This is a genomic window from Telluria sp. ZB2R32, assembly GCF_059685715.1.
The window spans coordinates 344,854-402,524 of record NZ_JCASIG010000006.1 but is presented as its reverse complement, the minus strand read 5'-3'; the positions used below and the strand labels follow the sequence as shown (position 1 = coordinate 402,524).

The following is a 57,671-nucleotide window of genomic DNA, read 5'->3' as shown; positions in this document are numbered from 1 at the left end:
CGGTACCGGCCATCGAAGAGGCGCAATGGCTGTCGATGGTCGACATGATGGGTGCCATGGGGATGACGGGCGGCCACGGCGGGCACGGGGCAGGCCACGGCGCAATGGAGCAAGCGCCGTCGGTGGCCATGGCAGGGCACGCAATGCAGCCGCCGGCGCCGCAAGGGCAGGGCATGCATTCCGCACACCAGGGCCATGCGCAGCAGCCAGTACCGTCAGGCACCGCGCACGCAGGCCATGCGCAGCCGGCGTCCGCGTCCAGTCCACCGGTCCCGCCTCCCAAGGTGACCCATGCGCGTACCGAGTACGGCCCGGGCGTCGATATGCACGTCGACATGCCGAGGACAAACCTGGACGACCCTGGCGTGAACCTGCGGGACAACGGCCGCCGTGTCCTCACCTACGCCGACTTGCGCACCGTCGGGGGACCAGTCGACGCGAGGGAACCGACGCGCGAGATCGAGCTGCACCTGACCGGCAATATGGAGCGCTTCATGTGGTCGTTCGACGGCCAGAAGTTCTCCGAATCCCTTCCGATCCATTTCCGATACGGCGAGCGCCTGCGGGTTGTCCTCGTCAACGACACGATGATGAACCACCCCATCCATCTGCACGGCATGTGGAGCGAGCTCGAATCGCCAAGCGGCCAGTTCCAGGTGCGCAAGCACACGATCAACGTCCAGCCTGCTCAGCGGGTCAGCTTCCGCGTCACCGCCGACGCCCCCGGTCACTGGGCGTTTCACTGCCACCTGATGTATCACATGGAAGCGGGCATGTTCCGGGAGGTCGTCGTATCATGAAATCGCTGTTGAAAAAGCCTGTACCGCTCGTTTTCCTTGTCGCCTCGTTGTTCTCACAAGGCGTCTTAGCGCAAGCTACTTCTGGCACGCACGGGCAAGACCACTCCATGCACGGCGCCCAGCCTGCGGTTGATCACGCAGCCATGGAGCACGGCACGGTGCCGTCGTCACAAAGCGCTCCCCCTGCGTCAGCGGCGCCAGCCAAGCGAAAGGCCGCGAAAAAGTCGCAGCCGGTCCACTCGGGTACCAAGCGCGCCCAATCTCCGCCAGCGGCTGCGCCGAACAACCAGCATCAGGGGCACCATGGCGCGGACGAAGCAAAGGGGCAGGCTGCCGGGCAAAATGGGGCGCCTGACCAACACCAGGGCCACGGCGGCGCACATGCAGGCCATGCAATGCCTGCGCCACAGGAACCGGCACCGACGTCCGCATCAGGCGGCGTGCCGCCAGCCATGGACCACTCCGCAATGGGCCATGGCACCGGTGGCGCAACATCACCAGCTGCAGGGCATGCCGGGATGACCCACCCGATGCCCGCGGTCGCTGGAGCGGTAGGCCACGACATGCAAATGGGGCCGATGCAGGGCGGCTCCCCGCCGCCCAATGCGCGCGATCCGAACGCCTATAACGAAGGTACGCGCTTCGCACACCTGGGCAACCACGAAATGAATGATGACGCACCGTTCTGGAAGGTGCTCGTGGATAAGGCCGAAGCAGCGAAAGGCGACGGCGAACGAGGACAGAATCTCGAACTCGAAGCCTGGTATGGAAACGACTACAACAAGGCCTGGGTCAAGGTCGAGGGTGAGCGGCGCGGCGGCACGCTCCATTCGGCGCGCGCCGAGCTGCTCTGGGATCGCGCCTTCGCGACCTTCTGGAGCACCCAGCTCGGTGTCCGGCATGACAGCGGCGAAGGCAAGAGCCGCGACTGGCTCGCGTTCGGCGTGCAGGGACTTGCGCCGTACTGGTTCGAAACCGAGGCGACGGCCTACTGGCGCGGAGGAAGCGGTCTTGCTGTACGGCTGAACGCGAAGTACGAGGTCCTGTTCACTTCGCGGCTGATCCTGGAGCCCGAGGTCGAGGCCAACCTGTACAGCCGCAGCGATCCGGAACGGGCCACAGGCAGCGGGCTGTCAGACCTGAACGTGGGCCTGCGTCTTCGCTACGAGATCACCCGCCAGGTTGCACCCTATATCGGGGTGACGTGGAACCGGCAGTTCGGCAAGACCGCTGATTTCACTCGCATGCGTGGCGGGGACACGAAAGTGGTGCAGGCCGTCGCTGGCGTGCGCTTCTGGTTCTGACCTCGACCGGCAGCAGCAAGTGCGTAAAACAGACCATGAGACACGTTGCAATGCGTGCGGACATCCCGAAAGAGGCAACCTGTCAACGAACCGCAAGGAGTTAGATCATGAACCAAAATCAGTTCCAATCTTGTATCCAGGCTTGTTACGAATGTGCCCAGGCCTGCGATAGCTGCGCGAGCGCCTGTCTCCAGGAGCCCGATCCGAAGATGATGACACGATGTATCGAGCTGGACAACGAATGCGCAGCGGTTTGCCGCCTTGCCGCCCAGCTCATGAGTCGCGGCACGGAGCACGCCGGGCAGGTGTGCCAGCTGTGTGCGGACATTTGCGAAGCGTGTGCCGACGAGTGCAGCCGGCACCAGGCGCAGCATTGCCAGGACTGCGCCGAGGCTTGCCGCCGCTGCGCTCAGGAGTGCAGAAGCATGGGGCAATCGGGGGCCGGCTCTACGGTCAGGGGACACGCTGTGTCCCACTAGAGAGCCACGAAACTCCTCAACGTAGCGCCGCAGGAAAGAGAGCAAACAAGCGAAACGAAGGTCCGCCGCATGTCTGCTCTCGCTTGATTCCCATTTGTTGCGTTCGGCGAGCCGCAGTGTTGCTTAGGGCCAACGTTTCAGGCAAGCAGTGTCTGCCTCGTTCCCAACGACGTCACTCGTTCTTTAAAGCAAACCGACATCTCGGCAGTTCAACCATGAACCCGGTGCGCCGAAACTTCACAGCTTCCTTCCGTACCGAGCGCGCGCAAGATCGCGCATGAGCTTGTCGTATCTGCGACTACACAGCGGCCCCTTAGCTCGCGCAACTGTGCTTCCAGCGCCGTCAGTGCCTGGATGCGCTCGACGACGTGAGCGATATGCTTGTCAAGGAGCTCGTTCACCCCTACACACTCAACCTGGGGATCGTCCCGGAAGTCCAGCAAGGTCCGGATTTCGTCCAGGGTCATGTCCAGCGCCCGGCAATGACGTATGAACAGTAGGCGTTCGCTATGCCGTTCATTGTAGGTCCGATAGTTATTCATTGCGCGCTCAGGCGGCATCAAAAGACCGATTCGCTCGTAATACCTGATTGTCTCCACCAGGCAGCCGGATCGCTCCGCCAGTTCGCCAATTTTCATAAATGATTGCCCTGTTTCGTTCGATAAACGCTTGACCCTGTACTAGCTACAGGGTTTTAAATGCGAACTATACACAGTTTGCAGGGGATGGACATGTCGGATTGCCAGAGTAAGTCCTGTTGCGCAAAGGCGGGCGCGGTAACAACAAACGCCGCGACCTCAGGTGCGGGTACAACCGCACTCGAGCTGAGCATTGCGCAGATGGATTGCCCGACTGAAGAAGGGTTGCTACGTCAGGCGCTGGCCCGCGTATCGGGCGTCGGGCAGCTGGACTTCAATCTCGTCCAGAGAAAACTGCGGGTTTCGCACAGTCTCCCTGACCCAGCTCCCATTATCTCTGCCATCCGCGCGGTTGGAATGGAACCGGTCGTGGAAGGCGACCTCGCCGTCGATGCGTCTGCAACCAATACCGTATTCCGGATCGAGAACATGGATTGCCCGACCGAGGAGGCGCTCATTCGCAGCAAGCTCGCCGGCGTATTCCAGGTCGAGAAGCTGGAGTTTAATCTGGTTCAGCGCCGTCTGGCTGTCTGGCATACTGGCCCTGTTTCCCTGATTGAAGAAGCCCTGAAGTCGATCGGGATGCAGGCGACCGCAATCGGCAATGTGCCGGGCCAGCGCACCGCGCCGACGGCGCCGCCTACCCAGAACAAGCAATTCATCAGCCTTCTGCTTGGCCTGGCTGCAGCTATCGGTGCCGAGATCGTTGCCTGGAGCACCGGGGTAGAGAATTCCGTACCGGTCATTCTGCTGGCAGTGGCCGCCATCGCTGTTTCCGGCCTGGGCGTCTACAAGAAGGGCTGGATAGCCCTCAAGAATCGCAACCTCAACATCAATGCCTTGATGTCGATCGCCGTTACCGGCGCGGTACTGATCGGCCAATGGCCGGAAGCCGCGATGGTCATGGTCCTGTTCGCGCTTGCCGAGCTGATCGAGGCGCGTTCGCTCGACAGGGCACGAAACGCAATCCAGGGCCTGGTTGCCCTGACACCGGATACCGTGCAGGTGCTCCTGGAGGATGGCACCTGGACGGAACGTGAAGCGGCAAGCGTCCCGGTCGGTACCATCGCGCGTGTCAGGCCTGGGGAGAGGATTGCCCTGGACGGTGCACTGACGGCCGGTCAGTCTGCCGTGAACCAGGCCTCGATCACGGGCGAAAGCATTCCGGTTTGGAAATCGGTAGGTGACATCGTGTTCGCCGGCACGGTCAACGAGACCGGATCATTCGAATATCGCGTTACGGCTGCCCACAGCAATTCGACGCTCGCGCGCATCATCCGCGCCGTCGAAGAGGCGCAAGGCAGCCGCGCGCCCACCCAGCGCTTTGTCGACAAGTTCTCCAAGGTCTATACGTCGATCGTGTTTGCGCTGGCACTTGCAGTCGCCGTCTTCCCGCCCCTGGTGTTGGGAGCGCAGTGGATGCCATGGATTTACAAGGCGCTCGTACTGCTCGTGATCGCCTGTCCCTGCGCACTCGTGATCTCGACCCCGGTGACGGTCGTGAGCGGCCTCGCCGCGGCTGCCAGGATGGGAATCCTGATCAAAGGCGGCGTCTACCTTGAAGAGGGCGGCAAAGTGCGTTCGCTGGCTTTGGACAAGACCGGTACCATTACGCAGGGCAAGCCGGTCGTGACCGATGTATTCCCCTTGCGAGGTGACCCTGGCAGCTCGCTGCAACTGGCGGCGTCTCTTGCCGACCGCTCGGACCACCCGGTGTCGACCGCGGTGAGCCGCTACTGGTCGGATCAGGAAGGAAGCGTTCCCGTGTCGACCGTGACGGATTTCGAAGCACTCACTGGCCGTGGCACGAAAGGCAAAATCGACGGCAAGTGGTACTACCTGGGCAACCACCGGCTGGTCGAGGAGCTCGGTATCTGCAATGACGCAACCGAGGCGGCACTCGCGAAACTCGAAGGCGAGGGCAAAACCGCAGTGGTCTTATGTGACGAAGCGGCGCCGCTGTTGATCATTGGTGTAGCCGATACCATTCGTGAAACCAGCCGCGAGGCGATTGCCCAGCTTCACAAACTTGGTGTGCGCACCGTCATGCTTACCGGCGACAACGCGGTCACCGCGGCCGCGATCGCCCGCCAGGTCGGCATCGACGACGCCCGGGGCAACCTGCTGCCGGAAGACAAGCTTGCAGCGGTCGATGAAGAGATTGCCCGTCACCGTGTCGTTGGGATGGTAGGAGATGGGATCAACGACGCGCCGGCGCTGGCCAAGGCAAATATCGGCTTCGCCATGGGTGCGGCCGGCACGGATACGGCGATTGAAACAGCCGACGTCGCGCTCATGGATGACGACCTGCGTAAGATCCCTCAGTTCATCCGATTGAGCAGGCAGGCCAGTGCCATCCTGAAGCAAAACATCGTTACCGCCCTTTCGATCAAGGCGGTGTTCCTGGGACTGGCGATTGCGGGATCGGCCACCCTGTGGATGGCAGTGTTTGCGGACATGGGCGCGAGCCTGCTGGTGGTCTTCAATGGGCTGCGGCTGCTCAAGTTCAGTGGAGCACGCAGCGGGACGTAAGCAGGCGCGTCCGCTTCCAGACGCCTATTGTGGGGCCCTGTCGGCGGCTTACCCGTTGACTGGGTAGTTCGCCGGCTGCAAAGCGCGCTCGACCAACTCGATCAGGATATGGATGACCTTGATATGCAGCTCCTGCACCCGGTCTGCGTACCGGCCCGCACTTGTGCAGATGCATACGTCGGCATTCTGTTCGAGCTGCGACCCTGACCGCCCAGTCAGGCCGATCACCTTTATTCCGCGCGCACGGGCAGCCTGGGCAGCCAGCACGACCGATGGGCTGCTGCCGCTCGTGCTGATTGCGAACAGGACGTCGCCAGCGGCGCCGTTACCCTGGACGAAGCGGGCAAACACCTGGTCGTAGCCGTAGTCGTTGGCGACACAGCTGATATAGCTCGGGTCGCTGATGGCCACGGCTGCCATCGCTGGGCGATCCTCGCGGAATCGCCCCGACAGCTCTTCGGCCAAATGCATCGCATCGCACATCGAGCCGCCGTTTCCGCACGAGATGACGCGGCGTCCGCTGCGCAATGCGTCGATCAACAGGGAGGCGCCGGCCTGAATATTGCCGAGTTGGGTATCATCGCTGATGAGGCGGTCGAGCGCGTCGCGTGCCTCGACGAGGTTGGCCCTGATATGGTCGATCATCGCTTTTCTCCTTCATGCTCGTCGTGGCCGGCGTGCTCGTGTGCCAGCGTAGGCCCGAAGCTGTGCTCTTCAGTCGCCTGTTCACAGGGCGTCGTTTCGATCTGGATGGTGCTGTGATGGATATCGTACTCGCGCGCCACGAGTTCGCGGATCGCCATCAGGAGGGCTTGCGGGTCTGTGACAGCAGTACCCTGCACGACGTGCACTGTCAGGCTGGCTTTTCCGCTGGTGATCGACCATACATGCAGGTCGTGAACGCTGGCTACGCCCGGCACTCGCGCAATTGCATCCTTGACGTCGGCAATGCCCAGTCCCTCTGGCACCCCCTCGAGCAGCACGTTCATGCTTGCCTTGAGCAGCGTCCAAGTACGTGGCAGCACCCACAGCCCGATCGCAACGGCAATCACCGAATCGACCCAGGTCCAGCCGGTGTAGCGAATAACGAGCGCACCAATGATCACGCCAATCGAACCGAGCATGTCGCTCCAGACTTCCAGATAGGCGCCCTTGACGTTCAGGCTGCTGTCCTTGCCGCTCGAGAGCAGGCGCATGCTAACGAGGTTCACGACCAGGCCGAAAGCGGCAACCATCAGCATCGTTCCCGACTGAATTTCCGGTGGATTGTGCAGTCGCTGGTAAGCCTCGTAAAGGATGTAGATCGCCACCGCGAACAGCAGCATGGCGTTGAAAGCGGCCGCCAGGATCTCGAAGCGGTAGTACCCGAATGTCCGGTTGCTGTCTGCCGGGCGTTTGCCGATGCGGATTGCGGCCAGTGAAATTGCCAGCGCCGCGCTGTCGGTAAACATGTGCGCTGCATCCGAGATTAGCGCCAAGCTGTTGGTAAGGATGCCGCCGATAATTTCAGCGATGAGGAAGGCGGTCGTGAGACCGAGGGCAATCCAGAGTGGTCGTTCGTTCTGGCCCGGCTGTGCTGCATGTGAATGTCCTGAACCCATTGTTTTCCCCTTATATAGTAATTACGGTGTGCTGACAAATTAGAGAAGCGAGACCCTCGCGGAGAGTTCGGCACGCTTCCTGCCGCTCGCCCGCGATACGGACGGGCGCCAAGGACGCCGGAGGATTGCTATTTTTTCTTCGCGCTGCGCGCTGAGCCCTTCCTTTTCTTCTTGTTTGCCGGATTGTTGCGGTCCTTGTATTGGAGCCAACCGAAAAACACCATCATCAGGCCAAAGAAAATCAGGCTGCTGATTCCAACTACTTCGATGAGCTGACCACGTATCGGATCGGGCAGCTGTTGTTGTAGTTTCATTGTTCGTCTCCTTGCGATTGCGTTCAACGCTTTGTCTCTCTAGCAGCGAATCAGTCCAGAATCCGGCCAAGATGGAGCACGATACGTGCGCACAGCATCAGTACGATGCTCAGCCCGGCAAGTGCGTCCAGCTTTCCTGCCTCAACGCCCAGTGGGCTGAACGCGACACAAAACGCCAGCACGGCCGGCGCTCCGGACAGCATTGCATCGACCGCGCGCCCTCTACGTCCAGCACCGCCAGTCCGCAAAGCCAGCGCAGCGGTAGTCGTAGCGGCCAGCGCTCCCGGTATCGCGAAGCCTGCTATTGCCAGGGCATTGAGCGGCTCTGCGTGAAACATGCCGTGTGCGCCCATGGCGGTAACGCATATAGCCAGTAGCAGGCAACATGCCCAAATGATGAGCTGGGCAAGTGAATACAATGCGTCGCCCGACCTGATTCGAAATTGCCCAGTATCCTTGTTGTCAAGTAGCAGGCGAAAACCGATGCTTGCTGCGTGATGCGAGGCAGCTCCCATGAGGACGACGCTTTCCAAAACGACTGCTCCAGTCATGAAGCTCAGGAGAGCCGTTCCGTGCGCAGCAAGGTCCAGCCCGAAAAGCCGGCGCGTGCCTGGCGACCGACTTGGGGTGTCTTCACGCATTTCATCCTCCTCAGCCGGGCCGCAAGAATTCCTCGCGGCCCGGCAGTCTCAATGCACGAGAACCTTCACCGGCTCCGCTGGTACTTCATCGCTGTCTTTGCGATGCGCAAGCCGGTAGAGGAGGGGAAGGACGAGCAGCGTCAGCGCCGTCGAGGAAAGAATGCCCCCGATCACAACGGTGGCCAATGGCCGCTGCACTTCGGCCCCGGTGCCGGTGGCGATCGCCATCGGCACGAAGCCGAGGGACGCCACCAGGGCCGTCATCAGCACTGGCCGCAGCCGCGTCAAGGCGCCGTGCGTGATGGCCCGGTCCAGCCCCATGCCTTCTTCGCGCAAGGTGCGGATATAGGAAATCATCACCAGGCCGTTTAACACCGCGACACCGGAGAGCGCAATGAACCCGACCGCCGCCGAGATGGACATCGGAATACCGCGCAGAGCCAGTGCGATGACGCCACCCGTCAGGGCAAAGGGGATACCCGTAAAGACCAGCAGCCCGTCCTTCACGTTATTGAACATCATGAACAGCAACGTAAAGACGATGAACAGGGCGAGCGGTACGACCAGCTGGAGCCGGGTAGTGGCCGACTGCAGTTGCTGGTAGGTGCCGCCCCAGCTCGTCCAGTAGCCCGCCGGCACTTTGACCTTCTGGGCGATTGCTGCGGACGCTTCAGGTACGAACGAGCCGATATCGCGTCCGCGCACATTCGCACTAACGACAATGCGTCGCTTGCCGTTTTCCCGGCTGATCTGGTTCGGACCTGGCGCGAATTCGAGCGAAGCAACCTCGCCCAGGGGGATATAGGTCGTCGCGCCGCCGTCCTTGGCGGGCAGGGAGATCGGCAGCTGCCTGAGCGCGTCGAGATCGGTTCGCAGCGTTTCGGGCAAACGAACGACGATGTCGAAGCGGCGGTCGCCCTCGAACATGGTGCCGGCTTCGCGACCGCCGGTTGCGATGGCCAGGGCTTCCTGCACGTCGCCAATGTTCAGGCCATAGCGCGCAGTCTTCTCGCGGTCGATGTTAACGGTCAGCATAGGCAGGCCGCCCGTTTGCTCGACCTTCACTTCGGCCGCGCCGGGAATGCGCTGAAGTACCTCGGCGATCTCCTTGCCGGTCGATGCAAGCACCTCCATGTCGTCGCCGAAGACCTTGACGGCAACGTCGCTGCGCACGCCGGAGATCAGTTCATTGAATCGCAACTGGATGGGTTGCGAGAACTCGTAGGAATTGCCGGCGTATTTCTCGGTCTCTTCCTGAATCGCTGCGATCAGTTCGTCACGGCTCTTCTTCGGCGCTGGCCATTGCGCTTCAGGCTTGAGCATGATGTAGCCGTCCGAGATGTTCGGCGGCATCGGGTCCGATGCGATCTCGGCAGTGCCGGTGCGGGCAAACACTCTGTCGATCTCCGGGAACTTCGCTTTCAGGCCGGCTTCCACCTTTTTCTGCATTTCCACGGACTGACTCAGGCTGGTGCCAGGAATGCGCAACGACTGCAACGCCAGGTCGCCTTCGTTCAGGCTCGGAATGAACTCGCTGCCCAGCCGCGTCACCAGTAACCCCGACAGGACGACGAGGACGACCGCGCTCGTGATAACCAGTGCCGCGTTGCGCATGACTTTTTCGAGCATCGGCGCATAAGCACGCTTGGCCATGCCCATGAGCCTGTTCTCCTTCTCGGTGACGCGCTTGCCGATGAACAGGGCCACCGCGGCGGGGATGAAGGTGATCGACAGGATCATGGCGCCGACCAGGGCCGCAACCACGGCGAAGGCCATCGGGTGGAACATTTTTCCTTCGACACCCGACAGCGCGAAGATCGGCAGGTACACAACCATGATGATGAGCTGGCCGAAGAGCAGCGGTCGCCGTGCTTCCCGGGCAGCCGCAAACACTTCATGGAAGCGCTCGGTGAGGGTCAGGTCGCGCTTGTGGTGCTCCTGCGCATGTGCGAGCCGCCGCACGCAGTTCTCGACGATCACCACGGCGCCATCGATGATGATGCCGAAGTCGAGGGCGCCCAGGCTCATCAGGTTCGCGCTGACCTTGTACGACACCATGCCCGTGAAGGTGAACAGCATCGCCAGCGGGATGACCATCGCCGTGATGATCGCCGCACGGATGTTGCCGAGGAAGAGGAACAGGATGACGATCACCAGCACCGCACCCTCGAGCAGGTTCTTCTTGACGGTATTGATGGCCTTGTCGACCAGTACCGTCCGGTCGTACACCGGCACCGCCTTGACGCCTTTGGGCAGCGAACGATTCACCTCGACCATCTTGGCGGCAACGGCCTGCGACACGGCGCGGCTGTTCTCGCCGATCAGCATGAATACCGTGCCGAGCACGACCTCTTTGCCGTTTTCGGTCGCGGCGCCGGTACGCAGTTCGCGTCCGATGTCGACGGTCGCCACGTCGCGCACGCGGATTGCAACGCCCTTGACGTTGCTGAGGACCGTGTTGCGGATATCGTCGAGGGTACGCACCTGGCCCGGTGCGCGGATCAGGAACTGCTCGCCACGGCGCTCGATATAGCCGGCGCCGACGTTGTTATTGTTGCGGTCGATCGCGCCGACGACGTCGGACAGCGACAGGCCGTAGGAGCTGAGCTTGGCCGGATCGGGTGCGATCAGGTATTCCTTCTCGAAGCCGCCGATCGAATTGATTTCTGTGACGCCGGGAACCTGCCGCAACTGCGGCTTGATGATCCAGTCCTGGACTTCGCGCAGGTCGGTCGGGGTGTACGGTGTGCCGTCGGGCTTTTTCGCGCCCGGCTCGCTTTCGACCGTCCAGAGGTAGATCTCGCCTAGGCCGGTAGAGATCGGGCCCATCATCGGCACCACGCCTTCAGGCAAGTTTTCCCTGGCTTCCTGGATTCGTTGGTTGACGAGCTGGCGTGCAAAGTGGATGTCGGTGCCATCCTTGAAGATGACGGTCACCTGCGACAGGCCATAGCGCGACAGCGACCGGGTTTCTTCCAGGCCGGGGAGGCCCGCCATGACCGTTTCGATCGGGAAGGTCACACGCTGCTCGGCTTCCAGCGGCGAATAGCCGGCGGCCGACGTGTTGATCTGGACCTGGACGTTGGTGATGTCGGGCACCGCGTCGATGGGCAGTTTCTGGTAGTTGTAGATGCCGATGGCAGCCATGGCGACGACGCCCAGCATGACAAGCCATCGGTGCTCGATGGCGAAGCGGATAATTCGTTCAAACATGTCGGGTTCCTCGATCAGTGTTCGTGCTCGGCACTGCCTTTGCCTTGCTCGGCTTTCACAACGAAGCTGCCCGTTGCAACGTATTGCGCCCCGGCGCTCAGTCCGGCGACGATCTCGACGTTCTTGCCGTCGCTCGCACCCAGGGTGACTTCCTTAGCCTGGAAGCCCTTCGGCACTTTCGTGAAGACGACGGCTTTGCCCTCAATGGTCTGCACGGCATCGGCTGCGACCGCAACGGCAGCTTCCTTCGTGCCGCGCACGAGAGCGACGTTCACGAACAGTCCAGGGCGCCATGCAAGGCCCGGATTGTCGATGACGACCCGCGCGGTCGCGGTCCTGGTCTGTTCGCCCAGCAGGCTGCCCACATAGCTGACCTTGCCGGTCACCGATGCGCTGCCGGCAGCTGATTTGATCGTGACCGGCTGGCCGACGCGGACCGATTCCAGGTCCTTGGCCGCCACCACGATCTCCACCCAGACGGTCGACAGGTTGGACACCAGGAAGGCGTTCGCGTCTTCCTTCACCGCTTCGCCCTGCGACAGGTGCTTTTCGACCACGACGCCGTTGAAGGGCGAGCGCAGGACATAGCGGCTCACGGCGCCCCCGTTGATCTCGGCGCCTAGGGCCGTCAGTTTCGACCTGGCCGACTGCACCTCGATCTGCGCTTCACGGTAGGCGTGCTCGGCTTGCAAGTAGTCTTGCTGCGCCGAGATCCGGTCTTCCCACAGCTTCTTCTCGCGTTCATAGGTGGTGCGCGCCAGTCCGAGGCGCTTGTCCGCGGCGAGGGCGGTACTGCGCAGTTCGGCCAGGTCGGGGCTTGCGATGATGGCCAGTGGCTGGCCCTTCTTCACCTCCTGGCCGAGCGAGGCGGAGACAGATTCGACCACGCCCGCCACCCGGGGGACGATATGCGCGGTGCGGTCTTCGTTGAAGCGCACTTCGCCCGGCAGCGTGACGGCGGTATCGATGCGCGCCGGAGCGGCCTGCGCGACGGCGATTCCCGCGCCTTGCACTTGCTGCGGCGTCATCTCGATCAGGCCGGGCGGCTCGTCGGCATGCTCTTCCTTGCCCCCCGACTTTTCGGCGGTTTCCTCTGCGTGTTCGCTTTCACCCTGGGCCGCTGGCGCGTCCTTTTTCCAGAAAAGAATGGCGAGCGCGAGCGCGAGACCTATGCCGATCACGGCGGCGATGGAAAAGAGGGATTTTTTGTTGATAGTCGACTTCATGGGGCACTCCTGTTGTTGAGGTTGGCGCCTGCGTCTGGAGCGGCATAGCGGCCAAGGTCGGCGACGGCGCGGTAGCGGTCGTACAGTGCCTGGATGTATTGGGTGCGGATCTGCAGCAGCGTGCGCTGGGCGTCGAGCACGTCGAGGAACCCGAACTTGCCGGCTTCAAAGCCGGTGACCGCTGAGTCGAACACGCGCTGCGCGGCCGGCAGGATGTTTTCCCGCATGCTGCGCACCTGCTCGCGCGACAACTGGGCGCGCTGGTACGCGTTGGTCAGCCCCTGGTGCAGGCGCAGGCGCTCGGCCTCCAGTTCGGCGCGTGCCTTCTCCGCGCGGCCGAGCGAGGCCTGGAGGCTGCCCTGGTTGCGGTTGAATAGGGGCAGCGGGACCGACAGGCCGACCACGGTCTGCGAACGCCCGATCTCGTCGTCCTTTTTCTGGCCGACGATAAGCGTGAGGTCGGGCATGCGCTGGGCACGATCGACGCCGACCTGAGCTTCCTCGCGCTGGACCTGCAAGTTCGCGCGCCGCAGCTGCGGCGAGGTGGCCAGTCGCTGTTCCAGTTCGGCCAGCGCAGGCGTTGGTGCCAGGTCGAGTTCAGGGACGATCAAGGTAAGGTTTGCCTGACCAGTTTCGCCCCAATAGGCGGACAAGGTGTGCATGGCAATCGCCAGGTCGCTCTGCGCCTGGGCCAGCTCGAGCCGCGCCGATGCCTGTGCCACGCCGGCGCGATCCTGCTCGACAGGCGAAACCCGTCCGGCCGTGACGCGCTTTTCGGCCGCCACTGTTGCTTTAGCTGCGACGTCGAGCGACGCCTGAGCGATGCGCACGCGCTCCTGTGCACCCAGTGCATCGAAATAGGCCGTTGTGATGTCGGCGCGCAGATCGGTACGGGCTACGCTAAGGTTGCCTGCCGCAAGACTGCGTTCGCGTTCGGCCAGGTTGATACGCGCCGAGCGCTTTCTTCCGAGTTCGAGCACCTGGCTGAGCTGCACGGTCTGGGTGCGGGTACCGCGTTGCGTTCCTTCACGGACAAAGGACACTTCCGGATTCGAGATCAGGCCCGCCTGGCGGCGCATGCCGTCGGCGATAGCAACGTCGAGCGCGGCCGCACGCAGGCTTGGGTTGGCCGCCAGTGCCCTCGCGATGGCTTCATCGAGCGTCAGCGGCGGGCCTGCGATCGGTGTTTGCTGCTGTGTTGCCAAAGGGGATACAGGCTGCGCAATTATCTGCGCAGCACTCGGCAACGCCTGTGCAAATAGCACGGACGCCCCGAGGACGAAATACTTGGGATGCATGAATAACTCCGGTTATTGAAAACGAAGGCTATTCAGCAGCGAGACGTATCGGGATGGCCTTCAGGCCCGCCCGCACAACGATGAGTGGATGTATACGATCTGCCGCCGAATCAGACGGCGGAGATCCATTGAGGCCGCTCGGGACGAGCAGAGTATGAGGAGGAGTATTGAAGCTGGAGCGTCGGCGGCGCCAGACGGACCGGTTCAATAATCGCTTGCGCAACAGGAAGTCCTTCGAAGGAAAGCGTCGCGTGAGCACAGGAAGCGCAGTGCGAGTGCATTGCGACTTTCTTGCTGGAACCCGTCGGCTTGTCCTTCTCAGCGGAGGCGAGCTTGTGCGAGTCGGCCTCCGACGAATGATGACCGAAATGCTGGGCGGCACGGCCCGACTCGTGTTGACAATAGGCAGCAACCACGCTCCAGCTGAGCTGAAGAGCGAGGATCGTCAAGACAAGGTAGATGAAGCGTCGGGCGGCCATGAAGAAAAGTATAGCACGGGGGATCGTTTGTCTTTTGCGCTCAATATCCTTACTTCAGCTTCAGGATGCGACGTGCGCCCGAGAGAACGATCACACCGATCACCGTGCCGACAATCAAATCGGGATAAGGCGATCCGGTCCACGTGACGAGTGCGCCAGCAGCAATCACACCGATGTTTGCAATAACGTCATTCGCCGAGAAAATATAACTTGCCTTCATGTGCGCCCCGCGATCGCGTTTCTTTGCGATCAACACCAGGCAAGCCACATTCGCAACCAGGGCTACCGCGCCAACGCCCATCATCAGGCCCGATTCCGGTTCGCTTCCGAAGAAGGCCCGGCGGACCACTTCACTGAGGGCGCCCAGCGCGAGCACGAGCTGCAGCCAGCCGGCCAGGTGTGCTGCGTGCGTCTTCATCGCCGCAGCCCTGCCTACCGCGTACAGGGCCAGGCCGTACACAGCGGCATCCGCAAACATGTCCAACGAATCAGCGACCAAACCGGTTGATTCTGCGACCAATCCCCAGACCAGCTCGACCACGAACATGATGGCGTTGATAGCTAGCAGCAACCGGAGTGTCTTCGCCTCCGATGCGTTGCCGGCCTTGTCATTATCAGCCTCCTGCTGGGACGAATCCGGTTGCGATCCGATCAGATGGGCGCCAAGCTTTAGCGGGCCCAGCTTATTCAAGATGCGATCGACTTCTCCCGTATGCGCAACATGGAGCTGTCGCTGGGAGAGGTCAAAGTTCAGAGATTGAATTCCGCCGACATCCGACAGTGCCATGCGGATCATGTTCTCCTCCGAAGGGCAATCCATCTTGGGAATCCCGAGTGTACTCAGCGTACGTATGTTGTGGACTTTCGGCTTCGCTGGGTGGGATCCGCGCAATTCGACACCCAGCCGCAGGGGCTGCAGCACCTCCACAAGGGCATCCGCTTTGCCATTGTGGAGCACAGTCACCGTGCGGGCGTTGAGGTCGAAGGCAATGTTGTCGATGCCCGAAACTTTGCCCAAGGCCATCCGAATCAAATTCTCTTCGGAAGGGCAGTCCATCTTCGAGACAAATAGTTCGGTTTCGAGGCGGGCTGCCGTAGCGGTTTGGTCTTGTGTCATGACGTTCAGCCTGGGATCGGGAATTTGTTCGAAGGATAAAGCTTCAACCCGCTTCAAGGTCAAGCGTGTTCGCCACGCCAGGACCGTCCAGCAGGAGGAGTAATCTATTGCTGAGGTGACAGGGCGCCGATGATGCCGCAATCGGAAACTCGGCCGCCCTGGCATGAAATGAGCAGACGGGACAGGTGCTCTTTCAGTAAGTTGAGGTCTCTGATCTTCTGCTCGACTTCGGCAAGATGCTGCTCGGTCATCGCGCTCACTGCACAGCAGTCGCCATCGCGGCTATCGGAAAAGGCCAACAGACTTCGTACCTGATCGATCGTGAAGCCGATTTCCCGGGCACGGCGAACGAAGATCAAGCGGTCTACGTCCTCGCTGCCATACAGCCGATAGTTACTTCCGGTCCGGGATGGAGAATCGAGCAATCCGATCTTTTCGTAATAACGAATCGTCGGCGCAGGGGTCTGCGCCGCGGCGGACAGCTGACCTATCGTAAAAGTGCGTGACATATGCTTGACCTTGAAGTGACTTCAAGGTTTATAAAGTTCATTTATCAATCCGTCAAGCGAATTCACCTATGCGCACCAAGATGAACTTCAGTGTCACCGCAGCGTTGCTGGCCATGTGCGCAGCTGCAGGATCTGCCTTTGCCGAAGGCACTGCACTGACGCTTGCCGAAGCCGTTGCCAGAGCCCGCGTCCAGGCGCCGCAACTGCAGAGCGCCGATGCAGCACTGCGGGCTGCAGAGGCCAATGTGCGGCTGTCCGGCCTGCGACCGAATCCGACGCTTTCCGTGGAAGCGGAAAATGTGATGGGCTCGGGTCGTTATTCCGGTTTTGGTGGCGGAGAAAAGACGGTTTCGCTGTCGATGCCCCTCGAGCTGGGCGGCAAGCGGGGCGCCAGGCTACGCGTAGCGCAGGCTGAGCGCGCTGCTGCCGACGTTGGTGCGCGCTCCGCTGAAGCCGAACTGACGTTTCAGATCACCGAGGCGTTCGTTAACCTTGCCGCCAGTGAGCGCTACCTTGCGATCGCAAAAGCCAGTCATGAACTGGCCGAACGCGCCCATCACGCCGCACGCGAGCGGGTACGGGCCGGGAAAGCATCCCCCATAGAAGAGCAACGGGCGGACGTGCTACGAATTAATTCCGAGGTTCGCTTGGGAAAAGCAATGCGCGCCACCGAGCTGGCGCAGAAAACGATCGCGCGGCTGACAGGCGCGCCAATGCCCTTCGCGATAGCGTCTACCTGGTTTGAGCAGATCGAACGCAGCGAGCAGGTACCGCCTGCGCGGCAGCAGCTCGCGATTGCGACAGCGGAGGCGGAACTGGCCGCTGCAGAGGCTCGCGTCGATGCGGCCAGGCGTGACCGGATACCGGACGTCACGCTGACCGCCGGCATGCGCCGGTATGGCGAAACTTCCGACAAGGCGGCTGTGCTGGGCCTGTCGGTCCCGCTGCCATTGTTCAATCAGGGCAGCGCCGCGCTTGCGCGGTCTCGGGCGGAATTCGATCGCGCATCCGCCGTGCGCCGCGCCGTCGTACTGGAAGTCGAGCAGTCCACCGCACAGGCAGAAGCCGAGGTGGCCGACGCGCTGGCGGCTGCACGCGCCGCCAACGGTCCTGCGCTGGCAGCGGCAGAAGAGGCGGCCCGTATCGCGAGGATCGGTTATGCCGAGGGGAAATTCCCGCAACTCGAATTGATCGAGGCCGAACGCTCGCTGGCTGAAACCCGCGAAAGCTCGGTCGATGCGCTCGCAGCACTTCATACGGCACGGGCGCGTCTGGCTCGGCTGCAAGGTTCCAACTCTCCAATTTACAAGGACTAACCCATGCAAGCGGTATTCCGATCGGGCCTGTGTGCCGCGATGATCCTCTTGAGCGCATGCTCGCCCAAGCCAGAAACGGCCAGCCGTAAAGAAGCTGCCGAACAAGGCGAGCAGAGCGCGAATGCCAAAGGCGAACAGGCCGAAAAGGCTGAGAAGGCTGAGAAGGCTGAGAAGGCTGAGAAAGGCGAATCCAAGGGCGAGGCCGGAGAGCGGGGCGAAGCCGCGGAAAAAGAAGGCGGCGAGGCCGAAGCCAAGAAAGACTTTGTCACGCTGTCGGACCAGCAAATCAAAGCGGCAGGAATCGAGGTCATGCCAGTCCGGCAATCGTTCGCCGGGGCCGTCGAGGCGCCGGCGGTCATCGCGGCGGATCCGAAGCATGCGGCGGTGGTCTCGAGCGCCGTGGGTGGCCGGGTGGTCGAGATCCGGCGCAACCTTGGCGACCCGGTCGCTCGTGGCGACGTGCTTGCCGTAATCGAAAGCCGTGACGTCGCCCAGCTCAGGGCCGACGTCGAGATCGCCAAGCGGCAGTACGAACTGTCGCAGGCCAATTTTGCACGCGAAGAACGTCTGTACGGTGAAAAAGTCACTTCGCGGCAGGAATTTGAGATTGCGCGCAATGCCGCGCAAGAAGCACGCACCCGTCTTCGCCTGGCCGAGCAGCAGCTCGCCGCCGCAGGCGCAAGCAGCGGGGGACAGCTCAACCGGCTGATGCTGCGCTCACCCATCAAGGGCAACGTCACGGCACGACAGATCGCCTTGGGCGACATCGTCGCACCGGACGCCCATCTTTTCGAGGTCGCCGACCTCAACGAGCTGACGGCCGAACTTTCGCTCTCGCCGGACGACGCTGCCCGCGTCGCCGTGGGCACGGCGGTGGACGTGTCGACCGAGGGTCGCACCGGCACGGGCCGCATTACGCATGTCTCGCGTGTTCTCGACCCCGCGACGCGCCAGGTACGCGCCATTGCCCGCCTGTCGAACGGTCGCGGCGCGTGGCGTATCGGCGAAACGGTCCGGGCATCGATTGCGCTCGAAGGGGGCGCCGGCGGCGCGCAACTGGCCATTCCACGGACGGCCGTGCAAACCGTCGAGGACAAGCCCAGCGTATTCGTTCGGGAGAAAGGTGGGTTCGCGATCAGGCACGTTGTCCTCGGCGGTAACGCGGCGGGCTACGTCAAGGTGACGTCCGGCCTGGAAGGCAGCGAACAGATTGCGGTCAGCAATACGTATCTGCTGAAGGCAGAACATGGCAAAGGAGAGGCGGGAGACGATGACTGATCTCTTCACTCGACGGCTCCTGAAGGACACCCAACCATGATTTCTCGTATCGTCAACTTTTCCGTTGCGCGGCGGTGGCACGTGCTCATCGCAACGATCCTCCTGTCGATCCTGGGGGCACTTGCGCTGACGCGCCTGCCGATCGACGCAGTACCAGACATCACCAACACCCAGGTGCAGATCAACGTCGTTGCACCTGCGCTCGCGCCGGCCGACGTGGAGCGGCAGATCACCTATCCGATCGAAACGGCGTTTGCCGGGATACCTGGCCTGGAATCCACCCGGTCGCTGACCAGGCACGGGTTTGCGCAGGTGACTACCGTCTTCAAGGACGGCACGGACATCTATTTCGCGCGCCAGCAGATGGCTGAACGGCTGCGCGCCGTCGAGCGCTCGCTGCCGCCAGGCGCTACCGCAAGCCTGGGCCCGATCGCGACCGGGCTCGGCGACGTCTACATGTGGACGGTCGAATACGCCTCGAAGCCTGCCCCGAAAGCGGGGCCGGCGGCTGGGCTGCAGGCCGATGGCAGCTATGTCACGCCAGAAGGCGAAGTGCTGCGCAGTGCTGCCGAAAAAGCCACTTACCTGCGCACGGTGCAGGACTGGATCGTCGCGCCCCAGCTCAAGAATACCGAAGGGCTGGCAGGCGTGGACGTCATCGGGGGCTACGTCAAGCAATACGTGGTCACACCGGATCCGCAGCGGCTGGCGGCCCTGGGAGTCAGCCTGACCATGCTGGGCGAAGCGCTCGAGCGCAACAACACGAGCGCGGGCGCCGGTGTGGTCGTTCAGAACGGGGAAGCCCTGACGGTCAAGGCCGATGCGCGCATCACGTCAGCCGAGGAGCTGGCGAAGACCGTCATCACGACCCGTAGCGGCACGCCGGTACTTGTTTCGCACGTCGCCACCGTCGGCATGGGACAGGAAGTGCGATTCGGATCCGCATCCGAAGGCGGGCAGGAGGTCGTCGTCGGTACCGCCGTGATGCGGATCGGGGAGAACAGCCGGACGGTCGCCGCCGCGGTGGATGTCCGCCTGAAAGAGATCGCACGCTCCTTGCCGCCGGACTTGCTGATCCGGCCGGTGCTTGACCGCACCCGCCTGGTCGACGCCACCATCAAGACCGTGGCGACCAACCTTACCGAGGGTGCGCTGCTGGTGATCGCCGTGCTATTCGCGCTCCTCGGGAACCTGCGCGCGGCATTGATCGCCGCGGCGGTCATCCCGGTCACGATGCTGATGACCTCTGCGGGCATGCTCGAAGCGGGGCTGTCTGCGAACCTGATGAGCCTGGGCGCGCTGGACTTCGGCCTGATTGTCGACGGCGCGGTCATCATCGTGGAAAACGCGCTGCGCCGGATCGCGGAACGCCAGCATGCGACCGGCAGGATATTGACGAAGGCGGAGCGGCTCGAGACCGTCGCCGCCGCCGCACGCGAAATGATCCGGCCAAGCGTCTACGGCCAGGCAATCATCATTCTCGTCTACGTGCCCCTGTTGACGTTCCAGGGGGTGGAAGGCCGCATGTTCGCACCGATGGCGGTGACGGTGATTCTCGCACTGGTCTTCGCGTTCGTCCTCTCGCTTACGTTCGTGCCGGCCGCGATCGCGCTCTGGCTTTCGCGCCATGTCGATGAAAAGGAAAACAAACTGGTCAAGGCCGTGTCTTCGTCGTACGCGCCGTTGCTGGAGCGTGCTCTCGCCCGGCCGAAGCTGACCGGCGTATTGGCCGCGGTCGGTTTCGCGGGCGCACTCGGCCTGTTCACGACGCTTGGACAGGAATTTCTTCCGACGCTCGATGAGCAAGACGTACTGCTCCAGGTGGCACGCATCCCGGGCACTTCCCTGGAGCAGAGCCAGTCCATGCAGTTTGCGGTGGAGAAGGCGGTCGGCAAGCTGCCCGAGGTGAAGCTGGTGTTTTCAAGAACGGGTACAGCCGAACTGGCGGCCGACCCGATGCCGCCGAACATCACCGATACCTTTGTCATCGTGAAAGACCGCTCGGAGTGGCCGGAACCTCGTATGAGCAAGGCCGAGCTGGTCGAAAAGATCGAGAAAGCGGTTGCTGGCATTCCAGGCCAGAACTATGAGCTTACCCAACCGATCCAGATGCGCTTCAACGAGTTGCTGGCCGGCGTGCGTGGCGACATCGCCGTCAAGGTCTATGGCGACGATTTCGACGCCATGCTCCGCACCGCCGAACAGGTCGCGGCAAAACTGCGCGCGGTCGAGGGCGCGGAAGACGTCCGCGTGGAGCAGGTGCAGGGGCTTCCGCTGCTCGATGTTCGGCTGGATCGCGACGCCATGGCACGGGTCGGCCTGACCGCCCAGGACGTGCACGACACCTTGGCCGCAGCCATTGCCGGCCGCGAGGCCGGGTCGATCTATGAAGGGGACAGGCGTTTCGACGTCGTCGTGAAACTGGGCGAAAAGACCCGCAACGACGTGGAAGCCTTGCGCCTGCTGCCTGTGCTGACGCCGAGCGGCAGCTTCGTTCCGCTGGGGTCGGTGGCGATACTCGAGACGGCCAAGGGACCGAACCAGATCAGCCGGGAAAACGGCAAGCGCCGCGTGGTCGTCCAGGCCAACGTGCGCGGCCGCGACATTGCCGGCGTGGTCAGCGAGGCGCGCGCGAGTATCAATGCGGACGTACGGCTACCGGCCGGCGTATGGCTCACCTGGGGCGGGCAGTTCGAGAACCTCGAGCGCGCGCGGATGCGCCTGGCCGTCGTGGTACCGGCCTGCTTCGCGCTCATCGTCGTATTGCTGTATTCGGCCGTCGGTTCCTGGCGTGCCGCCGCAGTCGTCTTCACGGGTGTGCCCCTGGCCCTGATTGGCGGGATTGCAGCACTCTGGCTGCGTGGACTGCCGTTCTCGATTTCGGCCGCCGTCGGATTCATTGCGCTGTCTGGCGTTGCCGTGCTCAACGGGCTGGTGATGGCGGGATCGATCGACGACCTGGCGAAACAATTGCCGTGGGCGCAAGCCGTTCGCGAAGGCGCATTGCGGCGGCTGCGGCCGGTGCTGATGACGGCCCTGGTCGCATCACTGGGCTTCGTCCCGATGGCACTGGCGACAGGCGCCGGGGCCGAGGTGCAGCGGCCGCTGGCGACCGTGGTCATCGGTGGGCTGATCTCGGCCACGATCCTGACGCTGTTCGTGCTGCCGACGCTGTACCAGCGCTTTGCCCGCCCGGCAGAGAACGTAGCGGAAGGCATTTGACGGAACCATGGCCAAACACCTTTCACCGCTCTCTGCCGTCTTGGGCGCCGGGCTGATCGCCGCCACCGACCTGGTCACGAAGGCCCAGGTCGTGGATCGGCTGGCCTACGGCCAGCAGGTTGAGCTTCTGCCGTCGTTGAACATCGTCCATGTTATCAACCAGGGAGCGGCTTTTGGCCTTTTCGCCACAGCGGGCGGGTGGCAACGTTACCTGTTCATCGCTGTGGCCGTGCTGGCGTCGGTATTGATCATTCAAATGATCAGGAGGCCGGCGACGACGGCCACGGAGAGGGCAGCGTTGGCGATGATACTTGGCGGGGCAATTGGAAACCTGATCGACCGCGCCGCACGCATGGGCGTTGTCGACTGGATTGACTTGTATGTGGGCACGTACCACTGGCCGGCATTCAACATTGCCGACATCGGTATTACGCTGGGCGCGGCAACTATTGTCTTGCACACGGTGTTTAGTGGGAGCACATCGGTTACAGTGCATAAGCAAACACGACAGTGATATAGCGCTGTAACAGGCGGCGGAACGGAACGCTACCTCGACTAGTTGCAAACAGGCTTCCAGCCGGCTCGATACTATTCTTGCGCTTCTTTTGCCTCCGAAAGAATCTCGTATCCTCCTTTCGCAGCGATAAACGAGACGACCGTTCCAAGAATCAGATCGGGAAGGTTTGAGTTCGTCCACATCACCAGCGCGCCCGATAGGACGATGGCGCCGTTCACGATCGAATCATTGTTCGTAAAAATGGCTGAGGCTTTGAAATTGATGTCCTGCCCCCGATGCTGCTTTAACAGCCGGATGCAATAAATATTCAGAAGCGCATTTGCAGCGGCCATCGCCATCATGGCCGGCCCCAACGGGGCTTCGCCGCCGAGAAACCTGCGAATGACTTCGACTAATAACAGGCAGGCAAAGCCGATGAGGAGCCAGCCGGAAAGCTGGGCGGCACGGGTCTTGATTGCGGCAGACCGGCCGACAGCGTATAAACTCACGGCGTACACGGCTGCATCTCCTAGATTGTCGAGACCGGCGCCGATCACGGCGGTTGAAGATGCCCACGTTCCAATTGCAACACCGGCTAGACATTGTCCCAGGTTGATCAGTAGGACTTTCCATAGAATGCTGCGATCCCCCTCGTTTGATCCATCCAGATCCAGCTCGTCGCTATGTGCGGTGTTGCTCGTAGTCATGCGGTCTCCGATAAACGATAGGGTCAGCTGCGCCCAGTTAAGGTCGGCTCAGCATCATTACTGCGGTGCGAAGACGCAAAAAATTTACGTGGCCCGAAAAACTGGTGCGCTCAAGGCGGTCCGCTCTTGTCAGTAGCCACAGCAGCAGGCTTCTTTGGCTTTGCATGCTTCAGTATCTGCACAACCTGAGGCAACGCGCCATCCTTGCAAGAAGGAGGAGATATCTCGACCTTGTCGTGAAGCTCGGGCTTGATCGAGTCGGGTACTAAGGCGCTGACATATCTGTAAGAGCGAAGATGGGGCACTGTAATTTCGGCGTATTGATGGCCAGAAATCTGAGCCGTGTCCAGACCTGCGAGGCAGGCAGGACGGTTTGTTTTCAATTTCTCTTCCGTATAGAGTGCGCTTACCCAGCCCGTTTTGCTGTTCGGTCCAAGCCTTGGATCAGCGCAGCCAACGAGAATAAGTAGTGAACTGAGCGCAACGATACGTTTTCCGTTATTTTTCATGACAGCTCCTATAAAGATCAGCCCGCCTTCCGTCACCAGCCGCGACACCTGCGCGGCCGAGTCCTAGGTCATCATTTCCTGCCCGGCGCTGGTACATGGTTGAATACCTGTTCGCTACCTTCGGGCTTTGACCAGATTCAGTCCGAAGCCAAGCCCGGCCGCCAGGAGCAGAGCTACCTGTGCCCCATAGGTCTGCGTAGTCGGATAGATGCCAAGGACCGGCAAGCGCGGTCCCTGCATTGGGGTCGCCATCAACCATCCGGCTTCCTGCAGGCCTGCGATCCCTTTGCCGACCAGCACGACTGCCAGAGCAGCGACCAATGCCGAGCTGAATGAAAAGAACTTACCAATAGGCATGCGTGCGCTCGTGCGCAGGAATACGCCGGCAAGAATCGTCAGCAGGACGAGGCCCGTTACGAAGCCTCCCATCAGTGCAGGGCCGTTGCCGTCGGCTGCAAGGGCCGAGTAGAACAGGACCGTTTCGAAGACTTCCCGGTACACCGCGATGAAGGCCAGGGCAAACAGGGCCCATGCCGAGCGCTTTTCCATCGCTGCCGTGAGATGCTGCTTCAGGTAAGCCTGCCACTGTCCAGCCTGGCTTTTCTGGTGCATCCACAGGCCAACCGACAGCAGCACCGCCGCCGCGAAGAGCGAGGACAGGCCTTCTGTCACTTCACGGCTTGCGCCACTGATACTGACCACGTACGTGGCTACCAGCCACGTCAGCGCACCTCCGGCCAGTGCCGAGATCCACCCGGCGTGTACGTAGCGCAGCGCCTGGGGGCGTTCGGCTTTGCGCAGGAACGCAACCATCGCGATCACGATCAGCAAGGCCTCGACACCTTCGCGCAGGAGGATGGTCAGCGCGCCTACGAACACCGTCGTTGCATCGGTCTTGTCCGAGCCGGTAACTGACTCGACACGTAAAAAGTAGTGGTCCAGCTGCTGGGCGTATGCCGTTGCGCCCGCGACGTCACCTCGAGCGACCGACCCCCGGTACAGTTGCATCGTCCGTTCCACGTCGACCAGCAGTTGGCGGTCGGTCGCGTCGAGCGCCGCCTCGAGCGGCTCGAAGCCGTCCAGATAGGCCGACAAGGCAAGATCGGTGGCGGTCGCGCGCTGGCCATTCTTCAAGGCGTTCAGGCTCTCTTCCAGCAGCTTGCGCGCAAGGGCGATCCCCTTGCGTTCCTGCTGTTCCCGGACAATGTCGGGGTGCGTGCGTGCATATGCCTGCGCTGCTCGCGCGGTTGCCGGCGGCATCGCCTTCGCCAGCTCTTCTTCGGTCGTCGTGACAAGGGCGGTCATGTCAGGAAGCGCCGCGGCGGGGACTTCATTTCGTGCAAATGCAGTTTTCCCCGCTTCAATCTCGGCATCCTTGAAAGACAGGGAGCCAACATAGAACGCCAGGGACCAGCGGTCGTGCTCGGACAAGTTGGCAAACGACGGCATCGATGTGCCTTCGACACCCTGACTGAGCACCTGGTAAAGGGCCATGAGAGAACGGGAGCGGGCCCTTTCCTCATCTGTGAAAGCGATCGGTTTCGGGTCGAGCTTTGCCGCAAGAGCGCCGTCGCCGGCACCAGTCGCACCGTGGCATGAAGCGCATTGCGCCTGGTACAGCGCGGCGCCACGGGAAAGATCGGGCATGGCGCGCGGCGCTACAGGAAAGGGATACGCCTGGAGGAGCAGTCGGTTTGCTTCCCGGGCAAGCTGGCCTACACGCTGGGGGCTGTCTTTGCGTTCGACCGCGTGCCTCAGATTTGCGGTAGCTGCGGCCAGTTCCGAGTGCAATGGATGAGGAGGCAAGGACTGCACCTGACTCTGCGCCCGCGCCGAGAACTCCCGCATTTCTCCGTACTCAGGTTCACTGATGACCGCTCCATTCTGGACGGCGCCGGGGTAGTCCACAGCGACATAATCGAGCAACTGCCAGAGCTGCCTGACCTGCGGTTCGGACGATTTGGATTCTGCATGTGCCGTGCCAGCCAGGAAGCTGCAGAGAGCCGCGACGTAAATGAACCAACGCCAAATGGGGTACTTCATAATGAAAAACCTGACCAAATGTAGAGGAGTCTTTCATCTAACACCTTCAAGCTACTTGAAGGTCAAGCCATTTCGACCTCAGTTCTAACCGCTAAGCGGAACCTCGCCCGACTTCGATCAACATCGCCAGTTCCGAAACGTATCCTACTGGGACCCCTTGGGTCTGCTGTCAGGATTGTCCCGGTTGTGATACGGGTGGCACAAATATCAGTATGGTCAAGCGGTTGCCAAACGAACCAGATGTCAAAAGCTGATCAGGTAGAGCCCAGCAAGGCATGATGACGCTTGCCACTACGAATGGTGATGGGTCCGGAGAGTGTCGATACGGATAGTAATGACTGCTTGACCTTCCCATAAGGGGAAGGTTTATGCTTGTCTCCGTATTGTCAGGCAGCCATCGCAGTCGGCTCGATATGCTATTAAATGACAAGTCATGCCACGCTCACTCCAGGCGCTTGACACTGGCAGCAGCGCGCCGCCACAATGCTTGTTGAAATGTCTAAAGTGATGAAACCGTCCCGTTCAACCCGCTTCGTTGCCGCCGTGATTGCCGTGATCAGCTTGCTGTTCACCCAATTGGCTCTGGCTTCGTACGTCTGTCCCGGCACGACCATGCCGGAACGCATGACGATGGCGGCAGCCGACGACGGGATGGCCGGCATGGATCACTGCAGCGGTATGGAGAAGGCGGACAAGGCCCAGCCGAGCTTGTGCCATGCGCACAACCACTCCGATCCGCAATCACTCAACAAGCCCGATTCCCCCTCGGTGCTGCCCTTCCATGTCATCGGGCCGGTTCTGTCCGTGGTCTTCGTCGATGCTGGCTTAGCGCCTCCAGGCGTCGTTACCGCCATGCCGTCGCTATCACACGCGACCGAGCCAACATTGGCCATACGCCACTGCTGCTTCCGTATTTGACAACTCCGCCTGCTTGATTCGCCGCGCGCGCTTGCGCACGCGATGTATTTCAACGCTTGTGGAGATCGCATGTCCTTTTTCTTTTCCGCGCGCCGTCACGGGCGCGCTCCCCTGTTTTCGCTGACAGGATACCTGGGCGTATTGGCAACGTCCCTGGCCTTGGCGGCGCCTGCCCTTGCCGCCGATGCCTTGTCCCTGGCCGAGGCGCAGCGTCTCGCCATTGAACGCTCGCGGCAGATTACCGCGCAGGATGCTGCTGTGACGGCTTCACGTGAGATGGCAGTGGCAGCTGGCCGCTTGCCCGATCCGGTGCTCAAGATCGGTGTCGACAACCTGCCAGTCAGCGGCCCCGACCGTGGAAGCTTCACAGCGGACTTCATGACGATGCGTCGTATCGGCGTGATGCAGGAAATCACACGCTCAGACAAACGCAGCTTTCGAGCCGAGCGGTATCAGCGCGAAGCGGACAAAGGTCTGGCCGAAAAAGACAAGACCACCGCCGATGTCGAACGTGCGACGGCCATCGCCTGGCTCGATCGCTACTATGCCGAAGCAATGGCATCCGTGATTGCCTCCCAGCGCGAAGAGGCGCAACGTGAGCGCGAGGCCGCCGATGCCGCTTACCGGGCCGGACGTGGGAGCCAAGCTGACGTGCTGTCTGCCAGGGCTGCCGTCGCCCAGTTCGACGACCGTACGGACGACGCCGCGCGCCGGGTGCGCAGTGCGAAGATCGCACTCGCGCGCTGGGTTGGCGACATCGCCGACCAGCCCCTGTCCGGCCAACCGGCGATCGACGCCATCCGGCTCGACCCGGCCTCGCTCGATACTCAGCTTGCCCACCACCCTGAGATCGCCGTTCTCAACAAGCAGGTCGATGTCGCTGCGGCCGAGGCGAAGCTGGCCGAGGCCAACAAGAAGTCCGACTGGACCGTCGAAGTGGGCTATGCGCAGCGTGGTCCGGGATATTCCAACATGATCTCGTTCGGCGTCTCGGTCCCGCTGCAGTGGGACCAGAAAAACAGGCAAGACCGAGAACTGGCTGCCAAGCTCGTCACGGCCGAACAGGCTCGTGCCGAACGCGACGAGATGCTGCGAGCGCATACAGCTGAAACGCGCGTCATGGTGGTCGAGTGGCAGACCAATCGCGAACGCTTGGCACGGTATTCCCGGGAACTCATCCCGCTGGCGCAAGAGCGCAGCGGGGCAAGCCTGGCGGCCTACCGTGGCGGCAAGGCGACGCTTGCCGAGGTGCTGGCCGCGCGGCGTGGCGAACTCGACGTTCATCTCTCGAGCTTGCAGCTCGAAGCCGACACCGCCAGGCTGTGGGCAGAACTGAACTTCCTCTTTCCCACTTCGCACGGCGCAATGCCGGCGGCCGCCGCCATCTCCAGGAACATGAAATGACCAAGAAAAAGAACCTCATCCTCACGTTGTCCGCGGCCGGCATCCTGATCGCCTCCGGCGGTGGCCTGTATTGGGCAGGCATGCAGCATGGCCTGCACGCCGCCATGCCGGCACTAACCGGCAGCGGGGCGGCCACGAGTGCCAACAAGGTCGATCCTGCGACGGGCAGAAAAGTGCTCTACTGGCACGACCCGATGGTACCCGGCCAGAAATTCGACAAGCCGGGCAAGTCGCCCTTCATGGACATGCAGCTCGTGCCGGTGTATGCCGACGAAGCCGGCGATGACGGCAAGGTTGCAATCAGTCCGCGCGTACAGCAAAACCTCGGCATCCGGACGGCCGAGGTGAAGGAAGGCAGCCTTGCCACTGCACTTGAATCGGTGGGCAGCGTGGCCTGGAACGAGCGCGATCTTTTCCTCGTGCAGGCCCGTGCCAACGGGTATGTCGAGCGCCTCCACGTACGTGCGCCGCTCGACCGTGTCCGCAAGGGCCAGGCGCTGGCCGATATCTACGTTCCCGACTGGGTGGCGGCGCAGGAGGACTATTTGGCCGCACGCCGTATGTCGGCGGATCTGGCCGACGCGGCACGCCAGCGCATGCGCCTGGCCGGCATGACCGAGGAGCAGATCCGCCAAATAGAGAAAAGTGGCAAGGTTCGTCCGCGTTTGACGATCACCTCACCAGTGTCTGGCGTGGTGGCCGAGCTTGCCGTGCGCGAGGGCATGACCATCACGTCCGGTGCGCCGCTGTACCGCATCAATGGCCTGTCGACCGTCTGGGTGAATGCCGAGATTCCTGAAGCGGCAGCCGCCCAGGTACGTCCAGGCAGCACCGTCGAGGCACGTGCCGCCGCCTGGCCCGGTATGACCTTCCAAGGCAAAGTCGGCGCGATCCTGCCTGAAATCGATCCGGCCACACGCACCCTGAAGGCGCGCATCGAGCTCGCCAACCCAGAGGGCCGGCTGGTGCCGGGCATGTTCGCAACGGTTAGCCTGACACCGGCTGCGCGCAAGGCCGTCTTGCTGGTGCCGAGCGAGGCCGTGATCCAGACCGGCACGCGCAGCGTCGTGTTCGTTGCGAGCGAGGATGGGAAGTTCGCTCCGGTCGAGGTGGAGACGGGGAGCGAAGGCAATGGCCAGACGGAGATCCGCAGCGGCCTGTCGTCCGGCCAGAAGGTCGTCGCGTCCGGGCAGTTCCTGGTCGACTCGGAAGCCAGTCTCAAAGGCGTGATCGCACGCATGGGCGATGCGGGTGCCGCAAAGAGCACCAAACCGGCTGCCGCCCCGACCCATCACGGGCGTGGCCGCGTCGAGAAGATCGATCCCGACAGTATCACCTTGTCGCACGAGGCGATACCGACGCTGCAATGGGGGCCGATGACGATGCCGTTCACGCTGCCGCCGTCCGGCTTGCCGCGCAATGTCGCAGTAGGTGACAAGGTGACGTTCGAGATCCGCCAGACCCCGGAGGGCGACTACCAGATCACGTCGATCATGCCGGCCAACAAGCAAAACGGTAGCGGAGACGGCAAATGATCGCCAAGTTGATCCGCTGGTCGATCCTCAACCGTTTCCTGGTCTTGCTGGCCACTGTCGGCCTGACGGCCTGGGGCGTGTGGGCTCTGTCGAGGACGCCGCTCGACGCCATCCCGGACTTGTCGGATACGCAGGTGATCATCCGCACCACCTATCCGGGCCAAGCGCCGCAGATCGTCGAAAACCAGGTCACCTATCCATTGACGACGACCATGCTGTCCGTGCCGGGAGCGAAGACGGTACGCGGCTATTCCTTTTTCGGCGACTCGTTCGTCTACATCCTGTTCGATGACGGCACCGATCCCTACTGGGCACGTTCGCGCGTGCTCGAATACCTCAACCAGGTGCAGTCGCGCCTGCCACCGCAAGCGAAACCATCGCTCGGGCCGGACGCCACCGGAGTGGGGTGGGTGTACGAATACGCACTCGTCGACAAGAGCGGCAAGCACGACCTGTCACAGTTGCGCGCCCTACAGGACTGGTTCCTCAAATACGAACTGAAGGCGGTCGCGAACGTGTCGGAAGTCGCCAGCATTGGCGGCATGGTCAAGCAGTACCAGATCCAGCTGGACCCTGACAAGATGCGTGCTTTCGGTATTTCGCACGCCAGGATCGTCGACGGCGTGCAAAAGGCCAACCAGGAGACCGGAGGCTCGGTACTGGAGCTGGGCGAAGCCGAATACATGGTGCGCGCGTCCGGCTATCTGCAATCGCTCGACGATTTTCGCAAGATTCCCCTGACAACCAGCGAGGCCGGCGTGCCGGTACGGCTTGGTGACGTCGCGCGTATCCAGATCGGTCCGGAGATGCGGCGCGGCATCGCGGAGCTGAATGGCGAAGGCGAAGTGGCGGGTGGCGTGATCGTCATGCGCTCCGGGAAGAATGCGCTCGAGACGATCGACGCGGTCAAGGCAAAGCTCACGGTGCTCAAGTCGAGCCTACCGCCCGGTGTCCAGATCGTGCCGACCTACGACCGCTCGGGCCTCATCACGCGCGCAGTCACCAATCTCGAACACAAGCTGATCGAGGAATTCATCGTGGTCGCACTGGTCTGCGCAGTCTTCCTGTTCCACATGCGTTCGGCGCTGGTGGCGATTGTGTCACTGCCAATCGGCATCCTTGCGGCTTACCTGGTCATGTACTACCAGGGTGTGAATGCGAACATCATGTCGCTCGGTGGGATTGCAATCGCGGTCGGCGCGATGGTCGACGCAGCCGTGGTCATGATCGAAAACGCCCACAAGCATATCGAGGCGTGGAACCACGCCCATCCGGGCAAGAAGCTCGCTGGCGACGAACACTGGCGTGTGATCGGCGATGCAGCGGCCGAGGTCGGCCCGGCCTTGTTCTTCTCGCTGCTGATCATCGTGCTGTCTTTCGTGCCGGTGTTCACGCTCGAAGCGCAGGAAGGCAAGCTGTTCGCGCCGCTGGCCTTCACGAAGACCTATGCCATGGCCGCCGCCGCTGGTCTGTCCGTGACGCTGATCCCGGTGTTGATGGGCTATCTGATCCGTGGCCGCATTCCGGACGAACAAAGCAATCCGCTCAACCGCGGTCTGATCTGGCTGTACCGCCCGCTGCTCGAACGCGTGTTGCGGTATCCGAAGACAGTGATCATCGTTGCGGGCCTGATCGCTGCCGCGACAGTGTGGCCATTGTCACGCCTGGGCGGCGAGTTCATGCCCCCGCTCGACGAAGGCGACCTGCTATACATGCCCTCGGCCCTGCCTGGTCTTGGCGTCGGCAAGGCGGCTGAACTCTTGCAGCAGACCGATCGCCTGATCAAGACCGTCCCGGAAGTGCAAAGTGTGTTCGGCAAGGCCGGCCGCGCGGAGTCGGCCACCGACCCGGCGCCGCTGGAGATGTTCGAGACCACGATCCAGCTCAAGCCACGCGACCAGTGGCGTGCCGGCATGACGCCTGACGGACTGGTCGAGGAGCTGGACCGCATTGTCAAGGTTCCGGGCCTGTCGAACGTCTGGGTTCCGCCCATCCGCAACCGCATCGACATGCTGGCCACCGGCATCAAGAGTCCCGTCGGTGTCAAGATCGCAGGCACCGATTTGAAGGTCATCGACCGCATCACCGGTGAGATCGAGCGTGCCGTAAAAAAAGTGCCGGGCGTGTCATCGGCGCTGGCCGAGCGGCTGAACGGGGGCCGTTACATCGACGTGAAGATTGACCGGGATACCGCTGCGCGCTACGGACTGAACATCGCCGACGTGCAAAGCGTCGTGTCGTCCGCGATTGGCGGAGACAACATCGGCGAAACGGTCGAGGGGTTGCAGCGTTTCCCGATCAGCGTGCGTTATCCGCGCGAGGTGCGCGATTCGGTCGAAAAACTGCGCGAGCTGCCGGTCTTGACCGAACGTGGCGCCCAGATCCGGCTAGGCGATGTCGCGGCAATCCGCATCGAAGATGGGCCGCCCATGCTCAAGAGCGAGAACGCGCGCCTGTCGGGCTGGGTCTACGTTGACATTCGCGGCCGCGACCTCAGCTCGGCAGTACGCGACATGCAGCAGTCCGTGGCCAGCGAGGTCAAGCTGCCGCCCGGCTATTCGGTATCGTGGTCGGGCCAGTTCGAATACCTGGAGCGCGCGACGGCGAAGCTGAAGATCGTGGTTCCGGTCACGCTGGCGATCATCTTCGTGCTGCTCTATTTCACTTTCAAGCGCTTCGACGAAGCCGCCCTCATCATGGCCACCTTGCCGTTCGCGCTGGCCGGCGGCGTGTGGCTGCTGTGGCTGCTCGGGCACCACTTGTCGGTACCGAGCGGCGTCGGCTTCATTGCGCTTGCTGGTGTGGCAGCTGAATTCGGCGTGATCATGCTGCTGTACCTGAAGCATGCCTGGGAAGCCCGCGTCGAGGCCGGACGCGACAGCGAAGCCGACCTGGTCGACGCGATCCGGGAAGGCGCCGTCCTGCGCGTGCGGCCGAAGGCGATGACGGTCGCAGTCATCATCGCGGGTCTCGTGCCGATCATGATTGGCTCCGGGACCGGTTCTGAAGTCATGCAACGCATCGTCGCGCCGATGGTCGGCGGCATGGTCACGGCGCCGCTACTGTCGATGTTCGTCGTGCCTGCGGCCTACCTGCTGCTGCGCCGCCGCCAGGCGCGGCGCATGCACGGGCTGCGCCAGGCACCTGCAGCCGAGGAGCGAACGATTCCTGCGAAATAGTACGGCAGGCATGCGGCGTCTACGCCGCTGGGCCTGCAAACCTACCCACCTCAACTGAAATACGAAAGGAAATATGATGAAACGTCAGACCATGATCGCCGCGATGTTAGCCCTTGCTGTGTCCGGCTTGGGCGCCGCCCAGGCGCAGCCGAATCAAGCTGGCATGAACGCGAAAGCGTGCCAGGACATGAAGGGCATGGGCATGCAAAACATGGATGCCAAGTCGTGTCAGGACATGATGAAGAGCATGAACTCGCAGCAAGCAAACAAAGGTACGAAGGCGACTCGGCATGAGGCCATCGGTACGGTGAAAGCCGTCGACCCGGCCGCAGGGACCGTGACGCTCGCGCATGGGCCGGTCAAAAGCCTGAACTGGCCTCCCATGACGATGGGCTTTGCCGTCAACGACAAGGCCCTGTTCGACAAACTTTCGGTCAGCAAGAAAGTCGACGTCGAATTCGTGCAGCAAGGCGGCAAGTACGTCATTACGGCGGTGAAGTAAGCATGCTGCAGGCGCGACGGATGAGTTGAGCGCGGTATCGTCCGTCGCGCATGGTGCCAGTACAGCATGGCGGCGCCTACGGACACTATTTACCCATATAAACACCCGACCCCCGAGTGTTTCAGGGCTACTGACGCATCCTGCTTCGTTCCGAAATTTATTGAGGTGTTCCGAATAACGAAACAGACTGAGCGACAAAGGTGCGTATGCAATGTGGGAAAAATGTAACAGATTGTGTGCAAAACTGATAATTGCCGTGCTACATTAATCACATGCGTAAGTCGTTCCGAATATTCTTCCTGTTCCTGCTTGTCGTGTCCCTGCCTATGCGAAGCATGGCCGGGGTAGCGACAGCAGAATGCGGCATGGACCATCAAGCTGCCATTGATAGCAGCACGGGCCACAGCGCGATGCTTGTGCACGAGATGCAAGGCATGGAAGCGCATGAAGCAGGGCACGAGGACATGCCCGAACATAGGCAAGCGGTCCCGCAAGATGAACAATCCTGCGACCACTGCGAGACAACGAACGGTGTTCATGAAGCCACTAGCTGCGGCACCTGCGCGGAATGCTGCATTGGCGCATGCGCTCCGCCTCCTATCGTTGTTGTTACCGCCTTCGAAGAAGCCGTCAGCAACGTACAGCAATTTCCCCTCTCTTCCTTTACGGGGCACATCCGTGCCCGCATCGAACGTCCCCCACGCTTGGCGTGACCCTTCGCGTCTGGACTGACGCTTTCCTGTAGACCCTGCTGAACTGCCGGCGTGTCTTCCGGTGCCTGCGCTCGCGTGCGCCGGCCCGGTAACGGTGGCTTCCGTACTGGCTATTGGATCGTTGGTCTCATCCATGACCGCTCCTGCAGGCAAAGCACCGCTCTTGGCATCGGCGGCAACGCATCGCCTGCCCGTATCTCGGCTTCTAAAACAATGCACCTGGAGAGAAAAATGAAATACAAGACCATTCCGGCGGCCACCGCCGCGCTTGTGCTGGCAATGTCGCATCAAGGCGCCGATGCCCAACAACCTGCGACCACTGGCGAACCCGCCGACGGCGGGGGAATGCAACGCGTCCAGATCACGGGCAGCCGCATCAACCTGAGGCAGGAGCAGATTTCCGGCGTCGGACCGGTCACGGTGATCGACGCCGACGCCATCCAGCGCTCCGGCGCGATCTCGGTCGAGACGCTGCTGCAGCGCCTGCCGTCGTCGGCCGGCACCGCAGGCAACCAGTCCAGCGCCTACTGGACCAGTAACGGCTACGGCACGACCCAAGTGAACCTGCGCGGCCTGGGCATCGATCGTACGCTGGTCCTGCTCAACGGCCGGCGCGTAGTCTCGGGCGGCACCGGCGCCAACAGCTCCGTCGACCTGAACATGATCCCCGTCGCGATGATCGAGCGCGTCGAGGTACTCAAGGACGGCGCCTCGGCGATCTACGGCGCCGATGCGGTCGCCGGCGTGGTGAACATCATTACCAAGAAGGCGTTCGACGGTGTCGAGGCCTCGGTCCGCTACGGCAGGACCGCCGAAGGGGACGGCGCCGAAAAGTCGGCTGACGTAGTCTGGGGCACGCGCAGCGAGCGCGGCTCCCTGATCGCCTCGCTGAACTACTCGGAAAGCGAGGCGGTTAACCTTGCCTCGCGTGCGCCTTGCGCCCTGTTCGAAGACGACGGCGAGCTGATCTGCTCGGGCAGCTCCTCGACCATCGGCGGCCGGGCGCGGCTCGCAGACGGACGGCGCGTCAATTTCAACCAGGATCCGAACGGCAACCCGCGCGGCTTCGAGACCTATAGCGCGGCAAAGCATGCCTACAACAGCAATCCTTTCCTGAACGCGGTCAATCCGATCAAGCGCATCGGCGTCAGCGCTTTCGGTAATGTGCACCTGAGCGAGAAGGTCGAGCTCTTCACCGAGCTGATGTTCACCAATCGCCAGTCCGAGCAGCTTGCCACACCGGGCGCCATTGGTGTTTACCGCCCGATTCAGATTGCTGCGAGCCATCCGACTAATCCGACCGGCCAGGACCTGACTCTAGAGCGGCGCCGCGTGGCCGAGGTCGGACCGCGCTACTTCTTCCAGGAGACCAACACCTTCCGCGTGCTCGCAGGCCTCAAGGGAAGGATCGCGGGCAGCTGGGACTGGTCGGCATCCCTGAACTGGGGCCGCAATACCGGCGTCGACGGCATGACCAACATCATCAACCTGGACCGTGTGGATGCAACGCTGAACGCGGCGACCTGCGGGACCGGCCCGGGCGCTGCCCCTTGCGGAAACTACCTTGGCTACGGGAATCTCAGCCCGGCAGTGCTCGACTACATCCACTTCACGACGCGCGATCACGGCGGCAACGACCAGAAAAGCTTCAATGCGAGCGTCAGCGGGGAGCTGTTCTCCCTGCCGGCGGGTCCGGTCGGATTCGCTTCCGGTTTCGAGTACCGCCGCGAGCAGGGCTGGCGCGACCCCGACAGCCTGATCGTCTCCGGCGCGGCCAATACGAACGCCCAGGATCCGATCGCGGGCAAGTACAGCGCGCGTGAGGTGTTCGCCGAGCTGTCGGTCCCGGTGCTGGCGAAACTGCCGTTCGTGGACGCGCTGAACCTGAACGCGGCGGCGCGCTATTCCGACTACAGCCTATTCGGCTCCCAGGCCACCTACAAACTCGGTCTGGACTGGCAGGTTATCCCGTCGCTGAAGCTGCGTGCCAACCGCTCGACCGCCTTCCGCGTGCCGAACGTGCCGGAACTTTTTGGCGGCATTTCCGAGGGCAACCTGACGACGACCGATCCCTGCAACAACTGGAACACGATGGACCCGAACTCGGCCGTCTACAAAAACTGCCAGGCATCAGGTCTGCCGGCGGGCTTCCGCCAGTTCGGCCCGTCGATCCTGACGACCGGCGGCGGCAATCCGAACCTGAAACCGGAAGAGGCGGACACCTTCACGGTGGGCGCGGTCTGGACGCCGTCGAAGTCGCTGACCCTGACACTCGACTACTTCAACATCGAGATCGACAACGCGATCGAGACCGTACCCGGCTCGACCAAGCTGGCCGTGTGCTACAACTCCCCGGGCCTGTCGCACATCTTCTGCAGCCCGTCGAGCTTCACGCGCGATCCGCGCACTGGCGAGATCAACTTCCTGTCCTCGCAGCCGGCCAACGCGGCTCAGCAACGCGTCTCCGGCATCGACTTCGGTGCCCTGTATGATTTCAAGCTGTACGGCTGGAATTCGTCGCTGTCGGCTGACGTCTCGCGCCTGAACCGGTTCGACGTCGCTCCGTTCCCAGGCGGGGAGGTGATCGAATACGCCGGCAAGATCACGGGAGGCCGCGGCAGCTACGCCAAGTGGCGTTCGACCGCGTCGTTGACGACCGGGAACGGACCGTGGTCCGGCTCGTACACTGTCCAGTACATCGGCAAGGCGGATGATATCAATGCGGCGCCTGGGGACATTGGGGCGCAGGCGCCGAGCATCGTGTATCACAACGCTAGCGTGAAGTATGCCTTCAATAAGGCCGTGGCGATTTCGTTCGGTATCGATAACCTGTTCGACAAGAAGCCGCCGTACATCCAGAGCTGGACGGACGGTAATACCGACACGATGACCTACGACCTGCTCGGCCGCCGCTGGCACGTGCGTCTGGGCTACAAGTTCTGATCGGGTCCGCCAGGGCCTTTCGTGCTACCCGGCCTGCAACGCGGGCCGGGTGCTACAACTCACTGTCGAAATAATTATGCAACGAGCTTTCTGGGTGCGCCGCGCCCACAAATGGATAGGACTGGTGATCGGAGTCCAGGCACTGCTGTGGATGATCAGCGGCCTCTACATGGTCGTGGTGCCGCTGGAGGTCATCCATGGCGACCACCTCGCCCATGTCCCGAGCGAACATCTCGCAGCCTCGACCGCGAGGATGCCGCAGGCGAAGCTCCACGACACCTATCCCGGCATCACCTCGGTTCGCCTGAAGGTGTTGCTCGATAAGGAAGTGTACGAAATCAGGCAGGACAAGAAAGTCAGCCTGGTCGATGCCGTCAGCGGCAAGACCATCAGCCCGATCGACCGCGAGACCGTACTTGCCCTGGCCGACGCCGCCTACGCAGGCGAAGGCAATGTCCGGGGCATCGAATGGGTCACCAAGGCGCCGTCGGAAGTTGGCGCGCGACCGGTTCCGCTGTGGGCGGTGCATTACGACGACGCGGGCAAGGACACCCTGTACTTCTCGCCATTCTCGGGCGACCTCGTCGCACGACGCCATGAACTCTGGCGTTGGTTCGACTTCCTGTGGATGTTCCACATCATGGATTACGAGGAGCGGGAAAACGTAAACAACAGCCTCCTGCGTGTGGCGTCCATCACGGGCCTTGCCTTCGCGCTGTCCGGCGCCTGGCTGCTTTTCTATAGTTTTCAGCGCAGGAGGCAGGCATGAGCCACTGGATGCGCAAGCTGCACAAGTGGATTGGCCTCCTGATCGCGATCCAGTTCCTGTTATGGATGGGCAGCGGGGTGGTGATGAGCCTGCTCGACGCAAGCAAGGTGCACGGAAAGGAATTCCGGGTCAAGCCGCCGGCGCCCCCAATCTGGCCGCGCAACGCGCTCGACCCATCCGCCGTGCTGGAGGCCAGCAAGGAGGGGGTCTCCGCGGTGACGTCCGGCTGGGTGCTCGACCGGCCCGTGTACCAGCTGCAGGGCGACAAACGCAGCTGGCTGGTCGGTGCCGTCGACGGCAGGCCGCTCGCCATCGATGCCGCGCTCGCCGGTGCGATCGCGCGCGCCTCGTACTCAGGCAAGGGCCAGGCCGGAACTGTGCGGCTGCTCGACTATTCGCTCGAAGCGCGCGCGCACAAGGAGCCTGTGTGGCGCGTCGACTTCGATGATGCCGACGAGACGACGGTGTACGTGTCCGCCCGTTCGGGCAAGGTGCTCGAGCATCGCAACAGCACCTGGCGCCTGTTCGATTTCTTCTGGATGCTCCACATCATGGACTATAGCGAGCGGACCAACTTCAATAATCCGCTGCTCGTATCCAGCGCGGTCGGCGGCCTATGGATGGCCCTGAGCGGTGTGTGGCTGCTGTTCGCAAGCGTGCGCCTGGCGGAGTTCGTTCCCGCCCGCTGGCGGCGGCGCAGCCGCATCCATCTCGCCGGCACGGCGGGCATGCCCACGCGCGCGGTCGATGCCGCCGCTGGCGACACGGTCTTCCAGGCCCTAGCACGCTCGGGACTGCAGCTGCCTTCCAACTGCGGGGGCGGGCAAAGTTGCGGGCTGTGCGAGGTCAGGTGTGTTGGCAAGGTCCCGGCGCCGACGGCTGCCGACCGCGCGCTGATACCGCCGCACAAGCTCGACGCCGGTTACCGCCTGGCCTGTGGGCTGTCCGTAGGGCGCGGCATCGATATCGATGTCGGCGACCCGTCGCTGTTGGCCAGTGAGCAAACAGCGGTCGTCACCAGTGTGAAGGCGCTGACACCCTTCCTGCGCGAGATCTCGTTACGTCCAGCACGTCCGCTCGCATGCCGCCCGGGCGCTTATGTGCAGGTGCATGTCCCGGCATATGCGCGCGATGCCAGCCATATCGATGTCCCGGAAGACCATCGCGACGATTGGCACAAGGCCGGAACAAGCGGCCAGCTGGTCAACGACGCGCCGCTGCGCCGCTCGTATTCCGTCGCGGTACCGGTTGAGCGGGCCGACGGCCACCTTGTCTTCCTGGTGCGCTTCATGACGGGGGAAAGGCCTGGCAGGGGATCGAGCTACATGTACACGCTCAAGCCAGGCGACACGGTCTCCTTCAGCGGCCCGTACGGTGATTTCGCGCTCAAACCCGGGGTACGCGAAAAGGTGTTCATTGGTGGCGGCGCAGGAATGGCTCCTCTTCGGGCCATGATCCATGCGCTCTTCGCGCAAGGGGCGAGCGAGCCTGTGCACTTTTGGTACGGCGCCCGCAGCCGGCGCGACGCACCTTATGTCGAAGAGATGGCGGCGTTTGCGGCACGCCATCCAAATTTCGACTGGCGGCTCGTGCTGTCGGAAGAGGGCGATGCTGGACCGGCAGGCTTCGTGCACGAGGCAGTGCGCGATGGCTTGCTGCGAGACCATCCGAATTTGGCGTCGCTCGAGTTCTACGTATGCGGCCCACCGGCCATGCTGGCGGCGACGCGCCGGATGCTGAAGGAACTCGGCGTCGACGATGGCATGGTGGCCTTCGACGACTTCAAGGTCTGATGCCGCGGGACCCGCTCTGGTGGCGGCGCTCCCACGTGCCTACTTCACCTTACGTCGAGACCAGTGCACGTGGAACGGAGATGTTCCGCGATTACCGGCGATAGTTGCGAGGGTGGTTGCAGATCGCGCAGCTTTCGGTCGCTTCCTGGGGCCAGTAGACGTGGGCCGGGTCACGGAACCGTTCCGGTTCTGGCGTGTAGATCGAGCTCCGTCCGTTCGCCGACTGTTTGACCAGCGCGCCCCAGCTTGATGACTTGTCGGTGAAGTCCACGTTGGCATGGCCGACACCCTGCTGCGCCGCTACCGCGGCCGGTGGCGATTCCACCGTTGTGGTGGGTCGAGGTGCGAGCAGATGCTGTTCAGCACAGAGAAGTCGGGCCTGTTCGGCCTCGTGCTGACGGTGCTGCCGGCCTGGATTGCACAGGGCGAAAGCACCGTTGCGGTCGGCCGCCCTGAGTCAGAACAAGGGCGGCTACCAGCTTGCATTACATCTGTTCGCCCGGGGGCGAGGTCGATGCAAGCCAGGCCGCCAGCACGACGACCGCCAGCAGCACCAGCGCTTCGATCCACAGTATGCGCCTGAATCTTGCCGGGAAATGCTCCGGCGCGGCGTTACCTGCGGACTCGCGCGCGAGCCAGGGCGGCATCACAACAAAGCGGTTAAAGCCGCCCAGCATCGCCGCTGCCCCGACGAGCAGCAGCTTGGCCATGAGCGTGCTGCCGTAAGGATTACCGACCAGGTTGCCGAACCCGCCCAAGCTGCGCCAGGCGGCGTAGATACCGGTCACGAAGATGCCAGTCAGGGCAACCGTCGCTGAGCTGGACAGGGACGCTACATAACCGGCCCGGGCACGCCTGTCGGCTGCGCTCATACTGTCGGATGTCCTCAACATGACGCCACCGGACAGGATCACTTCCCCGACCCACAGGCTGATCAGGCCGAGGTGGACCCAGTCCATCAACAGGCGCACGCTGAAGTCGCCGTCACTTGCCGCATGGCTGATCGTTCCCCGTGTGTACCAGAACACGCCCAGCCCAAGCAGAGTCAGCAGTGCCGGTCGCGCGCTTCGCTCACCGCCGAGGAGCGCGCCGGCGGTGGCCGCTGCCAGTCCGGCGATCCCGATCGAGGCCGCGTATCCGAGGTGGGTGGAGGTCAGCATCGACCAGGTGGCGCCCGCCGCTTCGGCGACCGGCACTTCGGCCATCGCCGCCGATTCGAGCCACAGCCACACGACGCTAACGACCAGTGCAACGACGGCGCTGGCGACGGCAACCATGCGAAGAGGTTGGCGGCGTACTTCAGCCCAGCCCGATGCATCGCCGGCAAGCCACAAACGGGACGCGGTCGCTCCCGTAAGCACGGCGACGGCCAGGTTCAGCAGGGCAGTGACAAGATGCTGGGCGGTTTCCAGGCCCGGCCCCATCACTTGACCTTGAACGTAACGTCGCCCTTCGCCTTATGGCCGTCGTGGGTCATCGTCGACCACTGGATGTGGTACTCGCCGGTGGATAGCGCCGGCAGCGGAGCAGTCATGACGGTGGGGTCCGCCTTGTCGACGGTCGTGGCGGCGACCGGGATATCGTTGTTCCGGGGGCCGGTCACCTTGATCTTGCTGAACGCGGGCTCGAGCGCTTCATTGAACTTCAGGCGGACCTGCTTCGGTGCCGCGTCGTACGTGCTGCCCGCTTCAGGATCGGACGATTGCAGTTTTGCGTGTGCGAAGGCCGAGGAGGTGACGGCGCTTGCGAGGGCGAATGCGGTGACGGCCAGAATGCGTTTGAGAGACATGTTTTTCCTTTTCGTTAGTTAACCGAGTGCGAAGATGGTCGCCTTCCTGATCCGTCAGCCTGTGGATACGGAAGGCATGGTCCTACTTGGCCGCTTCGAGTTTGGTGACGATCAAGCTGCCATTGGCGCGCTCAACCCGGAAGCGGATGTTGTCGCCGGCTTTTACCTGATCGAGCATGGCCGGATCCTGCACCTTGAACACCATGGTCATGGCTGGCATGTTCAGGTTATTCAGCGGGCCATGCTGGATCGTCAGCTTGCCGGCGTCCCTGTCAACCTTCTTGACTTCACCGGTCGACAGTGCGTTGGAATCTCCCTGCGTCTCGGAAGGCATGGCGTTATGCCCTGCATGATCGTGCATCTGCATTTGAGCCGATGCACTCCCAGCAGCGAGGGCGAGACCAGCGGATACGACAAGGGCGGAAAGTAGCGAGGAAAAACGAATCATTTGAGGCTCCAGAAACAATTTAAAAATTCCCGATTACGACGGACGCACCAGGGCGTTTGGCGCGACGGGTGTGAAACTTACTCCATGTGTTCCTTTAATGCGAAGTTCAGTCGGAGCACTTCGTTGCCGCGCATCGTGATTCGCTGGCCATCCTTGGTGACCATGACCTCACCCTCTTCCATGCTGGTCGCGCGGCCGTACTTGTTTTCCATCGCCATCCTCCCGTTCTCGAAGATGTGCAGTGTGCTGCCGTCCTGCAAGGCGATCTGTTGCTGCGGCGGCTCGGATGCGAAGAGCGGTAAAGCCACCGTAGCCATGATGGCGGCGATCGATAATTTTTTCATGATGTGCTCCTGATATCAGTTAGAGAGAACTAGTTGAAATACTGTGGCGACTCGCTCACATACACCGTGACATCGTCTGCGCCGGGCAGAATGTGCGAAAGCGGGAAGAACCTCGTGTCGAGCGTGTCGAAACTCCAGGTCACGCTCTTGCCGTCCGCATTGATCGTGACGGTCTCGAGGCGGGTCACGTTCAGGTACCGCGTCTTCTGGTCGACCGTGATGGTGCGGCTGGCACCGCCAGCGACCGGGTAGCCGAACGGCGCCTGTCGGCCCAGCTGCGCCGCTTGCGGCGCAGCTGCGAGTTGCGGATCGGACGCTGGCGTCGGCTCGGCGTGGGCCAGTCCGGCGGCCATGGCAGTTCCGGTGAATAGCGTCGCGAGAGCGATCCTGGCGATGTATGTGGTCATCTTGTTCTCCTGTTGGGACATGCCTTGCTGGTTAGCGACACGGGAAAAGTCCCGCGTTGAAGGCCATATTACGTACGTGACGCCGACAGGAAGGTGACTCGAAGCTTACGTTTTTGTAATCGTCCGGTCAGGAGCAGCCGCGCCGGCGTGGCATGGCTGAGGGCAGATGATCTGTACCCGCTCTCACGCGAGGCGATCTGATCGACGTCGCGCCAGGGTGAAACAGCACGCTGCCAGATAAGCGCCAGTTTGCGGACGGCGGCATTCGGAATTCCGGACGCTGCCGCATGAGCGGACGCAATCGCGCACTCAGTCTGCTGCAGGCCCTGCGTCAAGCGAACCCGGTTTCCAGCGGCGCAGCAGCAGTGAATTCGACACCACACTCACGCTGCTCAATGCCATGGCAGCGCCGGCAATGACGGGACTCAGGTAACCGAAAGCCGCCAGCGGTATCCCGACGATGTTGTACACGAATGCCCAGCCCAGGTTCTGCCTGATCTTTCGATAGGTCTTCTTCGATACATCAATCGATTCCGCGACGAGCGATGGGTCGCCGCGCATCAACGTCACGCCTGCGGTATGGATCGCCACTTCGCTGCCTGTCGACATCGCGACTCCCAGGTCTGCCGCAGCCAGGGCGACAGCATCGTTGATACCATCGCCGACGAAACAGACGGTCTCGCCATTCTGTTTGAGCTCGCTGACGACGCGCGCCTTGTCGGCCGGGAGCAAGCCGGCCCTGAAATCGTCGATGCCTACTGCTTCCGCGACGGCCCTTGCCGCGCCTGCATTATCGCCCGTCAGCATGACGGCGCGTATCCCCAGATGGCGCAGCCGAGCGAGCGCATCCTTCGCGGTTTGCTTGATTGTGTCGCCGAATGCGAGCAGTCCGCACAATTCCAGGCCGCCCGCTGTCGTTACGACCAGCCAGGAAACGGTGCGGCCGGCGTTCTCATGATGAGCGGCGATGCCTTCCAACGGGCCCACAGAAACGCCAAGTTCCTGCAGCAGCCGAGAGTTGCCGAGGTAAGCCGTGGCGCCATCGACATCAGCCTGGACACCACGCCCTGGCAGCGCTTTTGCATTGGATACGGGGCGCAGCGCGACACCGCGATTGGACGCTTCCGCTTCCACCGCCTTCGCTAGCGGGTGATCACTATATTGCTGGAGCGCGCGCGCCAGTTCGAGGAGGTCGCGCTCCGGCAGGCTCGCACCTTTTACGGCGACCACGGCAGGTTTCGCTTCGGTGAGCGTGCCGGTCTTGTCGAAGGCGGCTACGGTGACCGCATGGGCGGTTTCCAGTGCCTCGGCATCCTTGATGAGGATGCCGTAACGGGCCGCGACACCGGTGCCGACCATGATTGAGGTCGGTGTCGCCAGGCCAAGGGCACACGGGCAGGCGATCACCATTACCGCAACCGCGTTCAGTAGCGCCTGTTGCCAGTCCCCGCTGGCGAGCCCCCATCCGACAAACGTCACCGCCGCGATGACGAGTACTACCGGAACGAAGACGGCGCTGACCCTGTCGACGAGTCGTTGAATCGGGGCTTTGACGGCTTGCGCGTCTTCCACCATCTTGATGATCCGTGAGAGCATGGTTTCGCCACCGACGGCGGTTGCCCTGGCAATCAGCATGCCGTCAGCATTCACCGCACCGCCGGTAACGGCGTCGCCGACGGATTTCGAGACCGGAAGGCTTTCGCCGGTCAGCAGCGATTCGTCCAGGTGGCTGCTCCCTTCGACGATCACCCCGTCGACAGGGACGCGGTCGCCGGGACGGACAATGAAAAGGTCGCCGTGACGGACGCCGGCGATCGGGACCTCTTTGTCGACGCCATCGCGGCGCACGATCGCGTTGATCGCACGCAGGGACTCGAGCGCACGCAGCGCGCCCACGGTCTGATACTTGGCGCGCTCTTCCAGCCATTTGCCAAGGAGGACCAAAGTGATGATGACAGCCGACGACTCGAAATACAGGTGTTGCATACCGTCGTGGCTGTGCTGCGCCCACAGCAGGTAGACCGAAAGCCCGTACGCAGCCGAGGTACCGAATGCCACGAGCAGATCCATGTTGCCGGCACCTGCACGCAGGGCCTTCCAGCCAGCCTTGTAGAAGCGCGCGCCGAGCCAGAATTGAACCGGCGTCGCCAGCAGCAGTTGCAGCCAGCCGGGCAGGGCCCAGTCCTGGCCGAACGGCATCGCCAGCATCGGTACGACCAAGGGCAGGCTCAGGAGGGCGGACGCGGCCACGCGCCACCAGCTTGGCAGGCTGGGAGTGACCTCCGAAGCAGGCGGGCTCTCGTCAGGTATCCTGGCCTCGTACCCGGCTTTCGTGACAGCATCGATTAACATATCGGGAGAGACGCCGCCCAGCGCCCTTATCTGGGCTTTTTCCGTTGCAAGGTTCACCGATGCCTCGGCTACTCCAGGCACTTTCCGAAGCGCCTTCTCCACTCGCGTGACGCACGAGGCGCAGGTCATGCCGGAGATCGAGAGGCTGAAGGCCGCAGCCTGCACTTCGTAGCCGGCTTTTTCCACGGCTTCATACAGTGTTTCGACACGCGTTTCGGGATCGGCACGTACCGTCGCCCGTTCCGTGGCCAGGTTGAGTGAAGCCTCGCGCACCCCGGGAACGGCCTTCAAGGCGCGCTCCACGCGTGCGGCACACGAGGCGCAAGTCATGCCGCCGACCTGGAAGGTCAGATCAGTCACATCCGAATTTCGTTCAAGAGCACTATTCATTGGTCTCTCCATTAGCAATGGTCTTCAGGATAAAGCTTCCAATCATTGGAAGGTCAAGCGGTAACCGTGCCGGGCGGAGACCACCGTCTGGTCGTAGCTGGGATGATTCAGTAAATGGAGAGTCTGTCGGCGTCGGCGGCGCTGACAGGATGCTGACTGCCGGATTACATTTCTGTCAGGTGCGGGACAGGATTGTCCGGGCAGGGCAAAATCGTCGGAACTTTCTTGCAAACTGTTCTACACATGAAGATTCTTGTAGTTGAAGACGAGCCCAAGACCGGCGAATACCTGCGTCAGGGGCTGATGGAGGCGGGTTTTGTGGTCGATCTGGCGCGCGACGGCGCCGATGGACAACACCTTGCGCTGACCCAGGCCTACGACTTGGCTATTCTGGACGTTATGCTCCCCGGCATGAATGGATGGGAAATCCTGCGCGGGATCCGGCAGGCAGGGAAGGACATGCCCGTCATGTTCCTGACTGCAAAGGACGACGTCGACCATCGCGTCAAGGGGCTGGAGCTCGGCGCGGACGACTACCTGGTCAAGCCGTTCGCGTTCTCCGAACTGCTGGCGCGCGTGCGCACCTTGCTGCGCCGTGGCACGAAGGTCAAGGAAGCCGAGTCACTGCGCGCCGCCGACCTGGAGCTCGACCTGCTGCGCCGCAGGGTTACCCGGGCCGGTCACAAGATCGACCTGACCGCCAAGGAATTCGCCTTGCTGGAATTGCTGCTGCGGCGCCAGGGGGAGGTGCTGCCACGATCCCTGATCGCGTCCCAGGTGTGGGACATGAACTTCGACAGCGATACCAACGTGATCGAGGTGGCGGTCCGGCGTCTCCGTGCGAAGGTCGACGACGCGTTCGAGGCAAAGCTGATCCACACGGTACGTGGCATGGGCTACGTACTGGAGGCGCCGTGAAGCTGCCGGGAGCGCGCTCGGTAACACTGCGCCTGACGCTGCTGTTTGCATCGGCGTCTGGCGCCGTGCTGATGGTGCTCGGACTGGTCGTTGGCCACCTCGTCGAGCGCCATTTCGCGGAACTCGACACGGAGATGCTGAGCGGAAAACTCGAGCTCGCCAGACACGTTTTGGGACAGGTGCACACGGCGGCCGACCTCCAGGCGCTCGCGCCTCGGGTGGAAGCGGCATTCGTCGGCGATCACGAACTGTCGCTGCGAATCCGGGCCACGGACGACACGATACTGTACGCCAGCCCCGATGCCGACTTTCCGCGGGTGTCTACCGAACCAGCGGGCGTAGCCGGACTGGTACACGCCGCTGATGGGCGGGAACTACGGGTACTGACGGGATCTGCGCCGCTCGGGATGCAGGTCCCGCCTGTGCTCGTCGAGCTAGCCACCGACCTGGTCCACCACCAGCACTTCATGTCATCGTTTCGCGCCGCGCTTTGGGCGACCGTCGGGCTGGCAGCCTTCGTCACCGGGCTCATGGGCTGGGCGGTGGCGCGACGTGGGTTGGCGCCGCTGCGCGCCGTTACAAGCGACGCCGCCCGTCTGACCGCGGAGCGGCTGGACTGGCGCGTGCCGGTGGACTCGGTGCCGCAGGAACTGGCCGAGGTCGCAGTGGCCCTGAACCAGATGCTCGCCAGGCTGGAGCGTTCGTTCCAGCGGCTGTCCGATTTTTCGTCGGACCTCGCGCATGAGCTGCGCACCCCGCTGAGCAACCTGTTGACTCAAACCCAGGTCACCCTGTCTCAACCCAGGAGCGCGGCGGAATACCGGGACATACTGGCCTCCAATGCGGAAGAGTACGAACGGCTGTCGCGCACGATCTCGGACATGCTGTTCCTGGCAAAGGCCGAGAACGACCTGATGGTGCCGCAGCGGGAACTAGTCGATCTGCGTGAGGAGGTCGAGACAATGCTGGAGTTCTACGGCAACTTGGCGGAGGAAAAGTCAGTTGAGGTTTCGGTCAGCGGCCAGGCCACCGTCGCAGGTGACAGATTGATGCTGCGCCGGGCGATCGGCAACCTGTTGTCGAATGCATGCAGGCATACCCCGGTCTGTGGTGCGATCTCGGTCGTCCTGTCCAGCGTGCCGGGAGGCGGGACGACGATCACGGTGCGCAACACGGGCGAAACGATCGATGCCCAGCACCTCCCGCACCTGTTCGACCGCTTCTATCGCGCTGATGCCGCGCGGCGCCGCGATGCGGAAGGGGCGGGACTTGGACTGGCGATCACCCGATCCATCGTGCGCGCACATGGCGGCACGGCATCGGCCCGGTCCAGCGACGGGGTGACCGAATTCGAACTGATGTTGCCGGCCTGAGTTAAAGCGCGGCTGTGCCGTGCGCCGGTTTGGCCAGCGTCGCTCGCACCCGTACGTTGTTAATCGCCAGCACGACGCAATGAGCAAGGCGCCTTGTATCAGGCTTTTTCTACTGTAAGCCGCCGACGCGAAGCGTGTGCGGCTTGCTTGTACATCGTGCTAAATTGTCTTTATGCGAAAACGGTTGCGGTTATTCTTCTGGTGTCTGCTCGTCGTATCCCTGCCGATGCAAAGCATCGCGGCGATTGCGAAGTTTGAGTGCGGCATGAGCCATCAATCAGGGATGGCTAGCGATATCGGAGAGAACAAAGCGCTACTGCAGCACATGGGAAATGACGCTGCACATGAACCGATGGTTTCAACCGGCAGCACCGCGATGCAGAGTGTCGACTCGGACGAAGATTGCGGCAGCTCTGGTGAGCACAAGCGTGTCGCGTGTGCTGTCTGTGCAGGATGTTCTATTGGAGCATGTGCTCCGCCTCCGTGCATTGCCCTCACCGCAGCCGAAGAAGTAGTGCAGGACATTCGACAGTTTTCGCTTTCCTCCTTTGACGGGCATATACCCGCCCGTATCGAGCGTCCTCCAAAGACCGCCTGATCGAGACCTTGTTCGCTTCGTCGCCACGTGGTCCTGCATCAACCAAGGGCCAAATCCGTTCGCGCCCATAAGTGTCGTCACGGTCGAGAGGTCTCATCCCTAACAGGTCACCACCCCGCCAGGAACCACGCGATATGGCTGCCATGCTATTTGGCAAGGAGCGCTTTTGCCCGTCGTTCTCGCGGTCGTTCCGTCGAGCGCCACGTAAGGGCCCGTGCAGCGCAACTTTAATTTCGGAGGAGTCGTATGGAAGTTTTAGATATCAAGGACCGACACGTCAGTCGATGGCGTCGTCGTGTGTTGAAAGGACTAGGCGCAACTGCGGCGTTGGCAGGCTTGCGCCCGGCGTCGCTTTTCGCAGCCCAGAATAACCGCACTGAACTGCGCGGCACTACATTCGACCTGGAGATCGGGCCGACGCCGGTCAACTTCACAGGAGCGCCGCGCATCGCAACCGCGGTTAACGGCCAGGTGCCGGCGCCGACCCTTTATTGGACGGAGGGTGACGTCGTTACCATCCGGGTTACAAACCGCTTGCCCACAGTGAGCTCCATTCACTGGCACGGCATTTTACTGCCGGCAGACATGGATGGAGTGCCCGGGATAAGCTTCTCAGGCATCAAACCTGGAGAAACCTTCACTTATCGCTTCGAAGTCAAGCAAAGCGGCACCTACTGGTACCACAGCCACTCGGCGTTCCAGGAGCAGTCCGGTCTCTACGGACCAATTGTCATCGTTCCGAAGTCGGGCGAGCGCGTGGCGGCGGACCGCGAGCATGTCGTCATGCTGTCCGACTGGACGGATGAGAAGCCGGAACGTGTGATGGCGAACCTGAAGAAGATGAGTGACTTCTTCAATAACAAGCAGCCCACCTTCGGCGCATTTGTCAGCGACATTAAAACCATGGGTTTCGCCGCTGCCGTCGAAAAGCGCAAGATGTGGAATCAGATGCGCATGATGCCCACCGACTTCAGTGATGTGACGGCCAGCCGGAATATCAGCGGCGCACTTCGGTTCTTGATCAACGGCGCCACTGCGGACGCAAATTGGACCGGACTTTTCCGCCCTGGAGAGAAGGTGCGGCTACGCATCATAAATGGCGCTGCGACTACCATCTTCGATCTGCGTATTCCTGGCCTGAAGATGACGGTGGTCTCCGCCGACGGGCAGGATGTGGAGCCCGTCACGGTCGACGAGATCAGGATTTCAGTGGCCGAGACCTACGATGTCATCGTCGAGCCTGCCGAAGACAAGGCCTATACGATTTTCGCTCAGTCGATCGGACGATCCGGCTTTGTGCGGGCCACGCTTGCACCGCGGCTCGGGATGCAGGCAGCCGTGCCGCCAGTGGACGAGGCGCAGTGGCTTACGATGACGGACATGATGGGGGCCATGGCCATGTCGGGCATGCATGGATCCGGATCCTCCGCCGGCAGCCACGCGATGAATGGCGACGGTCCACCGGCCGCTATGGACCACGGCCAGATGCAGCATGCAATGCCTCCGGAAAACCATGCCGGCCATACCGCCCCGGGCTCGGGCACTGCTGCGAAGAATACTGCTATGCCGAAAGTGACTCACGCGCGAACAGAGTATGGTCCCGGCGTCGACATGCACGTCGACATGCCTCGCACGAACCTGGATGACCCTGGAGTCAATCTGCGAAATAACGGCCGGCGGGTGCTGACCTATGCCGACCTGCGCACTGTCGGCGGTCCTGTCGATCCGCGCGAACCGACGCGCGAGATCGAACTGCATCTGACGGGCAACATGGAGCGGTTCATGTGGTCGTTCGACGGACAGAAATTCTCGGAGGCGCTACCGATCCACTTCCGGTTTGGCGAACGGCTGCGTATCGTACTGGTCAACGACACGATGATGAATCACCCGATCCACCTGCACGGCATGTGGAGCGAGTTGGAGTCGGAGAGCGGGGAGTTCCTTGTCCGCAAGCACACGATCAACGTCCAGCCGGCGCAGCGGATCACGTATCGGGTGACCGCCGATGCACCGGGGCATTGGGCATATCACTGCCACTTGCTGTATCACATGGAGGCAGGAATGTTCAGGGAGGTGGTCGTATCATGAAAAAAACACCGTTCGTTTCCCTTCAGCTGGCGCTCGCTTTATCGGCCGCCTTATCGACACACGCGCTGGCCCAATCGAGCAGCCGGCCGGCGGCGCAATCGACACAGTCTACTGACGGCGCGCCCACTTCTGGCAAGGATATGTCGGAAATGGATCACGCAGCCATGGGTCATGCACCCGCAGCACCACCCCCGAAGCAAACAGCGCGGAAAAAGCAAGCTCCGCCAAAGCGCGCCGACGGCGCTGGACGTGGCGGCGCGGCAGCGGTGCCCCAGCCTGCTCCGGAGTCGGCCGTGCCCGCCATGGATCACGCGGCGATGGGGCACGGGGCAGCGGCGGGGCAGGCCAAGCCGGCAGCACAGCCAACGCAGCCGCAGGCCACGTCAGCCGCACAGTCATCGTCAGTGGACCAAAGCCACTCCGGACACGTGATGTCCCAGCCGCAGCAGTCGAAGGGAACATCGCAAGCGAACCCGGGAGCGCAGAGCCAGGGCATGGGACAGATGGATCACTCGGCCATGGGGCACGCGAACGCGCCGTCGCAAGCTTCGAAAGCCACCGTTCCTGGCGGTTCGATGGATCACGCCGCCATGGGGGGCGCCATGACCGGAGGTCAGGGAATGCAGATGGGCCCGATGCAAGGCGGATCCCCCCCTCCTGATGCGCGTGACCCGAACGCCTACAACGAGGGTACACGGCCTGCCGGTCTCGGCAATCACGAAATGAACGACAACGCCCCGTTCGGGAGGGTATTGCTTGACAAGGCGGAGTTTGCGAAAGGAGACGGAGAGCGAGGCCAGAACATCGAACTCGAAGCCTGGTACGGCAACGACTACAACAAGTTGTGGGTCAAAGCCGAAGGCGAGCGGCGCGGCGGCGCGCTTGAGGAGGCACGCACGGAGCTGCTATGGGATCGTGCTTTCGCCACGTTCTGGAGCACGCAACTCGGTGTCCGTCACGATACTGGGGAAGGAAGAAGCCGTGACTGGGTGGCCTTTGGCGTGCAAGGGCTGGCACCTTATTGGTTCGAGACCGAGGCCACGGCCTACTGGCGCTCCGGGAGCGGCCTCGCGGCGCGGCTGAGCGCGAAGTACGAAGTGCTTTTCACTTCGCGCCTGATCCTCGAGCCGGAACTGTCGGCAAACCTGTATAGCCGCGTCGACCAGGAGCGGGGAACGGGCTCGGGCCTGTCCGACGTGAGTGCGGGATTGCGCCTGCGCTATGAGATCACCCGCAAGTTCGCGCCCTATATTGGTGTGACATGGAGCAAGCAATTTGGCGAAACGGCCGACTTCGTGCGGCAGCGTGGGGGGAAGCCGCGAGCCGTCCAGGCAGTCGCTGGCGTGCGTCTATGGTTCTAGGGAGACCAGGCTGCAATCGCTCCACGCAAATCAGAAAGTCCTGAACCGAGGCATAACCCAACTTTCAAGGAGAACATCATGCACCAGCAACACGAAACCTGTATCAAAGCCTGTAACGATTGCGCCGATGCGTGCGACATGTGCGCTTCTGCTTGCCTGCAGGAAGACGACGTCAAGATGATGGCCCGCTGCATTGCGCTCGATATCGATTGCGCGCAACTGTGCAGGGCGGCCGCAGCGATGATGGCAAGGGGTAGCGAAGCTGCAAAAGCGGTTTGCGATGCGTGCGCGGCGATCTGCGACATGTGCGCCGACGAGTGCGCAAAGCATCAGATGCAGCACTGCCAGGATTGTGCCGCCGCCTGCCGCCGGTGTGCCGATGAGTGCCGGCGCATGGCCGGCGCACACTGATCGCCAGTGTCGTGCTCAACCGCTGCTCAGGCAGAGTGGCGGAATTCCCAGGTGTTCGTCGGGCCATCCTGACGGGCGCCTGCATGTTCGGTCTGGAAGGTGACTCAGCTTTTCGGGCTGCCTCGCGATCAAGCCGATCTGGCGCGCAGGAGCCTGGCGGACAATGCCACGCCAGGCCATTTGACCTGCTATTGCGTTGTACGCCGCCCAGACCCTGGCCAGGACGGCCTATAGAAAAATAAAACGGAAAGGTATGATGATGACTCAGTTACGAAACCGAAACATTGCTGTTCATGCGGGTCTCTGGGTCCTGCTATTACTGCTTGGGGCAATCTTTATCTGGTTCGGATTTTATAACTTCGCTGCCGACGTGAAGCACTCACGGCCCGTATTTTCGCTGATCGAAACTGCACGCGAGCGTTCCGTGCAGGTTCGCGCCGCGAAAATCGGCGTGCCGCCGCTGGAGGACCGGGCAGCCATCCTCAAAGGCGCCGGCAACTATCAAGCCATGTGCGCGCAGTGCCATCTGGCTCCCGGAATGGGGCCAACCGAGCTCAGCCGTGGACTATACCCATCACCGCCTGCGCTCGCGAAAAGCAATGTCGATCCTGCGGTGGCATTCTGGACGATCAAGCACGGCATCAAGGCGTCCGGCATGCCTGCCTGGGGCACAAGCATGGGCGACCCGGATATCTGGAATCTTGTTGCCTTCCTGAAGAAGCTACCTGCAATTGAGGCAGCCACTTACCGCGAACTGGTCCAAAGCAGTGCCGGCCACTCGCATGCAGGGGCCGCTGCCCCGAACCCTGGAAACACGCCGCACAGCATGGAAGAAAGCATGCACGGGGAGCACGATGACGCTAACCCGAAGCCATCGGCTGCCACTGGACCAGGTCATATGCACAAGGAAGGCGAGCAGCACTGAGGCATGTCGACACCTATCCTGGCGCGGCGGTCAGGGGCTTCGAAATAGCAAGAATGCCTTTTTGGCCATCGCCGAAACGAGCGATCGCCTCCCGATGTTTGCTCAGTTCGCTATAGCCGATATAGCGCACGTCGAGTTCGCTGACGCGCGAAAATGCCGGGCGAGCGAACTGTGCACGCACGTCGCTCTCCCTCGCGTCGGGGGCGACCAGGAAAAACGTCGAGCCGTCGTGATCGGGAACCCCAAGGGCAAGGTCGAGCATCCGCACGATTCCCGAATAGATACTGGTGCTGTGCTCGACCTCGAATGCCAGCGTGATTCTGTCGGTGCTCCGATCGATCCATAGCACATCGATGAGACTGATAGTATCGGATGCGGAGCTTGTCCGGATCGCTTTCGGCAATTCGCTCAGGCAGCCGTCCGCCAGCTTGCCATCACCGTAGGCGCGCCCTTTGTCATTGCTTGCGATCCAGACGTGGTATCCGAGAGCCAAGCCCAGATCGCGTAACCAGCCTTGGACCTCTGTATGGGTTCGGTCTGTTTCTGCAGCAAGCTTGCGTGCGTTGGATGCCGCAGCGTTTCCTTCGTGCGCCTTCTCGAGATCGACCTTCCAGTCGAGCGATACCCCGGTCCCGCTGCCAACGCTATAGCGACCAGTGCCGATATCGAACATGAATCCGGCCACAGCACCCAAATCATTGGACAGCACGTTGCGATGCGTCGCATTGAATTCAATAAGGCGCTCGCGCATGGCGAGGTACTCGGTCCAACGGCCGAGTTTTACCTTAGCGCCGAAAAATTCATTGAAACCCTTAACGATCGCAGTATTGTTGGGTGGCACAAATGTCGGGTGGAGGAAGTAGAGCAGATTGGCACAAGCGGGCCCGAGGCCTTTGATCTGGCGTGCGTCCAGCACACGCACCGCCTCGACCAGCTCGGCTTCACTCTGACAGCAAAGGCACGTGTCCAGGAAGCGTCCGAAGGCGAGCTGGTTGCTCCGGTCTTCGTAAATATCCGGAATACGCAATTTCGGCTTCCAGAGGAACGCATGATCTGCGCCTTTGAATATCTGACGCTGCTCTGCGATGGAGTGAACTACTGTTTCAAGCGAAGAACCTCGGTATGCGACGCCAAATACCCCATCACGAATCTCGCGGACCACTTCCTGCAACCCCCTCCGAATGGAGCGGAAGTTCTTTAACCTTTGATCCCATAGAAACCACGAGCGGTAGGTCCCTTCCGGATCTGCCTTCCACTGCTCGATCAGCGATCGCTGCTGTTGCGTGGCGGGCACCATCAATACGTCCATCTGTGTCCTCAAAAGTTGGAAGGCGTGTGCAATTATTGTAGCTTGGAAAGTGACCGAAAATGCGAGTGAGCGGCGCTTGCTCCCAACCGAAATCCGGCCCACCGCACTGACGCGCGTGGGCGGGCATATTGCTCAGCACCAACAAGTATCTCATGAGTGCCGAAGCGGAAGAAAATTGGCGGCCGTGCCGGCCGCCAACGAAGGCAAAACTTCAAAATCTATTGCTGCGTGAGGACCTTACTTGGCTTTGCGAGATGACCAGTGGACGTGAACGATCGCCCAGTCGCCGCCCTTTTTTTCGAGGACAGCCGTTTCGGTGCCGTAGACATGCAACGGCTTGCCACGCGAAGTACCCGTCGTTTCAGTCTCGGCCCAGACCACGGCGGTGTTACCGTCGACACGTTCCGACTGCTTGAGAACCTTGCGCGTAGCGGTCTTCGCAAACTCCATATCGCCGCCCAGGTGGTGGCCGGCATATTCGTCGCGCGAGCGCTCGACGTATCCTGCCTCGTAGATGGCGATCTGCGGCGACAGGAGCGAAAGGGCCTTGTCCTTGTCGCCGGTGGTGAGTGCGTGGTGGAAAGCAGCGACGGCGTCGGCCGGCGATGCGGCAAAACCGCTTGCGTGCGCGCCAAGCAGCGCGGTAGCGAGAGCGGCATGTGCCAAGGATTTTTTGAACATGTTTTCTCCTTCTGGTTAGTTTTTGTTCAGGACGCCATCGGCGGCGACGTCGAGGTCAGGACGGCCGCGGCAACGAGCACAGCGATCAGGACAATCGCCTCGACCTGGAGGATGCGCGCAAAACGGCCGCTTGCTTCGCGTGCCGCATCGCTCGTTTGAGTCAGCGCGCGCAGCAGAGAGGGCATGACAACGAACCGGTTGATGCCGCCAAGCGCTGCTGCGGCCAGCACGAGACCAACCTTGATGATCAGGGCCGTACCGTACGGGTTGCCGAGCAGATTTTCAGGAACCTCCAGCACGCGCCACGTGCTGATCGCCCCTGTGACGAAAATACCGGCCAGGGCGACAGTTGCGCTGTCTGAAAGCGCCTCGACGTAAGCGGCGCAATCAGAACGGCTCTCGGGAGTAGTCCCTGGCAGCTGCCGTAGGGTGATCAGGCCCGCGACGATCACTTCGCCCACCCAGGTGCTGATCAAGACCAGGTGCACCCAGTCTACGGCAACGGCCCAGGTGAAGTCGCCGGCGGCGCCTGCATGGCTGACCATGCTGCGGCTGTAGAGCAGCACACCGATGGCCAGGACGCGGATTGCGGAAGCCCCCGGGCCGGCTTGAACACGCGGAGGGGCCGCTGTTGCGGCGCCTGTCACGACGAGCGCGGCGGCGCCGATCATCCACGCCAATCCAAAGTGCGTTCCAGTGATCACCGATCGCACTGCCGGCAGCGCTTCAGGCAAGGGCACCTCGGCCATCGATGCCGCTTCGATCCAGAGGATCGCGACATATGCCGCCATCGCTGCGGCGGTCCCTGCGAGCAGGGCAGCACGCAGGCGCGGCAGCATGGACTGGGCCCAGGGCGACGCCTTGACACGCAGCCAGAGCAGCGCCGCGCTTGCCCCAACGAGGAGGGCAAGCGACAGATTCAGGATGACGGTGACGGCGCGTTGAACCGATGCGAGATCGGATTCCACTTATTTCACTTGAAAGGAAAATTCGCCCTTGACCTTGTGACCGTCGCGGGTAACAGTGGTCCACTGCACATGGTAGGCGCCCGCATGCAGGCTTGGCGTCGCGGCGACCAGCGCCTTGGGGTCGGCCGGGTCGGCAGCAAGCTTCGACGGCTCGACAACCGCTCCTTTATCGTCGACCAGCTTGATCTTGCTGAAGGGAAGTTCGAGCGGCTCGTTAAATTGCAGGCGCACCTGCGCCGGCGCCGGGCTGACGACACTGTTGGCCGCCGGCTGCGAGCCCACGAGCTTGGCATGGGCCAGCGCAGCAGGGGCGGCAACGGTGGCGATCGCCGCGGCTGAGGCGAGAAGCAGATTCCTGATGTTCATGTGATTTCTCCTTGATGCCCCCGCGCCTGTGCAAGCGCGGGGACGTGCTGCACGGACGGGTTCCTGATTACTGCGCCTGTTCCAGCTGGACGACGGTCACGGCACCGTTGGCGCGGTCGGCAGCGAACCTGACCTTGTCGCCGACCTTGACCTGCGTGAGCATTGCCGGATCCTTCACCCGCATGACCATCGTCATCGCGGGCATGTTGAGGTTCTTGATTTCACCGTGGCGAATCGTGATTTTCCCCGCCTCCTGGTCGATCTTTTTTACTTCGCCATCGATCAGCCCGGCCGGCGCGGATGCTGCATGGCCGGCGTGGCCTGCCTGGGCGTCATGCGAGCCGTGGCCGGCGTGGGTGTTTTCCTGGGCCATGGCTACCGTGCTTGCGGCGGCCATCACGATGGACAGGGTCAGTTTCGAGAATGCGTTCATTGGGGTTCCTCCAGTTAGGGGTGGTCAGTTGTAGTGCTTGAAAACAGCAGTCTTGCCATTGGCCTGCACCAGCAGGACGTCGTACGGATCCTTGCGCGGGCCTTCCATGCCGGGCGAGCCGAGCGGCATGGCGGGCACGGCCAATCCCTTAGCCTTGGGTTTTTGTGCGAGCAGCCGCTTGATGTCGGCCGCGGGCACATGGCCTTCGATCGCGTAGCCCTGGATCATCGCGGTGTGGCAGGACCCGAGCGCGTTGGGAATGCCGCCACGTTCGCGGTAGTCCGACGGATTGGCGACGTTCGCCACGCGAGGCGTGAAGCCATTGGCCTTCAGGTGTTCCACCCATGCGCCGCAGCACCCACACGACTCGCTCTTGAACACGTCGATGACGGGGGCGGCCGCCATTGCAAACATTGGTGTGCACAACGCAGCGGCGAGTGCGGCCTGGCGTAGTATTTGCTTCATGAGACACTCCTTTCGTACTCAGCTTGGGCTCGTACTTTAGTTATCGATGGCCTTGATGGCCAGTGGGCTTACGAACGGTTACTTCGATGTCCACAGGCTTCGTGGCAGGCATGGCCTGGCCGCCTGCCGTCTGGCTGCGCACGGCGGCCGGCGGCTCTCCCTTCCATTCATAGGCAACGGTCCCGGCCGGGTGCTTGTACCAGCCCGGATCCTTGTAGTCGCCCGGCTTCTGGTCCTTGCGCACCTTCAGCACCGTGAACATGCCGCCCATCTCCACGCCGCCGAACGGACCCTGGCCGGTCATCATCGGCAGCGTGTTCTCCGGGATCGGCATTTCCATCTCGCCCATCGAACCGCCTTTTTCGCCCATGACCATGTAGTCCGGTACCAGCTTGCTGATCTTCTCGGCGACACCGCGGTGGTCGACGCCGATCATGTTCGGCACGTCGTGCCCCATCGCATTCATCGTGTGGTGCGACTTGTGGCAGTGGAAGGCCCAGTCGCCCGGCTCGTTGGCGATGAATTCGATGGCGCGCATCTGGCCCACCGCGACATCGGCCGTGACTT

General features: G+C 62.2%; 49 protein-coding genes (2 of these 49 only partly in view). 23 read left to right on the top strand and 26 right to left on the bottom strand.

Translation table 11 applies throughout. The features are described from left to right. The 3 genes from AC56LG_RS19370 to AC56LG_RS19360 form a co-directional block, all read left to right on the top strand. Positions 1 to 800, top strand: the 3' end of a protein-coding gene (locus tag AC56LG_RS19370; protein WP_497167696.1) for a copper resistance system multicopper oxidase. It extends 1,090 nt beyond the left edge of the window; only the last 800 of its 1,890 coding nucleotides appear in the window; its start codon lies off the left edge, out of view; the stop codon is at positions 798 to 800. Positions 801 to 1,318: 518 nt separating this feature from the next. Then, positions 1,319 to 2,104: a copper resistance protein B gene (locus AC56LG_RS19365; RefSeq protein ID WP_497167695.1), complete on the top strand. Its 786-nt coding sequence runs from the start codon at positions 1,319 to 1,321 to the stop codon at positions 2,102 to 2,104. A gap of 107 nt (positions 2,105 to 2,211) precedes the next feature. Then, positions 2,212 to 2,583 (top strand): four-helix bundle copper-binding protein, encoded by a 372-nt coding sequence (locus AC56LG_RS19360; RefSeq protein WP_497167694.1) that lies wholly within the window; start codon positions 2,212 to 2,214, stop codon positions 2,581 to 2,583. A 209-nt stretch (positions 2,584 to 2,792) separates the two neighbouring features. Here the strand turns inward: AC56LG_RS19360 and cadR are convergent, their stop codons facing one another. Continuing rightward, positions 2,793 to 3,221, bottom strand: coding sequence for a Cd(II)/Pb(II)-responsive transcriptional regulator (gene cadR / locus AC56LG_RS19355; RefSeq protein ID WP_497167693.1), 429 nt, complete (start codon positions 3,219 to 3,221; stop codon positions 2,793 to 2,795). Between the two features lie 93 nt (positions 3,222 to 3,314). On the opposite strand from cadR, the gene AC56LG_RS19350 reads away from it, so the two are divergent. Continuing rightward, positions 3,315 to 5,753: a heavy metal translocating P-type ATPase gene (locus tag AC56LG_RS19350; protein ID WP_497167692.1), complete on the top strand. Its 2,439-nt coding sequence runs from the start codon at positions 3,315 to 3,317 to the stop codon at positions 5,751 to 5,753. Positions 5,754 to 5,801: 48 nt separating this feature from the next. On the opposite strand, the gene AC56LG_RS19345 is transcribed toward AC56LG_RS19350, so the two are convergent. The 9 genes from AC56LG_RS19345 to AC56LG_RS19305 all read right to left on the bottom strand — a co-directional run bounded on the left by AC56LG_RS19345 (position 5,802) and on the right by AC56LG_RS19305 (position 16,151). Next, entirely contained in the window at positions 5,802 to 6,398 is a 597-nt protein-coding gene (locus AC56LG_RS19345; protein ID WP_497167691.1) for an SIS domain-containing protein, read from the bottom strand. Then, positions 6,395 to 7,354, bottom strand: coding sequence for a cation diffusion facilitator family transporter (locus AC56LG_RS19340; RefSeq protein WP_497167690.1), 960 nt, complete (start codon positions 7,352 to 7,354; stop codon positions 6,395 to 6,397). Before AC56LG_RS19340 ends, AC56LG_RS19345 begins: the two co-directional genes overlap by 4 nt. A 128-nt stretch (positions 7,355 to 7,482) precedes the next feature. Continuing rightward, positions 7,483 to 7,668 (bottom strand): hypothetical protein, encoded by a 186-nt coding sequence (locus tag AC56LG_RS19335; protein WP_497167689.1) that lies wholly within the window; start codon positions 7,666 to 7,668, stop codon positions 7,483 to 7,485. Positions 7,669 to 7,718: 50 nt separating this feature from the next. Beyond that, on the bottom strand, positions 7,719 to 8,309 hold the full coding sequence (locus tag AC56LG_RS19330) for a hypothetical protein (RefSeq protein WP_497167688.1): 591 nt from the start codon (positions 8,307 to 8,309) through the stop codon (positions 7,719 to 7,721). Between the two features lie 48 nt (positions 8,310 to 8,357). After that, positions 8,358 to 11,522: a CusA/CzcA family heavy metal efflux RND transporter gene (locus AC56LG_RS19325; RefSeq protein ID WP_497167687.1), complete on the bottom strand. Its 3,165-nt coding sequence runs from the start codon at positions 11,520 to 11,522 to the stop codon at positions 8,358 to 8,360. A gap of 14 nt (positions 11,523 to 11,536) precedes the next feature. Continuing rightward, on the bottom strand, positions 11,537 to 12,748 hold the full coding sequence (locus AC56LG_RS19320; RefSeq protein ID WP_497167686.1) for an efflux RND transporter periplasmic adaptor subunit: 1,212 nt from the start codon (positions 12,746 to 12,748) through the stop codon (positions 11,537 to 11,539). Continuing rightward, positions 12,745 to 14,046 (bottom strand): TolC family protein, encoded by a 1,302-nt coding sequence (locus AC56LG_RS19315; protein WP_497167685.1) that lies wholly within the window; start codon positions 14,044 to 14,046, stop codon positions 12,745 to 12,747. The genes AC56LG_RS19320 and AC56LG_RS19315 overlap by 4 nt, the downstream gene beginning before the upstream one ends. A gap of 528 nt (positions 14,047 to 14,574) precedes the next feature. Next, entirely contained in the window at positions 14,575 to 15,642 is a 1,068-nt protein-coding gene (locus tag AC56LG_RS19310) for a cation efflux transmembrane domain-containing protein (protein WP_497167715.1), read from the bottom strand. A 104-nt stretch (positions 15,643 to 15,746) separates the two neighbouring features. Continuing rightward, positions 15,747 to 16,151, bottom strand: coding sequence for a MerR family transcriptional regulator (locus tag AC56LG_RS19305; protein WP_497167684.1), 405 nt, complete (start codon positions 16,149 to 16,151; stop codon positions 15,747 to 15,749). Positions 16,152 to 16,219: 68 nt separating this feature from the next. On the opposite strand from AC56LG_RS19305, the gene AC56LG_RS19300 reads away from it, so the two are divergent. The 4 genes from AC56LG_RS19300 to lspA are packed head-to-tail and all read left to right on the top strand — an operon-like array spanning position 16,220 to position 22,481. Beyond that, the gene (locus AC56LG_RS19300; RefSeq protein WP_497167683.1) at positions 16,220 to 17,467 is read left to right on the top strand and encodes a TolC family protein; all 1,248 of its coding nucleotides are present in this window, start codon (positions 16,220 to 16,222) and stop codon (positions 17,465 to 17,467) included. Between the two features lie 3 nt (positions 17,468 to 17,470). Continuing rightward, a complete protein-coding gene (locus AC56LG_RS19295) occupies positions 17,471 to 18,745 on the top strand; it encodes an efflux RND transporter periplasmic adaptor subunit (RefSeq protein ID WP_497167682.1) in 1,275 nt (424 codons plus the stop codon). A 36-nt stretch (positions 18,746 to 18,781) separates the two neighbouring features. Beyond that, complete coding sequence (locus AC56LG_RS19290) at positions 18,782 to 21,967, top strand: efflux RND transporter permease subunit (protein ID WP_497167681.1); 3,186 nt, start codon at positions 18,782 to 18,784, stop codon at positions 21,965 to 21,967. A 7-nt stretch (positions 21,968 to 21,974) separates the two neighbouring features. Further along, a complete protein-coding gene (gene lspA, locus AC56LG_RS19285) occupies positions 21,975 to 22,481 on the top strand; it encodes a signal peptidase II (protein ID WP_497167680.1) in 507 nt (168 codons plus the stop codon). Positions 22,482 to 22,555: 74 nt separating this feature from the next. Here the strand turns inward: lspA and AC56LG_RS19280 are convergent, their stop codons facing one another. From AC56LG_RS19280 to AC56LG_RS19270, 3 genes are all read right to left on the bottom strand, one after another. Further along, positions 22,556 to 23,170 (bottom strand): cation efflux transmembrane domain-containing protein, encoded by a 615-nt coding sequence (locus AC56LG_RS19280; protein ID WP_497167679.1) that lies wholly within the window; start codon positions 23,168 to 23,170, stop codon positions 22,556 to 22,558. Between the two features lie 110 nt (positions 23,171 to 23,280). Further along, positions 23,281 to 23,679 carry a hypothetical protein gene (locus AC56LG_RS19275; RefSeq protein WP_497167678.1) on the bottom strand — a complete coding sequence of 133 codons (399 nt, stop codon included), beginning with the start codon at positions 23,677 to 23,679 and terminating at the stop codon, positions 23,281 to 23,283. A 114-nt stretch (positions 23,680 to 23,793) separates the two neighbouring features. Beyond that, on the bottom strand, positions 23,794 to 25,722 hold the full coding sequence (locus tag AC56LG_RS19270; protein ID WP_497167677.1) for an FTR1 family protein: 1,929 nt from the start codon (positions 25,720 to 25,722) through the stop codon (positions 23,794 to 23,796). A 483-nt stretch (positions 25,723 to 26,205) separates the two neighbouring features. On the opposite strand from AC56LG_RS19270, the gene AC56LG_RS19265 reads away from it, so the two are divergent. The 9 genes from AC56LG_RS19265 to AC56LG_RS19225 all read left to right on the top strand — a co-directional run bounded on the left by AC56LG_RS19265 (position 26,206) and on the right by AC56LG_RS19225 (position 39,478). Continuing rightward, complete coding sequence (locus AC56LG_RS19265) at positions 26,206 to 26,640, top strand: hypothetical protein (RefSeq protein ID WP_497167676.1); 435 nt, start codon at positions 26,206 to 26,208, stop codon at positions 26,638 to 26,640. Positions 26,641 to 26,709: 69 nt separating this feature from the next. After that, complete coding sequence (locus tag AC56LG_RS19260) at positions 26,710 to 28,044, top strand: TolC family protein (protein ID WP_497167675.1); 1,335 nt, start codon at positions 26,710 to 26,712, stop codon at positions 28,042 to 28,044. Beyond that, positions 28,041 to 29,579, top strand: coding sequence for an efflux RND transporter periplasmic adaptor subunit (locus AC56LG_RS19255; RefSeq protein WP_497167674.1), 1,539 nt, complete (start codon positions 28,041 to 28,043; stop codon positions 29,577 to 29,579). Before AC56LG_RS19260 ends, AC56LG_RS19255 begins: the two co-directional genes overlap by 4 nt. Next, a complete protein-coding gene (locus AC56LG_RS19250) occupies positions 29,576 to 32,758 on the top strand; it encodes an efflux RND transporter permease subunit (protein WP_497167673.1) in 3,183 nt (1,060 codons plus the stop codon). The genes AC56LG_RS19255 and AC56LG_RS19250 overlap by 4 nt, the downstream gene beginning before the upstream one ends. Positions 32,759 to 32,831: 73 nt before the next feature. Further along, positions 32,832 to 33,260, top strand: a complete 429-nt coding sequence (locus AC56LG_RS19245; RefSeq protein ID WP_497167672.1) for a copper-binding protein — start codon at positions 32,832 to 32,834, stop codon at positions 33,258 to 33,260. Between the two features lie 272 nt (positions 33,261 to 33,532). Next, a complete protein-coding gene (locus AC56LG_RS19240; RefSeq protein WP_497167671.1) occupies positions 33,533 to 33,973 on the top strand; it encodes a hypothetical protein in 441 nt (146 codons plus the stop codon). Between the two features lie 231 nt (positions 33,974 to 34,204). Beyond that, positions 34,205 to 36,916 carry a TonB-dependent receptor gene (locus AC56LG_RS19235; RefSeq protein WP_497167670.1) on the top strand — a complete coding sequence of 904 codons (2,712 nt, stop codon included), beginning with the start codon at positions 34,205 to 34,207 and terminating at the stop codon, positions 36,914 to 36,916. Between the two features lie 76 nt (positions 36,917 to 36,992). Continuing rightward, positions 36,993 to 37,685, top strand: a complete 693-nt coding sequence (locus AC56LG_RS19230; protein WP_497167669.1) for a PepSY domain-containing protein — start codon at positions 36,993 to 36,995, stop codon at positions 37,683 to 37,685. After that, on the top strand, positions 37,682 to 39,478 hold the full coding sequence (locus AC56LG_RS19225; RefSeq protein WP_497167668.1) for a 2Fe-2S iron-sulfur cluster-binding protein: 1,797 nt from the start codon (positions 37,682 to 37,684) through the stop codon (positions 39,476 to 39,478). Before AC56LG_RS19230 ends, AC56LG_RS19225 begins: the two co-directional genes overlap by 4 nt. A 485-nt stretch (positions 39,479 to 39,963) precedes the next feature. Here AC56LG_RS19225 and AC56LG_RS19220 read toward each other — a convergent pair whose 3' ends face one another. The 6 genes from AC56LG_RS19220 to AC56LG_RS19195 form a co-directional block, all read right to left on the bottom strand. After that, positions 39,964 to 40,902, bottom strand: coding sequence for a CopD family protein (locus tag AC56LG_RS19220; protein WP_497167667.1), 939 nt, complete (start codon positions 40,900 to 40,902; stop codon positions 39,964 to 39,966). Further along, entirely contained in the window at positions 40,902 to 41,267 is a 366-nt protein-coding gene (copC, locus tag AC56LG_RS19215) for a copper homeostasis periplasmic binding protein CopC (protein WP_497167666.1), read from the bottom strand. Before copC (AC56LG_RS19215) ends, AC56LG_RS19220 begins: the two co-directional genes overlap by 1 nt. A gap of 82 nt (positions 41,268 to 41,349) precedes the next feature. Continuing rightward, positions 41,350 to 41,715 carry a copper-binding protein gene (locus AC56LG_RS19210; protein WP_497167665.1) on the bottom strand — a complete coding sequence of 122 codons (366 nt, stop codon included), beginning with the start codon at positions 41,713 to 41,715 and terminating at the stop codon, positions 41,350 to 41,352. A gap of 77 nt (positions 41,716 to 41,792) precedes the next feature. After that, positions 41,793 to 42,059, bottom strand: coding sequence for a CopK family periplasmic copper-binding protein (locus tag AC56LG_RS19205; protein ID WP_313706974.1), 267 nt, complete (start codon positions 42,057 to 42,059; stop codon positions 41,793 to 41,795). 29 nt (positions 42,060 to 42,088) lie between these two features. Beyond that, the gene (locus AC56LG_RS19200; protein ID WP_497167664.1) at positions 42,089 to 42,466 is read right to left on the bottom strand and encodes a CzcE family metal-binding protein; all 378 of its coding nucleotides are present in this window, start codon (positions 42,464 to 42,466) and stop codon (positions 42,089 to 42,091) included. 309 nt (positions 42,467 to 42,775) lie between these two features. Further along, positions 42,776 to 45,208 carry a heavy metal translocating P-type ATPase gene (locus AC56LG_RS19195; RefSeq protein WP_497167663.1) on the bottom strand — a complete coding sequence of 811 codons (2,433 nt, stop codon included), beginning with the start codon at positions 45,206 to 45,208 and terminating at the stop codon, positions 42,776 to 42,778. A 243-nt stretch (positions 45,209 to 45,451) separates the two neighbouring features. Here AC56LG_RS19195 and AC56LG_RS19190 point away from each other — a divergent pair, with 243 nt between their 5' ends. The 6 genes from AC56LG_RS19190 to AC56LG_RS19165 all read left to right on the top strand — a co-directional run bounded on the left by AC56LG_RS19190 (position 45,452) and on the right by AC56LG_RS19165 (position 52,882). Next, positions 45,452 to 46,126, top strand: coding sequence for a heavy metal response regulator transcription factor (locus tag AC56LG_RS19190; RefSeq protein ID WP_497167662.1), 675 nt, complete (start codon positions 45,452 to 45,454; stop codon positions 46,124 to 46,126). Then, positions 46,123 to 47,499, top strand: a complete 1,377-nt coding sequence (locus AC56LG_RS19185; protein WP_497167661.1) for a heavy metal sensor histidine kinase — start codon at positions 46,123 to 46,125, stop codon at positions 47,497 to 47,499. Before AC56LG_RS19190 ends, AC56LG_RS19185 begins: the two co-directional genes overlap by 4 nt. A gap of 844 nt (positions 47,500 to 48,343) precedes the next feature. After that, positions 48,344 to 50,185 (top strand): copper resistance system multicopper oxidase, encoded by a 1,842-nt coding sequence (locus AC56LG_RS19180; RefSeq protein WP_497167660.1) that lies wholly within the window; start codon positions 48,344 to 48,346, stop codon positions 50,183 to 50,185. Then, a complete protein-coding gene (locus AC56LG_RS19175) occupies positions 50,182 to 51,546 on the top strand; it encodes a copper resistance protein B (protein WP_497167659.1) in 1,365 nt (454 codons plus the stop codon). Before AC56LG_RS19180 ends, AC56LG_RS19175 begins: the two co-directional genes overlap by 4 nt. 78 nt (positions 51,547 to 51,624) lie before the next feature. Then, complete coding sequence (locus tag AC56LG_RS19170) at positions 51,625 to 51,957, top strand: four-helix bundle copper-binding protein (protein WP_497167658.1); 333 nt, start codon at positions 51,625 to 51,627, stop codon at positions 51,955 to 51,957. 253 nt (positions 51,958 to 52,210) lie between these two features. Beyond that, the gene (locus AC56LG_RS19165; protein WP_497167657.1) at positions 52,211 to 52,882 is read left to right on the top strand and encodes a c-type cytochrome; all 672 of its coding nucleotides are present in this window, start codon (positions 52,211 to 52,213) and stop codon (positions 52,880 to 52,882) included. Between the two features lie 13 nt (positions 52,883 to 52,895). Here AC56LG_RS19165 and AC56LG_RS19160 read toward each other — a convergent pair whose 3' ends face one another. The 7 genes from AC56LG_RS19160 to AC56LG_RS19130 all read right to left on the bottom strand — a co-directional run. Then, positions 52,896 to 54,191 (bottom strand): type II restriction enzyme NmeDI-related protein, encoded by a 1,296-nt coding sequence (locus tag AC56LG_RS19160; protein ID WP_497167656.1) that lies wholly within the window; start codon positions 54,189 to 54,191, stop codon positions 52,896 to 52,898. A 237-nt stretch (positions 54,192 to 54,428) separates the two neighbouring features. Continuing rightward, entirely contained in the window at positions 54,429 to 54,872 is a 444-nt protein-coding gene (locus AC56LG_RS19155) for a YybH family protein (RefSeq protein WP_497167655.1), read from the bottom strand. A gap of 26 nt (positions 54,873 to 54,898) precedes the next feature. After that, entirely contained in the window at positions 54,899 to 55,840 is a 942-nt protein-coding gene (locus tag AC56LG_RS19150; RefSeq protein WP_497167654.1) for a CopD family protein, read from the bottom strand. Beyond that, on the bottom strand, positions 55,841 to 56,206 hold the full coding sequence (gene copC / locus AC56LG_RS19145; RefSeq protein WP_497167653.1) for a copper homeostasis periplasmic binding protein CopC: 366 nt from the start codon (positions 56,204 to 56,206) through the stop codon (positions 55,841 to 55,843). Positions 56,207 to 56,273: 67 nt separating this feature from the next. Continuing rightward, entirely contained in the window at positions 56,274 to 56,639 is a 366-nt protein-coding gene (locus tag AC56LG_RS19140; RefSeq protein WP_497167652.1) for a copper-binding protein, read from the bottom strand. A 24-nt stretch (positions 56,640 to 56,663) separates the two neighbouring features. Then, positions 56,664 to 57,104: a DUF411 domain-containing protein gene (locus tag AC56LG_RS19135; protein ID WP_497167651.1), complete on the bottom strand. Its 441-nt coding sequence runs from the start codon at positions 57,102 to 57,104 to the stop codon at positions 56,664 to 56,666. Between the two features lie 40 nt (positions 57,105 to 57,144). After that, a protein-coding gene (locus tag AC56LG_RS19130; RefSeq protein WP_497167650.1) for a multicopper oxidase family protein crosses the window boundary here: on the bottom strand, positions 57,145 to 57,671 show its 3' end. It continues 865 nt past the right edge of the window; 527 of the gene's 1,392 nt are visible here — the last part of the coding sequence; the start codon falls outside the window, past its right edge — the gene reads right to left on this strand; the stop codon is at positions 57,145 to 57,147.

Bases quoted from the DNA above. Each gene is read 5' to 3' on its own strand.
- AC56LG_RS19160 (WP_497167656.1), bottom strand. From the start codon at position 54,191: ATGGACGTATTGATGGTGCCCGCCACGCAACAGCAGCGATCGCTGATC.
- AC56LG_RS19305 (WP_497167684.1), bottom strand. From the start codon at position 16,151: ATGTCACGCACTTTTACGATAGGTCAGCTGTCCGCCGCGGCGCAGACC.
- AC56LG_RS19235 (WP_497167670.1), top strand. From the start codon at position 34,205: ATGAAATACAAGACCATTCCGGCGGCCACCGCCGCGCTTGTGCTGGCA.
- AC56LG_RS19345 (WP_497167691.1), bottom strand. From the start codon at position 6,398: ATGATCGACCATATCAGGGCCAACCTCGTCGAGGCACGCGACGCGCTC.
- AC56LG_RS19330 (WP_497167688.1), bottom strand. From the start codon at position 8,309: ATGCGTGAAGACACCCCAAGTCGGTCGCCAGGCACGCGCCGGCTTTTC.
- cadR (WP_497167693.1), bottom strand. From the start codon at position 3,221: ATGAAAATTGGCGAACTGGCGGAGCGATCCGGCTGCCTGGTGGAGACA.
- AC56LG_RS19230 (WP_497167669.1), top strand. From the start codon at position 36,993: ATGCAACGAGCTTTCTGGGTGCGCCGCGCCCACAAATGGATAGGACTG.
- AC56LG_RS19135 (WP_497167651.1), bottom strand. From the start codon at position 57,104: ATGAAGCAAATACTACGCCAGGCCGCACTCGCCGCTGCGTTGTGCACA.
- AC56LG_RS19140 (WP_497167652.1), bottom strand. From the start codon at position 56,639: ATGAACGCATTCTCGAAACTGACCCTGTCCATCGTGATGGCCGCCGCA.
- AC56LG_RS19360 (WP_497167694.1), top strand. From the start codon at position 2,212: ATGAACCAAAATCAGTTCCAATCTTGTATCCAGGCTTGTTACGAATGT.
- copC (WP_497167653.1), bottom strand. From the start codon at position 56,206: ATGAACATCAGGAATCTGCTTCTCGCCTCAGCCGCGGCGATCGCCACC.
- lspA (WP_497167680.1), top strand. From the start codon at position 21,975: ATGGCCAAACACCTTTCACCGCTCTCTGCCGTCTTGGGCGCCGGGCTG.
- AC56LG_RS19255 (WP_497167674.1), top strand. From the start codon at position 28,041: ATGACCAAGAAAAAGAACCTCATCCTCACGTTGTCCGCGGCCGGCATC.
- AC56LG_RS19170 (WP_497167658.1), top strand. From the start codon at position 51,625: ATGCACCAGCAACACGAAACCTGTATCAAAGCCTGTAACGATTGCGCC.
- AC56LG_RS19290 (WP_497167681.1), top strand. From the start codon at position 18,782: ATGATTTCTCGTATCGTCAACTTTTCCGTTGCGCGGCGGTGGCACGTG.
- AC56LG_RS19320 (WP_497167686.1), bottom strand. From the start codon at position 12,748: ATGAAGTCGACTATCAACAAAAAATCCCTCTTTTCCATCGCCGCCGTG.
- AC56LG_RS19200 (WP_497167664.1), bottom strand. From the start codon at position 42,466: ATGACCACATACATCGCCAGGATCGCTCTCGCGACGCTATTCACCGGA.
- copC (WP_497167666.1), bottom strand. From the start codon at position 41,267: ATGTCTCTCAAACGCATTCTGGCCGTCACCGCATTCGCCCTCGCAAGC.
- AC56LG_RS19245 (WP_497167672.1), top strand. From the start codon at position 32,832: ATGATGAAACGTCAGACCATGATCGCCGCGATGTTAGCCCTTGCTGTG.
- AC56LG_RS19335 (WP_497167689.1), bottom strand. From the start codon at position 7,668: ATGAAACTACAACAACAGCTGCCCGATCCGATACGTGGTCAGCTCATC.
- AC56LG_RS19310 (WP_497167715.1), bottom strand. From the start codon at position 15,642: ATGACACAAGACCAAACCGCTACGGCAGCCCGCCTCGAAACCGAACTA.
- AC56LG_RS19315 (WP_497167685.1), bottom strand. From the start codon at position 14,046: ATGCATCCCAAGTATTTCGTCCTCGGGGCGTCCGTGCTATTTGCACAG.
- AC56LG_RS19155 (WP_497167655.1), bottom strand. From the start codon at position 54,872: ATGTTCAAAAAATCCTTGGCACATGCCGCTCTCGCTACCGCGCTGCTT.
- AC56LG_RS19365 (WP_497167695.1), top strand. From the start codon at position 1,319: ATGACCCACCCGATGCCCGCGGTCGCTGGAGCGGTAGGCCACGACATG.
- AC56LG_RS19210 (WP_497167665.1), bottom strand. From the start codon at position 41,715: ATGATTCGTTTTTCCTCGCTACTTTCCGCCCTTGTCGTATCCGCTGGT.
- AC56LG_RS19180 (WP_497167660.1), top strand. From the start codon at position 48,344: ATGGAAGTTTTAGATATCAAGGACCGACACGTCAGTCGATGGCGTCGT.
- AC56LG_RS19280 (WP_497167679.1), bottom strand. From the start codon at position 23,170: ATGACTACGAGCAACACCGCACATAGCGACGAGCTGGATCTGGATGGA.
- AC56LG_RS19340 (WP_497167690.1), bottom strand. From the start codon at position 7,354: ATGGGTTCAGGACATTCACATGCAGCACAGCCGGGCCAGAACGAACGA.
- AC56LG_RS19195 (WP_497167663.1), bottom strand. From the start codon at position 45,208: ATGAATAGTGCTCTTGAACGAAATTCGGATGTGACTGATCTGACCTTC.
- AC56LG_RS19275 (WP_497167678.1), bottom strand. From the start codon at position 23,679: ATGAAAAATAACGGAAAACGTATCGTTGCGCTCAGTTCACTACTTATT.
- AC56LG_RS19205 (WP_313706974.1), bottom strand. From the start codon at position 42,059: ATGAAAAAATTATCGATCGCCGCCATCATGGCTACGGTGGCTTTACCG.
- AC56LG_RS19225 (WP_497167668.1), top strand. From the start codon at position 37,682: ATGAGCCACTGGATGCGCAAGCTGCACAAGTGGATTGGCCTCCTGATC.
- AC56LG_RS19295 (WP_497167682.1), top strand. From the start codon at position 17,471: ATGCAAGCGGTATTCCGATCGGGCCTGTGTGCCGCGATGATCCTCTTG.
- AC56LG_RS19250 (WP_497167673.1), top strand. From the start codon at position 29,576: ATGATCGCCAAGTTGATCCGCTGGTCGATCCTCAACCGTTTCCTGGTC.
- AC56LG_RS19350 (WP_497167692.1), top strand. From the start codon at position 3,315: ATGTCGGATTGCCAGAGTAAGTCCTGTTGCGCAAAGGCGGGCGCGGTA.
- AC56LG_RS19300 (WP_497167683.1), top strand. From the start codon at position 16,220: ATGCGCACCAAGATGAACTTCAGTGTCACCGCAGCGTTGCTGGCCATG.
- AC56LG_RS19190 (WP_497167662.1), top strand. From the start codon at position 45,452: ATGAAGATTCTTGTAGTTGAAGACGAGCCCAAGACCGGCGAATACCTG.
- AC56LG_RS19265 (WP_497167676.1), top strand. From the start codon at position 26,206: ATGCTTGTTGAAATGTCTAAAGTGATGAAACCGTCCCGTTCAACCCGC.
- AC56LG_RS19220 (WP_497167667.1), bottom strand. From the start codon at position 40,902: ATGGGGCCGGGCCTGGAAACCGCCCAGCATCTTGTCACTGCCCTGCTG.
- AC56LG_RS19325 (WP_497167687.1), bottom strand. From the start codon at position 11,522: ATGTTTGAACGAATTATCCGCTTCGCCATCGAGCACCGATGGCTTGTC.
- AC56LG_RS19175 (WP_497167659.1), top strand. From the start codon at position 50,182: ATGAAAAAAACACCGTTCGTTTCCCTTCAGCTGGCGCTCGCTTTATCG.
- AC56LG_RS19270 (WP_497167677.1), bottom strand. From the start codon at position 25,722: ATGAAGTACCCCATTTGGCGTTGGTTCATTTACGTCGCGGCTCTCTGC.
- AC56LG_RS19260 (WP_497167675.1), top strand. From the start codon at position 26,710: ATGTCCTTTTTCTTTTCCGCGCGCCGTCACGGGCGCGCTCCCCTGTTT.
- AC56LG_RS19240 (WP_497167671.1), top strand. From the start codon at position 33,533: ATGCGTAAGTCGTTCCGAATATTCTTCCTGTTCCTGCTTGTCGTGTCC.
- AC56LG_RS19165 (WP_497167657.1), top strand. From the start codon at position 52,211: ATGATGATGACTCAGTTACGAAACCGAAACATTGCTGTTCATGCGGGT.